Annotated in this window: 41 protein-coding genes, 6 pseudogenes and 1 CRISPR repeat array (2 of these 48 cut by a window edge); of the genes and pseudogenes, 30 read left to right on the top strand and 17 right to left on the bottom strand. The window is 70.7% G+C overall.

All coding sequences use genetic code 11. The annotated features are described in order from the left end of the window. Window positions 1-926 carry the 3' portion of a transposase domain-containing protein gene (locus OOK31_RS36410; protein WP_323188300.1) on the top strand. 262 nt of this gene lie to the left of the window's left edge, so only the last 926 of its 1,188 coding nucleotides appear in the window; its start codon lies off the left edge, out of view; its stop codon occupies window positions 924-926. 132 nt (window positions 927-1,058) lie between these two features. Next, window positions 1,059-1,949 carry a recombinase family protein gene (locus OOK31_RS36405; protein WP_267091709.1) on the top strand — a complete coding sequence of 297 codons (891 nt, stop codon included), beginning with the start codon at window positions 1,059-1,061 and terminating at the stop codon, window positions 1,947-1,949. A gap of 329 nt (window positions 1,950-2,278) precedes the next feature. Here OOK31_RS36405 and OOK31_RS36400 read toward each other — a convergent pair whose 3' ends face one another. Both OOK31_RS36400 and OOK31_RS36395 read right to left on the bottom strand, forming a co-directional pair. Continuing rightward, window positions 2,279-3,562 carry a sodium:proton antiporter gene (locus OOK31_RS36400; protein ID WP_267091708.1) on the bottom strand — a complete coding sequence of 428 codons (1,284 nt, stop codon included), beginning with the start codon at window positions 3,560-3,562 and terminating at the stop codon, window positions 2,279-2,281. A 171-nt stretch (window positions 3,563-3,733) separates the two neighbouring features. Next, the gene (locus OOK31_RS36395; RefSeq protein ID WP_267091707.1) at window positions 3,734-4,306 is read right to left on the bottom strand and encodes a recombinase family protein; all 573 of its coding nucleotides are present in this window, start codon (window positions 4,304-4,306) and stop codon (window positions 3,734-3,736) included. A gap of 102 nt (window positions 4,307-4,408) precedes the next feature. On the opposite strand from OOK31_RS36395, the pseudogene OOK31_RS36390 reads away from it, so the two are divergent. Together OOK31_RS36390 and OOK31_RS36385 are read left to right on the top strand one after the other, a co-directional pair. Next, window positions 4,409-4,651: pseudogene (locus OOK31_RS36390) on the top strand (MFS transporter); the annotation flags it as partial. Window positions 4,652-4,776: 125 nt separating this feature from the next. Beyond that, window positions 4,777-5,343 carry a hypothetical protein gene (locus tag OOK31_RS36385; RefSeq protein WP_267013158.1) on the top strand — a complete coding sequence of 189 codons (567 nt, stop codon included), beginning with the start codon at window positions 4,777-4,779 and terminating at the stop codon, window positions 5,341-5,343. Here the strand turns inward: OOK31_RS36385 and OOK31_RS36380 are convergent. Next, window positions 5,261-6,091, bottom strand: a complete 831-nt coding sequence (locus OOK31_RS36380) for an IS5 family transposase (RefSeq protein ID WP_267013159.1) — start codon at window positions 6,089-6,091, stop codon at window positions 5,261-5,263. The two genes, OOK31_RS36385 and OOK31_RS36380, sit on opposite strands and share 83 nt — an antisense overlap. Before the next feature lie 298 nt (window positions 6,092-6,389). Here OOK31_RS36380 and OOK31_RS36375 point away from each other — a divergent pair, with 298 nt between their 5' ends. Next, window positions 6,390-7,475, top strand: a complete 1,086-nt coding sequence (locus OOK31_RS36375) for an MFS transporter (RefSeq protein WP_323188299.1) — start codon at window positions 6,390-6,392, stop codon at window positions 7,473-7,475. Between the two features lie 78 nt (window positions 7,476-7,553). Here OOK31_RS36375 and OOK31_RS36370 read toward each other — a convergent pair whose 3' ends face one another. Beyond that, a complete protein-coding gene (locus OOK31_RS36370) occupies window positions 7,554-9,401 on the bottom strand; it encodes a glycoside hydrolase family 15 protein (protein ID WP_267091706.1) in 1,848 nt (615 codons plus the stop codon). A gap of 273 nt (window positions 9,402-9,674) precedes the next feature. Between OOK31_RS36370 and OOK31_RS36365 the strand changes: the two genes are divergently transcribed. Next, entirely contained in the window at window positions 9,675-10,172 is a 498-nt protein-coding gene (locus OOK31_RS36365; RefSeq protein WP_267091705.1) for a universal stress protein, read from the top strand. Window positions 10,173-10,294: 122 nt separating this feature from the next. Here the strand turns inward: OOK31_RS36365 and OOK31_RS36360 are convergent. After that, window positions 10,295-11,186: pseudogene (locus tag OOK31_RS36360) on the bottom strand (Tn3 family transposase); the annotation flags it as partial. A 3-nt stretch (window positions 11,187-11,189) separates the two neighbouring features. On the opposite strand from OOK31_RS36360, the pseudogene OOK31_RS36355 reads away from it, so the two are divergent. The 5 genes and pseudogenes from OOK31_RS36355 to OOK31_RS36335 form a co-directional block, all read left to right on the top strand. Continuing rightward, a pseudogene (locus tag OOK31_RS36355) lies at window positions 11,190-11,546 on the top strand (transposase); the annotation flags it as partial. A 692-nt stretch (window positions 11,547-12,238) separates the two neighbouring features. Beyond that, window positions 12,239-12,634 carry a hypothetical protein gene (locus OOK31_RS36350; RefSeq protein WP_267091704.1) on the top strand — a complete coding sequence of 132 codons (396 nt, stop codon included), beginning with the start codon at window positions 12,239-12,241 and terminating at the stop codon, window positions 12,632-12,634. Further along, window positions 12,627-12,872, top strand: coding sequence for a hypothetical protein (locus tag OOK31_RS36345; protein ID WP_249771279.1), 246 nt, complete (start codon window positions 12,627-12,629; stop codon window positions 12,870-12,872). Before OOK31_RS36350 ends, OOK31_RS36345 begins: the two co-directional genes overlap by 8 nt. Next, window positions 12,872-13,981, top strand: a complete 1,110-nt coding sequence (locus OOK31_RS36340; protein WP_267091703.1) for a radical SAM protein — start codon at window positions 12,872-12,874, stop codon at window positions 13,979-13,981. Before OOK31_RS36345 ends, OOK31_RS36340 begins: the two co-directional genes overlap by 1 nt. Continuing rightward, window positions 13,978-15,321 (top strand): glycosyltransferase family 4 protein, encoded by a 1,344-nt coding sequence (locus OOK31_RS36335; RefSeq protein ID WP_267091702.1) that lies wholly within the window; start codon window positions 13,978-13,980, stop codon window positions 15,319-15,321. The genes OOK31_RS36340 and OOK31_RS36335 overlap by 4 nt, the downstream gene beginning before the upstream one ends. On the opposite strand, the gene OOK31_RS36330 is transcribed toward OOK31_RS36335, so the two are convergent. Both OOK31_RS36330 and OOK31_RS36325 read right to left on the bottom strand, forming a co-directional pair. Then, complete coding sequence (locus OOK31_RS36330) at window positions 15,281-16,795, bottom strand: heme peroxidase family protein (protein WP_267091701.1); 1,515 nt, start codon at window positions 16,793-16,795, stop codon at window positions 15,281-15,283. The two genes, OOK31_RS36335 and OOK31_RS36330, sit on opposite strands and share 41 nt — an antisense overlap. A gap of 723 nt (window positions 16,796-17,518) precedes the next feature. Continuing rightward, window positions 17,519-17,758 (bottom strand): hypothetical protein, encoded by a 240-nt coding sequence (locus OOK31_RS36325; protein ID WP_267091700.1) that lies wholly within the window; start codon window positions 17,756-17,758, stop codon window positions 17,519-17,521. A gap of 359 nt (window positions 17,759-18,117) precedes the next feature. Here OOK31_RS36325 and OOK31_RS36320 point away from each other — a divergent pair, with 359 nt between their 5' ends. Both OOK31_RS36320 and OOK31_RS36315 read left to right on the top strand, forming a co-directional pair. Next, window positions 18,118-19,611, top strand: a complete 1,494-nt coding sequence (locus tag OOK31_RS36320) for an NF041680 family putative transposase (RefSeq protein WP_267091699.1) — start codon at window positions 18,118-18,120, stop codon at window positions 19,609-19,611. Window positions 19,612-19,656: 45 nt separating this feature from the next. Further along, complete coding sequence (locus tag OOK31_RS36315; RefSeq protein ID WP_267091698.1) at window positions 19,657-19,974, top strand: hypothetical protein; 318 nt, start codon at window positions 19,657-19,659, stop codon at window positions 19,972-19,974. Window positions 19,975-20,077: 103 nt separating this feature from the next. Here OOK31_RS36315 and OOK31_RS36310 read toward each other — a convergent pair whose 3' ends face one another. Beyond that, complete coding sequence (locus OOK31_RS36310) at window positions 20,078-20,641, bottom strand: CbrC family protein (RefSeq protein ID WP_267091697.1); 564 nt, start codon at window positions 20,639-20,641, stop codon at window positions 20,078-20,080. A 349-nt stretch (window positions 20,642-20,990) separates the two neighbouring features. On the opposite strand from OOK31_RS36310, the pseudogene OOK31_RS36305 reads away from it, so the two are divergent. The 3 genes and pseudogenes from OOK31_RS36305 to OOK31_RS36295 all read left to right on the top strand — a co-directional run bounded on the left by OOK31_RS36305 (window position 20,991) and on the right by OOK31_RS36295 (window position 24,003). Beyond that, window positions 20,991-21,862: pseudogene (locus OOK31_RS36305) on the top strand (IS5 family transposase). Window positions 21,863-22,013: 151 nt separating this feature from the next. Continuing rightward, window positions 22,014-23,461 (top strand): annotated as a pseudogene (locus tag OOK31_RS36300) (NF041680 family putative transposase). A 128-nt stretch (window positions 23,462-23,589) separates the two neighbouring features. Beyond that, complete coding sequence (locus OOK31_RS36295) at window positions 23,590-24,003, top strand: hypothetical protein (RefSeq protein WP_323188298.1); 414 nt, start codon at window positions 23,590-23,592, stop codon at window positions 24,001-24,003. Window positions 24,004-24,051: 48 nt separating this feature from the next. Here OOK31_RS36295 and OOK31_RS36290 read toward each other — a convergent pair. From OOK31_RS36290 to OOK31_RS39490, 4 genes and pseudogenes are all read right to left on the bottom strand, one after another. Continuing rightward, window positions 24,052-24,294, bottom strand: a pseudogene (locus tag OOK31_RS36290) (transposase); the annotation flags it as partial. Between the two features lie 106 nt (window positions 24,295-24,400). After that, window positions 24,401-24,898, bottom strand: a complete 498-nt coding sequence (locus OOK31_RS36285; protein ID WP_267091696.1) for a hypothetical protein — start codon at window positions 24,896-24,898, stop codon at window positions 24,401-24,403. Window positions 24,899-25,203: 305 nt separating this feature from the next. Continuing rightward, entirely contained in the window at window positions 25,204-26,145 is a 942-nt protein-coding gene (locus tag OOK31_RS39595; protein ID WP_353962701.1) for a transposase family protein, read from the bottom strand. Between the two features lie 189 nt (window positions 26,146-26,334). Then, entirely contained in the window at window positions 26,335-27,600 is a 1,266-nt protein-coding gene (locus OOK31_RS39490; protein WP_323188297.1) for a transglycosylase family protein, read from the bottom strand. A gap of 897 nt (window positions 27,601-28,497) precedes the next feature. Between OOK31_RS39490 and OOK31_RS36275 the strand changes: the two genes are divergently transcribed. The 3 genes from OOK31_RS36275 (at window position 28,498) to OOK31_RS36265 (ending at window position 33,185) form a co-directional block, all read left to right on the top strand. Beyond that, on the top strand, window positions 28,498-29,976 hold the full coding sequence (locus tag OOK31_RS36275) for a CHAP domain-containing protein (RefSeq protein ID WP_267091695.1): 1,479 nt from the start codon (window positions 28,498-28,500) through the stop codon (window positions 29,974-29,976). Between the two features lie 156 nt (window positions 29,977-30,132). After that, window positions 30,133-31,785, top strand: a complete 1,653-nt coding sequence (locus OOK31_RS36270; protein ID WP_267091694.1) for a GDSL-type esterase/lipase family protein — start codon at window positions 30,133-30,135, stop codon at window positions 31,783-31,785. Between the two features lie 227 nt (window positions 31,786-32,012). Continuing rightward, window positions 32,013-33,185, top strand: coding sequence for a glycosyltransferase (locus tag OOK31_RS36265; protein ID WP_267091693.1), 1,173 nt, complete (start codon window positions 32,013-32,015; stop codon window positions 33,183-33,185). A 625-nt stretch (window positions 33,186-33,810) separates the two neighbouring features. Here OOK31_RS36265 and OOK31_RS36260 read toward each other — a convergent pair. The 3 genes from OOK31_RS36260 to OOK31_RS36250 form a co-directional block, all read right to left on the bottom strand. Then, window positions 33,811-35,061, bottom strand: a complete 1,251-nt coding sequence (locus OOK31_RS36260) for an MFS transporter (protein WP_267091692.1) — start codon at window positions 35,059-35,061, stop codon at window positions 33,811-33,813. A 165-nt stretch (window positions 35,062-35,226) separates the two neighbouring features. Next, window positions 35,227-35,658 (bottom strand): DUF4267 domain-containing protein, encoded by a 432-nt coding sequence (locus tag OOK31_RS36255; protein WP_267091691.1) that lies wholly within the window; start codon window positions 35,656-35,658, stop codon window positions 35,227-35,229. Between the two features lie 96 nt (window positions 35,659-35,754). Continuing rightward, a complete protein-coding gene (locus OOK31_RS36250; RefSeq protein WP_267091690.1) occupies window positions 35,755-36,201 on the bottom strand; it encodes a DUF1772 domain-containing protein in 447 nt (148 codons plus the stop codon). 90 nt (window positions 36,202-36,291) lie between these two features. Here OOK31_RS36250 and OOK31_RS36245 point away from each other — a divergent pair, with 90 nt between their 5' ends. Together OOK31_RS36245 and OOK31_RS36240 are read left to right on the top strand one after the other, a co-directional pair. Beyond that, entirely contained in the window at window positions 36,292-36,870 is a 579-nt protein-coding gene (locus tag OOK31_RS36245) for a TetR/AcrR family transcriptional regulator (protein WP_267091689.1), read from the top strand. A gap of 600 nt (window positions 36,871-37,470) precedes the next feature. Then, complete coding sequence (locus tag OOK31_RS36240; RefSeq protein WP_267091688.1) at window positions 37,471-38,067, top strand: hypothetical protein; 597 nt, start codon at window positions 37,471-37,473, stop codon at window positions 38,065-38,067. A 152-nt stretch (window positions 38,068-38,219) separates the two neighbouring features. Here the strand turns inward: OOK31_RS36240 and OOK31_RS36235 are convergent, their stop codons facing one another. Continuing rightward, window positions 38,220-38,348, bottom strand: a complete 129-nt coding sequence (locus OOK31_RS36235; protein ID WP_267091687.1) for a hypothetical protein — start codon at window positions 38,346-38,348, stop codon at window positions 38,220-38,222. Window positions 38,349-38,557: 209 nt separating this feature from the next. Here OOK31_RS36235 and OOK31_RS36230 point away from each other — a divergent pair, with 209 nt between their 5' ends. The 9 genes from OOK31_RS36230 to OOK31_RS36190 all read left to right on the top strand — a co-directional run bounded on the left by OOK31_RS36230 (window position 38,558) and on the right by OOK31_RS36190 (window position 54,531). Continuing rightward, window positions 38,558-42,352 (top strand): hypothetical protein, encoded by a 3,795-nt coding sequence (locus OOK31_RS36230; protein ID WP_267091686.1) that lies wholly within the window; start codon window positions 38,558-38,560, stop codon window positions 42,350-42,352. Window positions 42,353-42,620: 268 nt separating this feature from the next. Further along, a complete protein-coding gene (locus OOK31_RS36225) occupies window positions 42,621-43,352 on the top strand; it encodes a hypothetical protein (RefSeq protein WP_267091685.1) in 732 nt (243 codons plus the stop codon). A 113-nt stretch (window positions 43,353-43,465) separates the two neighbouring features. Beyond that, entirely contained in the window at window positions 43,466-46,801 is a 3,336-nt protein-coding gene (locus OOK31_RS36220) for a DEAD/DEAH box helicase (protein ID WP_267091684.1), read from the top strand. 21 nt (window positions 46,802-46,822) lie between these two features. Then, window positions 46,823-47,279: direct repeats of the CRISPR family, unit length 29 nt; unit sequence GGGGTCATCCCCGCACGCGCGGGGAGCAG. 335 nt (window positions 47,280-47,614) lie between these two features. Further along, a complete protein-coding gene (locus OOK31_RS36215; protein ID WP_267091683.1) occupies window positions 47,615-47,983 on the top strand; it encodes a hypothetical protein in 369 nt (122 codons plus the stop codon). Next, window positions 47,980-48,654: a nucleotidyl transferase AbiEii/AbiGii toxin family protein gene (locus OOK31_RS36210; protein ID WP_267091682.1), complete on the top strand. Its 675-nt coding sequence runs from the start codon at window positions 47,980-47,982 to the stop codon at window positions 48,652-48,654. The genes OOK31_RS36215 and OOK31_RS36210 overlap by 4 nt, the downstream gene beginning before the upstream one ends. 386 nt (window positions 48,655-49,040) lie before the next feature. Beyond that, window positions 49,041-49,697 carry a hypothetical protein gene (locus tag OOK31_RS36205; RefSeq protein WP_267091681.1) on the top strand — a complete coding sequence of 219 codons (657 nt, stop codon included), beginning with the start codon at window positions 49,041-49,043 and terminating at the stop codon, window positions 49,695-49,697. Between the two features lie 782 nt (window positions 49,698-50,479). After that, window positions 50,480-50,887, top strand: a complete 408-nt coding sequence (locus OOK31_RS36200; protein WP_267091680.1) for a hypothetical protein — start codon at window positions 50,480-50,482, stop codon at window positions 50,885-50,887. Window positions 50,888-51,031: 144 nt separating this feature from the next. Next, complete coding sequence (locus OOK31_RS36195; RefSeq protein WP_267091679.1) at window positions 51,032-53,587, top strand: molybdopterin-dependent oxidoreductase; 2,556 nt, start codon at window positions 51,032-51,034, stop codon at window positions 53,585-53,587. Further along, window positions 53,584-54,531, top strand: a complete 948-nt coding sequence (locus OOK31_RS36190; protein WP_267091678.1) for a xanthine dehydrogenase family protein subunit M — start codon at window positions 53,584-53,586, stop codon at window positions 54,529-54,531. Before OOK31_RS36195 ends, OOK31_RS36190 begins: the two co-directional genes overlap by 4 nt. On the opposite strand, the gene OOK31_RS36185 is transcribed toward OOK31_RS36190, so the two are convergent. After that, window positions 54,471-57,671, bottom strand: partial view of a hypothetical protein gene (locus OOK31_RS36185; protein ID WP_267091677.1) — the 3' portion only. It continues 495 nt past the right edge of the window; 3,201 of the gene's 3,696 nt are visible here — the last part of the coding sequence; the start codon falls outside the window, past its right edge; its stop codon occupies window positions 54,471-54,473. The genes OOK31_RS36190 and OOK31_RS36185 overlap by 61 nt on opposite strands.

Here is a 57,671-nt window from a genome sequence, read left to right as displayed (position 1 = left end):
GGCGCATCGGCACAGCCCCGTTGAAGGCACTGTTCGAGACGCTGGCCGTCCCGCTGGCGCAGCCGTCCACGCCCGGCGCCCGGTACCGGCTGATCACCACCCTGACCGACCACCGCACCGACCCCGCTTCCGCGCTGGTACGCCTTTACCACGAGCGCTGGGAGATCGAATCGACGTTCCTGGCGCTGCGTCACACGCTCCTTCGCGGCCGGGTCCTGCGCTCCAAGGACCCCCTCGGAATCGAGCAGGAGGTATGGGCGCTGTTGGCGCTCTACCAGGCGATCCGACACGCCATGGTCACCGCGGTAGAGACCTGCCCCGGCATCGACCCCGACCGAGCCTCCTTCACCATCGCACTCGAAGCCGTCCGGAACACCGTGACCACCGCCACCGGAGTCCTCGACCCGGCCGCCAAGGACCAGGTCGACCTGGTCGGCCGGATCGGAAGAGCTGTCCTGGCCGGTCTCCTCCCGGCGCGCCGGGCACGCTTCAGCGCCCGGGTCGTCAAGGCGGGCACCTCCCGTTACCACGCATGGAACCGCCGCCCGGACGACAACAGACCACTGACCAGCACCAACATCACCGACGTCGAGGTAACCGTCCACGAGCCACCGCCCGGACCGGACAGAAAACCGCAGCTCCTCACGCCCGGCCGACGGCCTGCCGTACTGCGATCCCCAGACCAGGCCGGACACCCAACACCCAGAGGAACTCGCTGGCAGACCGTGCAGACCATCCTGCGGCAGGCACCGGAACACGCACGACGCGCCGAAGACCTCGCAGCCGTGCTCGGCATCACCGGCAAGAAGAAGCTGCACAGCTTCTACGTCCAGATGTCCGCATGGGCCAGCCAGGGACGACTCGTCAAAGTCGTCCCCGGCACCTACCGGATCACACCCCAACCAGCGATAGACACGGCCCCGTGATCCTTAACTTCGCGGCATTGGGTGGTCCCTGTTGCAACACCGCGCCCGACCGACGTTCCCGCAGGCCGCCGCGTTTCACCGGTCGTTTCCTTCCTCTTGATCAGTGAAACGCACTTGTGAAACGATCTCGACGTGATCACCGACCCGTACAAGCTCGTCGAAGCGCACAAGTGCCCGATGTCCACCTGCACTGCCCCGGCCGGCTCGCCCTGCCGGACCACCGCGGGCAAGGTCGCGCTCAAGTACCACACGGCCCGCTTCCAACTCGTCCCCGCGCTCCGCTCCGAACTCCACGTGGCCACCCCCGCCGTCCGGCATCCCGGCTCGGCCTGGACCGCTCTACCGGTGCAGAAGCTCTCGGCGCCCGCCGTCCCGATGGAGATCCGTCTCGGGTACGCGCGTGTCTCCACCCGCACCCAGGAGATCCAGTCACAGGTCGACGCCCTCGAAGCTTCCCAGGTGCACCGGCTGTTCCAGGAGCAGATCAGCACGCGCGTGCGCGAGCGCCCGGAGATGAAGGCGACCCTCGCCGCCGCCCGCGAGTACCGCTCACTGGGGGCGAAGGTCACACTCGTGGTGCACGAGATGAAGCGGCTGGGGCGCGGCGCCCTGGAGCTACTCAAGGTCGCCGAGGAACTGCGCGACGCCGAGATCGAGCTGGAGTTCCTCACCGGCCCGCTGGCGGGCAAGCACGACCCAGCCGGCCACGGGGCGGCCCTGTTCGCGTTCTTCGCCGCCATGGCGGAGTCCGAACGCGACTACATCCGCGACAAGACCCTCGAAGGCCAGGAGACCGCCCGCACCAAAGGCAAGACCATCGGTGGTAGGAAGGTCTCCGACGAGGACATGCTCGCCACCGCGCTCCGGCTGCGCGACGAGGAACACCTGTCGCTGCGCGAGATCGCCTCCCGCCTCGTCATCCGCACCGGAAAGAAGCGCGGCCAGCACCCCGCTCCGGCGACCGTGATGCGGATGCTGCGCGAGCACAACGAGCAGAAGGCCACGATGGAAACCGCGCACTGACCTGCGGATCATTCCTTAGCGCTGTTTTCTCGGCGAGAGCTACTGGAACCCCGCGATGGCGGACACCTGCGCCTCCGGGTGTGAGTAGTTGCGGTACAGAAAGTGCCGTTGAGATTGATCATGGTCCGGCTGGCGTCGGGTGACCGGGTCGTCCGGCCGCCGGATGCGGACTCGGCGGGGGCGGGGATGTCGTCGGTGTCCTGGAGGTCGGCGAAGTCGGCGTGCGCCTGGGCGACGGCTTCGGGGTACGCCTCTTGCTTCCCGTGCTCGGTGAGCGCCCGGTAGATGCTCGCGGCGCTGGGGGCCTCCCCAGAAGGCCGCTGACCCTATCAGTGTGGGCCGTCGTGTTGCGCGAGGGCGTTCTCCCGCAGGTTCGGTTCCTTGCGGAGTGTCCTGGTGAACCATGTGCCGTAGCGGTCGCCCAGGAGGGGAGCTGATGCTCCGTGGAGGATGATGCTCAGGCCCACGGTCACGGCGATGACGTCGCTCAGCAGGGTTCCCCCGGGCAGATGTTCTTCGAGGGCGAGCAGGCCGAACACGAGGGATGCGAGCCCCCGCGGGCCGAACCAGCCGATGTACGCGATGGAGGCGGGGCGCAGGCCGGTGCCGGCCAGGGCGAGTGCGACGGGCAGCATCCGGATGACGGTCAGGCTGAGCAGCGCGTAGAGGACAATGCGCCAGTTCAGGTGCTGGAGTGTCGGTCCCAGGATGACGGCGCCGAAGACGAGGAAGCTCAGTGAGGCGAGGAGGAGGCCGAGGCGTTCGGTGAACCTGGTGCACTGCGCGGGGTCCGAGTCCTGGGGAGGGATGCCCAGGTCGGCGGGGTTGCGGCGCAAGTGGATGCCGAAGGCCAGGCCGGCGACCCAGGCGCCGATGAAGCCGCTGCCCTCGACCATGGCGCACAGGACGTACGCGATGGCTGGGACGCCGAGTACCAGGAACTGCCGCCAGTCGGGGCTGCTCCACCCCCGGGCGAGCGACCAGCGCAACAGGCTCGCCCCGGTCCAGCCGGCCGTGATTCCGATCGCGCTGCTCAGCAGCAGCGCGCGCAGGAACGTCTCGGTCACGCTCGGATGGTCGTGGCCCTCACCCGCCGCCGCGAGTGCCAGGACGAAGAACGGAAGGGCCAGACCGTCGTTCAGACCGGATTCGACGGTCAGGCCGCCGCGGACCAGCGGGGGCACCCGCTTGTTGGAGAAGGCCTGCTGCCCGAGCGCGGCGTCCGTCGGCGCGAGGATGACGGCGGCCAGGGCCAGCTCCCACACACTCAGGCCGGGCAGCAGCGGCCAGGCCACCAGCAGGCCCAGAGCCATCGTGACCGGCAGGCCGACCACGAGCAGCCGCAGCGGCAGGAACCCCTCCCGGCGCAGGTCCCGGTCTCTGATGCCCGCCGCGTCCGCGAACAGAAGGAGCACCAGCGCGCTCTCCAGGAGCGTCCGGATGACCTCGGGATCCTTCGCCCGGTCCAGCAGGTCTGGTCCCAGCGGGCCGACCGCCAGACCGGCCAGCATGAAGACCAGCGGTCCCGAGAGCACCGTGGTCGACAAACGGCGTGAGAGCGCCCCATAGCCGACGACCACACACCCGGCGATCACGACGGCCCAGCCATTCATCCGCACTCCTCAAACCCGCCTCGCGCAGAGAGGCGATGTCCGACCCTATGGCGACGCCGGTCAGATCTGCGGGAACCGTGCTCCGGACGCCCCCAGGCTCGGTCCGGTCGGCCCAACGCGGCCGCAGGGAAAGGAACGAAGCACGCCGACCCGTGATCGGGTATGAGGTAGTTAGGTACAGGAAATCCCGGCTAGAACGATCCTGCTGGGGGGCAGCAGGTCACGGGCGGCCTTGATGACTTCCTCGGTGGCGACGGTGGGGCGCCCCCCGACGCGGCCGCGGGCGCGGGCGGCGGCCAGGCCCTCGTTGGTGCCGATGACGATGAGCTCGCGGATGAACTCGGCGAGGGCGGCGAACACATGGAAGACGAGCCGGCCGCCGGGGGTGGTGGTGTCCAGGTTCTCGTGGAGCGGGGTGAATCCGATCCCGCGGTCACGCAGCTCGGCGACCATGTTGATGAGGTCCTGGAGGCTGCGGCCGTAGCGGTCGAGCGAGGGCACCACGAGGGTGTCGCCCGGGTCGAGGAAGGCGTGGCACGCCTTCAGCTCCGGGCGGAGCACGTTCTTGCCGGACTTCTTGTCCGCGAAGATCTTCCGGCATCCGGCGGCGGTGAGCGCGTCGAGCTGCCGTTCGAGCTTCTGCCCGCCGGTCGAGACCCGCACGTATCCGATCTTGATTTCGGTGCGGACGAGCGGCTCGGCGACGAGGAGGTCCGGCCCGCTGGCCGGTTCGAGGGCGTTCATGGCTGGTCGTGGCGGCAGCTGCGTTCCGTCAGTGCCGGGCTGCTCGCGGACGAAGCCGCAGTTCTTCAGGACGCCAAACTTGGCAGATGGGCAGGTGGCGGCATGACGGGTACGGCAGCGCCGGGAGCCAAGGGAGGCGCGGGGGCACGGCGCGTGCTCGCCCCGCTGGCGTTGGCGCAGTTCATCTGCAGCTTCGCCGGCTCCAACATGAACGTGATGATCAATGACATCAGTGAGGACCTGGACACCACCGTGCAGGGTGTCCAGGTCGCGATCACGATCTTCCTGCTGGTGATGGCAGCGCTGATGATCCCGGGCGGGAAGCTGACCGACAAGTGGGGGCGATGGTCAGTGCGTTGTGGCAAAGGGAGTCCCTGTTCGATGAGCAGGGACTTCTTCGTGTGCGGGGCATGACCGGGGCGGGGTAGGGGCAGGCAGCGGACGGCTTGTTATGGATCGAGGAGGGTGCGATGCCGTCGGTGTTGGGGTTGATGGAACAGCGTGAGGCGCGGGCGAGGCAGGATCTGGAGTCCTGGACGGAGGTCCTGGAGCAGGCTCAGGCGGAGGTGGATGCCGCGCGGGAGCGAGTCGAGCGGGCCCGGGTGGGGCGTGAGGAACTCGTGTCGGTGCTGGCCGAGGAGAGCCCCGTGATTACGCCGGTTTCCGTGCCGTCTGGTGGTGAGACGGCTGCCGCCGTGGGATCGAGCGGCCCCGGCGCGGGGCATGGCGAGAGGCCGCCGGTGCGGCGATCGGGCATGGGTGAAGAGGTGCTCAGCGGCCTGTATCGGGAGGTGTTCGCCGCGGTGGTGGCTGCCTCGGGGCCGGTGAACGGAGTGGAGCTGACGCGGGCGGTGGGCCGGGAAGCGGAGATCAAGAACGAGGTGGAGAAGATCCGGCACCGTGCCTACGTGCTGGAGAAGCGGGGCTGGCTGGTGCGGGCGAAGGACGGACGGTTCATGCCCGCGCCCGGGGCAGTCGGCCGGGACGCTTCTCCGGCCAGCGCGGGGCGTCCGCGGCCAGGCGCCGGGACAGCCTGATCACAGCGGCCCACCACACCATCTGGGCGTGGTGGTCGAGGCGGCGTTCGTGGTCGCGGTTGAGGCGGCGTGAGCGGGAGAGCCAGCTCAGCGTTCGCTCCACCACCCACCTGCGGGCCAGCACGACAAATCCGCGGTGTCCGTCGGATCGGCGCACGACCTCGATCCGCACTCCGTGCCGGGCGAACGCCTTGGCCAGGGCAGGGCCCTGGTAGGCGCTGTCGACCCACACCAGTTTCAGCAGCCGGCGCGGCTGGTCCATGAATGTCTCCAGCAGCGCGGGAGCGGCCTTGGAGTCGTGCACATCGGCTGTGGTCACAGTGACCTCCAGGAGCAGGCCCTCGGTGTCGGTCAGGATGTGACGCTTGCGCCCGTCACGTGATTTCCCGCCGTCGTATCCGCGACTTTCCGCACCGACGGTCTCGGAGGCGTCCACCGACTGACTGTCGATGATCCCCGCGGATGGCTCGGCGTTCCGCCCTTCGTGTTCCCTGGCCGTGCGACGCAGCCGTTCATGCAGTTCACGCACGTAGTCGTAGGCCCGCCAGCGGCGGAAGAAGTCGTAAACCGCCCGCCAGTACGGGAAATCGACCGGCAGAGCCATCCACTTCACACCATTGTCGACCAGGTAGCGCACCGCATCGAGTATTTCGCGGTGGCAATACCCCTCGGGACGCCCGCCCTGCTTGAGGAGCCAGGCCGGCACCGGCATCGCGGAACGGACCTCGGCCCACTCCGCATCCGTCATGTCACTCGGATAGCAGGCCGCCCGCCGCCCCGGAACGATCGAACCGAACCGGTGCACGTAGCAGTCACACCCAGGAGTGACCGCGGTGGACGAAGACACAGAGATACTGCTCAACTGATCGGGCAACGGGCTTCCTTGGGCGTGCTGGGTGTCGTAACCGCGTCACTACCATGGGGCCCGTTCTTTCATGCCCACGGTCGCACCCGTACCTCCGTCCAGATGATCACCCGTGCCCGCATGCCTCGAACGAAATCCGGTTTGCCACAACGCACTCAGTGCGGCCGCGCCGGGACTGGGCGTGCTGATCCTCGGGAACTCGATTCTGGAGGGTGTGGGCACGGCGCTGCTGATCCCGCCGGTCTACATCCTGACCACGCTGCTGTTCACCGACACGGCGTCGAGGGCGCGTGCGTTCGGCGCGATCATGGCAATGGGCGGGATCGGGGCGGCCGCCGGTCCGCTGATCGGCGGGCTGATCACGAGTGCGATCAGCTGGCGGGCCGCGTTCGTGTTCCAGGCGCTGGTGATCGTGGTGATCGCGGTGCTCAGCCGCAAGATCGACGATCCGCTGCCGCCCGACCCCGCCCGGTCCTTCGACACGGTCGGTGCCGTGCTGTCGGCGGCGGGCCTGGTGCTGCTGGTGACCGGCATCCTGGCCGTCGACGACAACGGCTGGCTGGCGCTCGGCCTGCTGCTGGCCGGTGCGCTGGTGCTGGTCGGCTTCTTCGCCTGGGTGCGCGGCCGCGAGCGCGCCGGCCGGGAGGCGCTGCTGTCGACGGACCTGTTCCGCAACCGCACCTCCAACCTCGGCCTGGTCACCCAGAACACGCAGTGGCTGATGCTGATGGGCGTCTCGTTCACCGTCGCCGCCTACCTGCAGGTCGTCCGCGGCTACGACGCGATCGAGACCGGCGTCATCTTCACCGCCGCGACTCTCGGCATCCTCGCTTCCTCGCTGGCCGCCGAGAAGCTCGCCCGGCGCCGTGCACAGCGCACCCTCATCATGGCGGGCTTCGTCGTGACGATCGCCGGCATCGCCGTGCTGTTGGCCCTGGTCGCCTGGAAGTCCGGTGCCTGGGCGTTCGCCCCCGGCCTGCTGCTGATCGGCCTGGGCCTGGGCCTGATGCTCACCCCGTCGGTGAACGTGGTCCAGTCGTGCTTCCCGGAGACGCAGCAGGGCGAGATTTCGGGCCTCTCACGCAGCATCTCCAACCTGGGCTCATCACTCGGCACGGCCATCGCGGGCACGATCCTGGTCTCGGGGCTCAGCAAGGGCGCGTACGCGGCGGCCATGGCGGCGCTCGCGGTGGTCGGCCTGGGCGGGCTACCGCTGCGGCCCTGCTGCCGCGAGCCGGCGGGCCCCCGGCTACCGGAACCGGGATGACGACGCCGTCAGGGGCGCCGCAGCGGCAGTGATCTTGGCACGGCACGTGCGTCGGCTGCCCGTCGACGATGCATGTGGTCAGCCGGTCCGGCCCTCGGCGCGGTCGAGCTCCTCGTCCAGGGCGAGGGCCGCGTCGATGAGGGCCAGGTGCGTGAATGCCTGTGGGAAGTTCCCGAGCTGCTCGCCCGAGGGACCGATCTCTTCGGCGAACAGGCCGACGTGGTTGGCGTAGGTGAGCATCTTGGAGAAGGCGTAGCGGGCCTGGGTGAGGCGTCCGGCGCGGGCGAGTGCCTCCACGTACAGGAAGCTGCACAGGTTGAAGGTGCCCTCGGAGCCGCGCAGGCCGTCGGGGGAGGCGGCGGGGTTGTAGCGGTAGACCAGGCTGTCGCTGACCAGTTCGCTGTCCATGGCGTCGAGAGTGGTCAACCAGTCGGGGTCGGTGGGGGAGAGGAAGCCCACCTTGGGCATCAGGAGCAGGGAGGCGTCGAGGACGTCGGTGTCGTAGTGCTGGACGAACGCCCCTCGTTCTTCATTCCAGCCGCGCTCGACGATCTGCCGCAGGACCGCATTACGTGCGTCCAGCCAGCGGGTGAGGTCGCCGGGGCGGGAGTGCGCGGTGGCGAGTTTGACGGCGCGGTCGAAGGCGACCCAGGTCATCAGGCGGCTGTAGGTGAAGTTCTGGCGGCCGCCGCGGGTCTCCCAGATCCCCTCGTCGGGGCGGTCCCAGTTGTCGGTGAGCCAGTCGATGACGGTTGCGAAAGCTTGCCAGCCGCGGACGGTGCCGATGTCCTCCGCCTGGGCGAGGGCGTAGGCAGCCTCGCCGTAGATGTCCAGTTGGATTTGGTCGGCGGCGGCGTTGCCGGCCCGTACCGGGGCGGAGCGGCGGTAGCCCTCCAGGTGGTCGAGCACCTCCTCGGTCAGGTGCGGTTCGCCGTCGACGTGGTACATGATCTGCAGCGGCTCGCCGGAGGCGGTGCCGCCGGCGTCCAGGCGATCGCGCAGCCACCGGCGGAAGGCGTTCGCCTCCGCGGTGAAGCCGAGGTCGGTCAGGAACCGCACGGACAGGGAGGCGTCGCGGACCCAGGTGTAGCGGTAGTCCCAGTTGCGCTCCCCGCCGATCTGCTCGGGCAGGCCCATGGTGGCGGCGGCGATCGGGGCGCCCGTGGGGGCGTAGGTGAGGAGCTTGAGCGTGATGGCGGAACGGGCGACCATCTCGTGCCAGCGGCCGCGGTAGCGGGAGGCCCTCAGCCAGTTGAGCCAGAACGCACTGCACGCGTCGAAAGCGTCCAGGACCGCCTCGACGGAGGGTGTGGCACCGCCGGGACGTCCGCTGAGATCGCCCGCTGTACCGGTTTCGCTGGTGAGGACGACCGCGGCCCGTTCCCCCGCCTGCAGGGTGAAACGGGCGGAGACGTCGGTGCCGTCCGGATGCAAGGTGATCGGCGCGGTGACCTGCAGGTGCAGGTCCGTGCCGGGACCGCGGAACAGCATCGATCCGTCGTCCAAGCGCGTGAGGTCGTGGGGTGCGCGGCCGTAGTCGAAGCGGGGCCGGCAGATCAGTTCGAAGGGCATGCTGCCGCGTACCACCCGCACGGCCCGGATCAGCCGGTGTCTCGTCGACGGCGTTGTCGACGGATCGGGAGGCATGAAGTCGAGGACCTCGCCGACACCGCTCGGTGCCATGAAGCGGGTGATGAGGATCGCGGTGTCGGGAAGGTAGAGCTGGCGGACGGTCGCATCATCGCCGACATCGGCCGCGAGACGGCAATGGCCTCCGCGGTCGCTGTCGAGCAGCGAGGCGAACACGCTGGGGGCATCGAACCGTGGTGTGCACCACCAGTCCACGGTGCCGTCGGCGGCGATCAGCGCCGCCGTCTGCAGGTCGCCGACGATGCCGTGGTCCGCGATCGGGGGGTACTCCTTCACAGCGCCTCCTCGGCTGCGGCGGCGAGGGACACACAGAGCCCTCGCACCAGCGCGATCCCACCGGTGGTCGTGTCGCGTGGCGGACGGCGTTGCCGCCACGGCCAAGCGTCGGCCGGTTCTGCCCGTCATCGCGACATCGGGCGCCCCCAGCCACTCCTGGCCGCAGCACCCCACCGACCGCCGTCGGCTGGCGGGGCCATTGTGAGGAGCCGAGAATCACCAGCAGGCACTACAACCGAGCGCCGGGTGAGCAAGGCGTCCAGGAGGCGGACCATGGCCGAAGAGGACAGGCCGACCGGGAGGATCGTGGTGGGAGTCGACGGCTCCGAATCCTCGCGCAAGGCTCTGCGGTGGGCACTGGCCCAGGCACGCAGGCAGAACGCGGCCGTCGAAGCCGTCACCGGCTGGACCTTCCCGGCAACCAGCAGCTGGATACCCGTTCCCGCATCGGACCTCGAAGCAGCCGCCCGGCAGGCCTTGGCCGACACCGTGGACCAGGAAAGACACACAGCCCCAGAGGTACCTCTCGACACCCACATCGCGCAGGGACATCCCGCCCAGGTACTCGTCGACACCGCGAACGGCGCGGACCTGTTGGTCGTCGGCTGCCGTGGCCTGGGCGGCTTCACCGGCAGCCTGCTGGGCTCAGTGAGCCGCTACTGCGTCGAACACGCGACCTGCCCCGTACTGGTGATGAGAGACACCGAAAAGCCCCACCCCGGACAACAGCTTCGCGACGCGTCCTCGCCGCGCACGACGGGAACCTCGTGACCGGGTCGAACTCCCGGAACATGGTCGCCGGCGGCTATCGTCCTGACCGCTTCCGAGCCATCGGCGCCCTGCTGTGCCTTGCTAGGACGCCGTGATCATGTACGCGCCCCTCAGCGACTGGCCTAATCCTCCTCGTCGGCTCCCACGGCAGCAGCAGCAGGGTCACGCAACGGGCGCAGTCCACCCTCGGGTCCGCTGGCCTGGATGTTGAACGGGTAGCGGCCCAGGAAGTTGATGTGCCGGTCCTTGAGCGGGGAGAGTCGGGCCACGTCCTCGTCCTTGATGTCGTGGCCCTCGGCGCGGAGCCGGGCGACGGCGGCGTCCAGGTAGCGGGGTGTTCCACAGAACCACGGCGTTGAGGACCAGGCCCAGGGCGGCGAGCTGGTCCTCCTGACCCTCGCGGTACGCCTGGCGGATCTGGCCCCGGCCGCCGTGGCAGATCGCGCGGGCCAGCCGGTGGCGGGACTCCTGCACGGTCAGCTGCCGGTTCATCAGCCGGCGGTAGGTGTCGTCGACCGGGTCGACGACGGCGAGCAGGTGCATGGTCTTGTCGATGCGGCCGTACTCGGCGAACGCGGCACCGAGCGGGGTCGGGTGGCCCTCGCGGCCGAACATCCGCAACAGGTCGTAGGCGCGGACCTGGTTGGTGATGAGCGATCCGGCGACGCGCAGCATGTCCGGCCAGTGCGTGGTGATCCGCTTGAGGTTCACCTTGTTGCAGGCGACGGCTTCCAGCGGCCCGTACCCGTCGGCCGGCTCCCTGCTGTCGCTGTCGGGCAGGTCGGCTCGCCAGAACCGCTGGTCCGCGAGGTCACGGAAGCGCGGGGCGAAGCGGAAGCCGAGCATCTTGTACAAGCCGAACGCCATGTCGGAGTACGAGGCGTTGTCGGTCGCGACCATCTCCGGCTTCACCCCACCGTCGAGGTTGAGCAGCGTGTCCAGGGTGTAGAGGCTGTCGCGCGGGGTGCCACGTACGACCATCGCGCCGATCCCGGCGACCTGGTCGTTAACGGCAGCCTACCTCTGCTCGTCATGGTCACCCCCGCAGACCTCCACGACAGCCACGCCGCCAAGGAAGTCCTCTTCCGCCTCCGCCTCATGCACCCCGAGATCACGATCGTCTGGGCCGACTCCGCCTACGCAGGCAGGCTCGTGACCTGGGCAAAGAGGTACCTCAACCTGACGATCAAGACGGTCAGCAGACCCAAGGACTCATCCGGCTTCGTCATCCTGCCCCGCCGCTGGGTCGTGGAAAGAACCTGGTCCTGGATGATGCGGGCCCGCAGACACGCACGCGACTACGAACGACTCATCCAGCACTCCGGAACCCTCATCACCTGGGCAGCCATCACCCTCATGACCCGCCGAATCACCAAGGCACGCAAGCCCCCCGAGCGGTTCTCACCCCTGCTCTGAAACCGGGAACTGAGTGTTCCGCTGGAATCGCTGAACTGCTGCGGACCAGACGTCTTCATCCGGGTGCTGGCTGCGCACGTCTTCGAGGTCCTGGACCTCTTCTTCCGCCGCGTCCCCGAGTGCCTGAGCGAGCATCTCCCGCTCAGCTGCACGATCGGCGGCAGGCAGTGTTGGACGCTTCGGGGCCCGGCTCATCAGGGCGAGAGCGCTGGCTACGAAGGCGGATCAGCAGTGGTGCGGCTCCACGCCGTCCGCGACCCCTGTGGCTAGCTGCCGCGTTCGCATGACTATCCATCACGCCTCGCAGGCCTCCCGAAGTCATGAAGAACGAAGGTCCCGACCCGTGAATAGGGCCCCTGGCGACCGCCCTCCGGTTACTCAGACAGTCGTCGAAGGAGCCGCGGTCGACGCCGGCCACGGGGGTTCGGTCTTGGCCGGCACCCGCGGCCCCTGATGCCACGAGAGCACCCCATCGCTGTCGCCCTCCTCTATAGCGTGCAGCTTCGCGCCGGCACCGCAGCGGGTACCGGCGGCCCGCTGACGCGAAACACCAAGTTGCATCGACACGACACGACACCAAGACTGTAAGCGATCAGACGGTCGCTATGCGTTAGCATTCTTTGGGCGACTCCAGCGAAGCGGAGGCAACAATGTACGAACGGTCCAGCCAGTCGGAACACGCGGACGCACCGGTCGAAAGCGAGGACATCAAGGCGTTCACCGAGCGCCTGTCGGAGTGGAGCGAATCCCTCCCTGCCGGGGAGCAGGCCCTCGCAGAGGTCCTGCTGCAGTACACCCGGGACCTCCAGCCCGGCGACGTCCGCCGCAGACAGCTGATCGCCAGTCTCGACGAGGCGACCCGTTCCGCCATCGAATCCGTCCGCGAGCAGTGGAAGCAAACGGCCCGCGGGCCCGTCGCATGGGTGCGAACCGAGCACAGCTGGGAGAAGGCCAACCCGCGTGTGGGCGGAGGAGCCGTCGAGGAGTACGAGATCGTGCAGTGGGCTTACGTCCGCCCCGAGAAGTGGACCCCGCCCTATGCATGATGACCTCGGCGTCCGTGCGGCAGACGACGCATCCGCAGGCGACGGCTTCGCCGTTTCGCTGGAGCGGTTCGCCTCCGCACTCTCCCCGTCCGAGCACTCCATCCTCGTCGCGGCGCTCAACGTCGCGACCGAGCCGTGGAAGCGCATGGCCGCACGGCCGGTGGAGGAGCTTCTGGAGCCCGCGGAAGCACAGCTGCTGGACCATCTGGTAAAGCCGCCCCCCGTGAAGGAGCGTTAGTGGGCCGCTATCTCGGGCTGATCGTCAAGGCGACACGGTTGTGCAACCTGCGCTGCACGTACTGCCACGACTGGCGGAGTGGGCCCGGCCAGACGATGGGCTTCCCCGTCCTGGCACGGATGACCGCCAGCGCCCTGTCCGACCCGACGCACGACACGGTCGAGTTCATGTGGCACGGCGGTGAGCCGACCGTCCTGCCCCGCAAGTTCTACGAGCGTGCCCTCTACTTGCAGGCCCGCTTGCGCCGCCCCGGACAGACGGTCCACAACACCTTGCAGTCCAACGGCACACGGATCGACGGCGCCTGGGCGCAGTTCTTCCGCGAGTTCCGGTTCAGGGTCAGCGTCAGTCTGGACGGTCCCCCCTCGGTGCATGACCGCTACCGCCGCTACGCCTCGGGACGCCCCTCCTTCGATGACGTACGCCGCGGACTTGACGCTCTGAGGGAGAACGGCGTACCGATCAGCGTGCTCATGGTCATCGACCGGGGAGCGCTCGAACTTGGACCGGACGCTGTCTTCGACTTCTTTGTGAAAGAGGGAATCACCCACTACGGCCTGCTCGCCGCCAAACCGACGAACCAGCCCGACGCACCGCCCGGAACACCGACGTCACACTACGTGACACCGGCCGAGATGAACCGCTTCCTGCAGGCCTACTTCGACCGGTGGCTCGCCCACGGCGATCCGTCCATCCGCGTCAGGGAGTTCGACAGTCTGCTGAAGCGGCTCTCGGGCCGGGACGCAAGCGTGTGCACTCTTGCCGGTGACTGCTTCGGGCGATACTACCTAGTGGAGCCGGACGGGCAGGTGGCGCACTGCGACCTGTTCGACGGGGACCCCGCCTACACGGTCGGCAGCGTCCTCTCCGACTCGTTCGCCGCGTTCCGTAACGGGCCGGCACTCGTCCCGCTGCGGACTTCGAACAAGCAGGCTCTCAGCGCCATGCGCGCATGTCCCGACTTCAACGTCTGCAACGGGTGGTGCCCGCACGAGCGGTACACCGCCTCCCGGCACGATCCCCAGCACACGGGCGACTGCTGCGGACTACGGGGCCTCATCGGCCACATGCGGAGCCGCCTCGAGGTGTCCGTCGCGACGGCACCGTGAAGGTCCTGCTGGGGCCGGCGCACGAACTGCACGATGGAGTTCATGGCTCGCTGCTGGAGTCACCTCCTGCCGGGACAACGTACGTGCAGGCGCGGTACACGCTGCGCTTCCGCCCCGACCGCAGCGCGTGCCGGGCGTTCTCCCCACTGCACGACGCGGCAGTCGCCGAGTGGGTGCGGTTCGACGACCTGTCGGCCGATGTCGACATCGTGCATTCGTCCCGTCTGCCTGTCGAGACGGCGCGGCCCTGGGTCGTCGACGCGGACTGCCTGCTGATGCCGCTCCAGGCCGGACGCTTCTATACCCTGGGCGCGGCATCCCGTGGTACCACGCTCGTTCCCGACGCCGAGGCGATGGCCCGCCGGGAGGCGGCCATGGCGGCCCGGTTCGCGAGCGGGCGCTGCGCCCGAATCCTCTTCCGCACGGAGTACGCGCGGCGGGCGTGCCTGGAGCACCTCGCCGCCCGCGGGCACCGATCGGAGGTCGTTGAGAAGCTGAGCGCCAAGTCCGAGGTGGTGTACCCGGCCATTCCGCCACTGCACGCGGTCAGGCGCTCCGAAGGCCCAGTGACTGTGCTCTACATGGGCAGGACCTGGCAGGACAAGGGCGCTCCCGTCGCGGTCGAGGTCTTCAGCCGCCTGCGGGCGCGCCACGGCGAAGCAGTGCGGCTGGTCTTTCTCGGACCCTGCCCGACGCCCGCCGCCTCCCAGCTGCTCGCGGCGGGCGTGGAACTCGTGGCGCCCCTGCCCAGGTCGGCTTACCTGGAGCAGCTCCGCCGGGCGGACATCTTCCTCTCCCCCACCTCATTCGAGAGCTTTGGCATGGGCCTGGTCGAGGCGGCCGCCGCCGGTCTGGCCGTCGTCTGTTCGACTGGGCCGGGCATGGAGCACATCGGCGAGCTGTTCACGCCCGGCAACAACGCCCTGTTCGTCTCCAACGCCGAGCCGACGGCTCAGCGGACCGCTGCGTTCACTGCAGCAGTGTCAGGACTGATCGACGACGCCTCACTGCGCCGCCGCCTCGCCGTGAACAACCGTGCGCTCACGACCTCCGGGAAGCTGTCGCTTGGGCAGCGCAACGAACGACTCGGCACCGCGTACGCGCACGCGTACGCCGCAAGGTTCGTCGTCGACCCCGCCGATCCGGCCGACGACCGCGACGCTTGCGCAGAAGGGAACCGACGGATCACGGACTGGGCGGACGATGTCTGCCATTGGGCAGGACAGCACTGCACCGCTCGTATCGGTGGCCGCGTCATCGTCAGGCACGACCCGCCCGCGCAGCGTCCGGCGGGCGAAGTCAGTGGAGGGACGGCTGCGCCGCGGCGCCGAACCCAGTGAAGTTGATCAGGTCCGCCATGCTGAACTCACCCGGCTTGACACCACACAGAACCGGTTTCCAACCGGGCGCAGCGGACAGGTACGAGAACGGGTCGGCGGACAGCATGCCGAGGAAGACCTCCGAGACGATCCGGGAGCCGACAGTACCCAGCGTGCGACCGCCGTCCCGCAACTCGGCCTCACGCAGGACGTAATACCACAACGGCGCAGGCCCCTTGCCGGGAAGGTCCAAGTCCTCGTCGTCAAGCGGTTGGGCACCGATGGCCAGCGCGACCTGCTGCCCGGAGGGCAGCCCCAGTCTCGCGCCGCGGGTGAGGTTGCGCCGTGCCAGGTTGGCCGTCGCGCCTCCGGCGAGTTCGGGCGGCAGGTCCAGGAGCGGCGGTGACAGGTACCGATCGATCCTACGGGCATGCTGGAGGTCGGCCGAGCCGCCCAGATGGAAGAACCGCCTCCACTCGACCTGCCAGTTCGCCGGCAGCCGACGGAACCCGCCGAGGTGCCGCATTTCGTTGCGCGGCTGACCCACCGACTCTGGTGTGAAGACGGGAAGCGGGCCCACTCTGGAATTCAGCGTGTATGCCGGCCGGACCATGGAGTGGCCGAAGCGGTATGCCGCAACGGCGAACTCGATCGGCATGAAGATCTCGTGCCGCCATGCGAAGAAACGGAGTGTGACCTGTTCGACCGCTTCGCCCTGCGGGATGAGGGACTCGTGGCGCAGCACGTCCTTGTATGTGGTCGCGTCGACGATCTGTTTGAGGAAGTCGTGGACCACGATCCACTGGTAGTGCCATCGGACGAGCCTCTGCGCGCAATCGAAGATCCCTTCACCGGCGCTGCGATGCGTCTCGTACGCAGCTGCATCATCGGCTGTCAGCCAGTCACACACCTTGTTGTGGAACAACATGAAGGTGAGCTGCAACTGACTGACGATAACGTTCTCGTCGTTGCGGGGATCACCGATCAGCGCCACGCCACGAAAGTCCCGCGGCAGGTCCAGCTCTCCCCTGGCCTCGCCCTTCGCCTGCCCGATCACAAAGCGGTGTCCCTCAGCGCCGTGCGCCATCTCGTAGAGGTAGGGCTGATCCGCCGGTCCGCGCCCGTAGACGGAGTCCAGGTCGAAGCGCGGAGTGCGGAAGTTGACCAGCGCGTCGGGATCGTTCCGCCGTTGGAGGCTGGACGTTGGGTCGAACGTGAGGTCGTGGTCGATGAACTGGCCGAGGTAGGTGTATCCGGCCGGGATCTTGCCGTCCAGCGCGGCCCCCACGGGCTCCCTCATGAGCCGTGCAATGGCGTCGATGCGCGCGTCGTCCGGGATGTAGGGGTCGAGACGCCGGAACATCCGGCCGTAGAAGCCGAACGAAAGGCTGGATTCCGGTACGTAGCCCAGGCCCCGCCTTACACGCGCGTGGTTACGGATGGAAGAGGCGGGCAGCCCCAGGGAGTGTCCCCCGCCAGCCATGTCAACCGTCATCTGCCCAGGGTCGCCAACGTGCCCTTCCCGCGGTACCTGAGCCGATCCGCCACGCTCGCCGGGCATGTGCGCCTGCCTTTCCCATGGAGGTCGTCCGAGACTACTGCGCCTGCACTGGCACAGGGGGACACACAGGCCAACCCTCGCTCACCGTCATCCGGTCAGCCGCGGCCCGGCCGATCGACACGGGTGTGGAGCCCGTTCCGGGGATGACGCCGAGGTGAGCCCCAAAGCCGCCTACAGTTGATCTTGGAGCCTACTCTGCGCTCGCCGGCGGTTGCGGCCTCGCCAACTGAGCAGGGCCGGTCGGTCGATAGACGACGACGGGGCAGAACGCGCACGCGTCCCGGCCGTTCTGGGCGAACCATCGGCATTCCGCCCGGATGGCGCAGCGGGGTAGTTCGGTTGCCGGGACGATCCCCTTTTTATGTGCTGCGTCCACCAGTCGGCCGATAAGTCCACACTGCTTGCCGCTCCAGTGCTCACAGGAGTCCTGAACGCAGGTGTCGGCGAAACGGAACCGCGACTCGGGGTCGCCCAGACGACGGGCCGTGTCGGCGAACCCTTCGTCCACGGGGACAGCAGGGCGGAGATAGCCCAGACGGCCGTCTTCGCCAAGGAGTCCGATGACGACCGCACCTTCGTGGCAGGAGGAGCTCGGACATGCTCGCGCCGCCCTGGGAGCGCCGTCCTCCGATCGCTGTACGCCAGTCTGCGAGTCGGTCATTGGGGCGGTGCCGGACGCACATGGATGCCCTGGGTGCTTCCCCCACCGATCCCGGTGGCGGTGAAACCCTCGTTGAGCAGATCGACACTGGTGCCGGTCTGCAGCAGGTCCACCGATGCGAGCTCGCGCAGGACTGCCTTACGCACGGCGTCGTCGATCCGCTGGATTAGTTCGTCGGACAGCTCCAGCCCGTCGATCTCGACACGGAACTCTTTCCGCCTGTTTTCCGCAGACATGAGACTCCTTCGTGATCAGTTCAACGTGACTACCGCTGGCGGGCTCGGCCTGCCTGCGGCATCCTCGCCTGAGACAACCCGGTGCAGCGGTCCAACGCCACTCGGGCGTGCCCGTTTGGGTGGTGTTGCCGTCATGGATCCGGCCGGAGGTGTTCTCGCCCCAGGCAGTCCCACAAGCTGATCTTGCCAAATGCGGTCGCGCCTCCCTACGGGTTCAAAAACAGGCACTGAGCTTGTCGTTTATCCACCGGAGTCGAACTGGGCTCGAACTTGTTCGGAGCTTCCCCAGTTCACCGGACGTGCGTGAGGCGGGGCCCCGATCCTGTGCTCAGGGCTAATGCAGCACGGAGGCCGGGATCGTGGGACTGGTCGAGCACAGCGTCCAACGAGACGCGTTGACGAAGGTGTCGGAGTTCCGGACCGAGCTGTACGCGTGCCTGACGTCGCGGGCGGACGCCTTGTTCGACCTGTGTGACGCGCTGTTGTGCACCGACGGGCCGGTTCGCACACTTGTGGACCTAGCGCTGGCGCCGGAACACCGACGCGGGCATGGGGCCTTGTACTCCGGGATCAACCGCGGCCGGATCGACGTCGCCCGGCTTCGTCGTGCGCTGGCGGGCGTGCCGTTGCCCCGGGCGAGCGACGGCCGCCTGGTGCTGGCTGTGGATGTCTCCCCGTGGCTGCGGCCGGATGCCGATACGTGCTCGGACCGCTCGTTCTGTCACACCTTCGGCCGTGGCCTGGGCAAGCACCAGATGGTCCCCGGCTGGCCCTACTCGATCGTCGCCGCCCTGGAGACGGGCCGAACCTCATGGACGGCCCTGCTGGACGCGATCCGGCTGGAGCCCGGCGCCGACTTGGCAGCGGTCACCGCCGACCAGGTCCGCGACGTCGTCGAACGCCTTGTGCAAGCTGGCCAGTGGAAGGCAGGGGCCCCGAACATCTTGGTCGTCCTGGACGCCGGCTACGACGCTCCCCGCATCGCCCACCTCCTGAGTGATCTGCCGGTCGAGGTGCTGGGCCGACTGCGCTCGGACCGTGTGATGCGAAAGCCGGTCCCGGTGCCGTGGATCTGCCCGCCGCAGGGTGGTCGCCCGCCCAAGCACGGCGGTGAGTTCGTCTTCGGCCGACCCGAGACCTGGGGCGAGGTCACGGCAGTGACCGTCACCAACACCGACCGGTACGGGGCGGCGACCGCACAGGCGTGGGACCGGCTCCATCCCCGGCTGACCCGCCGGGCCGCATGGCTCGACCACGAGGGCCCTCTGCCGATCATCGACGGCACCGTGATCCGCCTGACGGTCGAGAAGCTGCCCAGCGGCGGGGTCAACAAGCCCGTCTGGCTGTGGTGGTCAGGCACCGGCGCCGCCACGGACGACGTTGACCGCTGCTGGCAGGCATTTCTCCGCCGCTTCGACGTAGAGCACACCTTCCGCCTCCTCAAGCAGACCCTCGGCTGGACCCGCCCGAAGCTCCGGAACTCGCAGGCCGCCGATCGCTGGACTTGGCTCGTCCTGGCCGCGCATGCTCAGCTCCGCCTCGCCCGCCCCCTCGTACGGGACCTGCGCCGGCCATGGGAGCGGCCAGCGGAACCGAACAGACTCACCCCGGCCCGGGTCCGCCGCGGGTTCAGGAACCTGCACGCGAAGACGGGCACGCCAGCCGGTGCACCAAAACCCACCCGCCCCGGCCCCGGCCGCCCGCTCGGCTCGAAGAACCAGCGGCCCGCCACCCGCTACGACGTCGGGCGGGTCCTCGCCACCGGCGAGTCCTACACCCGACCCGCACACCACAGGAAGGGGACGAAGCCACGGCGGACGATCGATGATGGCCGTGATCACGGCACGGAATAGGCTGCTCGGGTTGCAGTCGCAGCTGGATCTATAGGGGGGCTACTCATGGAGCACCGCTCTGAGCAGGAGAACGGCGAAGGCTCGGCTTCTCGGTACACCGGGGACATACAGGCAGAACGACGCTCTGTGCGCGAGGCACTGCGCTCCGATCTACCTGCCGCCCACCTGGGCTTTGGCGTCACCGTCATCGCCTTGATCGTGGTCGCCAGCTTCTCCGGCCCTCGATGGACCTCGATCGTTGCGGGCGCCTTCACGGCCTGGTTCCTTCTTGCGCTGGCAGTGATTCACATCGGCAGCGGCCGTGGCTGGGACGCCGTCCGACGGGCCTACATCGCCACGTTCGGCTGGGGCAACTGGATCTGAAGGCCCTTTGCTGCCCGCCCATCCACCGGAGCCGGGACGATCACGACAAGCAAACGCCCCCCGCCGCGCGCCGAACACGGAGCAAAAGAGCTTCGTGGCAACGTCAGCCGATGTCCCAGAATGCCAGGCTTGTGTCGCAGTGCAAGCAGCGGAACAGGTAGGCGGTCGGCTCTCCAACCCGGTCCAGTGACCGCAGGAACTGTTCAGTTTCTGGCGGCGCCCAGCCGTAACGCTGGTGATCCTTACGGAGCATGGCTAGAGCCTCTGGGTGGGCCTCAAGCTCGCGATATCCGGCAGGGCCGAGAAAGGCCGCGCCATCGCCACAGTGGTACAGCCAGGAGTCCTCCTGCCAACCGGCAAAGCCGGGAGTGCGTCGGGTGATCTCTTCGACGACCGACAGAGGCACGTCGTCGGGTACGTCAACGGCATCGCTGAACACCGCGGACATGTCGAAGTCCTCATCACCTCCGGCTGAGACGCTCAGGGAACTTGACGCTGCCCCGGAGTGGATGCAGTGAAGGCAAAGGGAATCAGGTTGCCGACCGTAGACGGGGCCTCGATAGCGGATCTGTCGATCCATGCCACAGACGCTGCAGACATGGTCGGTGCGTACCGCGGACCCGGTAGCCAGCGGGTCAGGGTGGTATCGAAAGGTCGGCTCTGCCACGGGACCATCATGCCAACCAGAAACGGACACCGCGAAGCAGGCAACCGTCTGCCTCAGGCCGCGATGTAGCGCAGTATCACCTCACGCCAAGATCATAGGTTAAACGGCAAGCTGAGAGGTCGTTTTCACCTGATGCATCCGCATATCAACCAATTCTAAGAGTGTCGGGTTGCGGTGCCGGTGAAGCCATGGAGGCAGTCGGTGTCTGTGGGGTGGGTGGGGTTACTGATGGGACGGAAGGCAACGCACTCCTGTCTCATCCCAGGATGTCCGGTCTTCGTGGTCGTGTGCTTCCGCGGCCGCGGCTGCGCGCCTGGGCGCACTCGGCCGGCGGCGGTACGCCGGAAGCATGGCGAAGCGACGTCCGTATCCGAGTGATCTGTCCGATGCCCGCTGGGAGTTGATCGAGCCGGTGCTGGCCGCTTGGCGTTTCGAGCGCCGCGGCAGGGCCCTGGACTTCGGCCGACCGCCCGAGCATGACCTGCGCGACATCATGGACGCGATCTTGTATGTCGACCGGACCGGGGTCCAGTGGCGCTACCTCCCGCACGACTTTCTATTAGCTGGAACACCGTCTACGGCTACTTCGCCAAGTGGGCCGACGAGGGTGTGTTCGCCGAGCTCAACGGCCTGCTCAGGCAGCTTCTGCGCGAGAAGGAAGGCAGGGACACCGAGCCGACGGCCTGTGTGATCGATGCTCAGAGCGTCAAGACCTCCACCAGCGTCCCCGCCGCTGGCCAGGGCATTGACGCGGGGAAGAAGATCGTCGGCAGGAAGCGGAGCATCGTGACCGACACGCTCGGCCTCCTCCTCGCCGTGCTGGTCACCGCAGCGAGCGTGCAGGACTCCGTCGCCGGGACCGCATTGCTCGACCAGGTTGCCGCCGATCACCCCGCCATCCGCAAGGTGTGGGTCGACGGCGGCTACCGCCAGCACCTCGTCGAGCATGCCGCCACCCTGGGCATCGACATGGAGATCACCGCTCGCAAGCCCGGGACCAAGGGTTTCACTCCGATCCCAAAACGGTGGGCGGTCGAGCGGACCTACGGATGGCTCATGCTCCATCGCCGCCTGGCCCGCGACTACGAGACTCTCCCCGCTCGCTCCGAAGCGGTGATCCACATCGCCATGACCGACCTCATGGCCCGCCGCCTCACTGGCGAGAACACCATCTCCTGGCGCGACCCAAAGAACCCCACCAAACAGACCATCCCGGGATGAAACAACGGACGAAAACGACCTCTAAGCTTGATCTTTAACCTTGCATGTCATCCGACCTGCTGAGATCTACCGCTTCCGGGGGCGCGCGACGCGGCCGCCCTCCACGCTTCGAGATGTTGAGTAACGAAGTGTCGAGGAACGGCCGCTGAGGATGAGTTTCCCTGTCGATGTTCCCGCCGTCGAGGCGTTGGGTGTTCTGTCCCGCTTTCGTGTTGCGTTTTACGAGTGCCTGTATGCCCGTGCGGATGCGCTCTTCGAGCTCACCGACGCGGTGCTGTGCACTGACGGGCCGGTCAGGTCACTGGTCGAGCTGACGCTGACGGCCGAGCACCGGCGCGGACATGGAGCGATGTACGACGCGGTCAACCACGGCTGGCTGGAGCCGCGCCGCCTGCGCAGACTGCTGGCCTCGACGCCGCTGCCGAGGGCGGCCGACGGGCGGATCATCCTCGCGGTCGACGTGAGCAACTGGCTGCGGCCCGACGCGCCCACCAGCCCGGACCTGCTGTTCTGCCACGTATACGGGCGAGGTCGCAGTGCTGACCAGATGATCCCCGGCTGGCCCTATTCCTTCGTCGCCGCCCTGGAGACAGGACGCACCTCGTGGACCGCCGTGCTCGACGCGATCCGCCTGGGCCCGACCGACGACGCCACCGCGGTAACCGCCGGCCAGCTCCGCGAGGTCGTCGGCCGGCTCCTGCGGGCCGGCCAGTGGAAGCCCGGCGACCCGGACATTCTCATCGTCGTGGACTCCGGCTACGACGTCACCCGCCTCGCCTACGTACTGGCGGACCTGCCCGTCGAGCTGGTCGGCCGACTGCGCTCGGACCGGGTCATGCTCCGCGACGCAGGCCCGCGCCGTTCCACCCCGCGCGGTGGGCAGCCCCGCAAGCACGGCGGCGTGCTCACCTTCTCGAAGTCGAACTCCTGGCACACCCCCGACCAGGCAACGACCTGCGACACCACCCGCTACGGCCGGGCCGAAACCTTCGCCTGGGACCGCATGCACCCACGCCTTCAGGCCCGTGCCCCTGGCTTGACCACTGCGGTGAACTCCCGCTGATCCATGGCACATTGATACGACTGAAGGTCGAGCGCCTGCCCGGCGACCGCGACCCGAAACCGGTCTGGCTGTGGTCCTCTAAGACCGGGATGACAGGCGGGGACGTCGACCTGCGCTGGCAGTCGTTCCTCCGGCGTTTCGATCTCGAGCACACTTTCCGGCTGTTCAAGCAGACCCTCGGCTGGACCGTCCCGAAGGTCCGAGACCCGCACACCGCCGACCTGTGGACCTGGCTGATCATTGCCGCCCACACCCAGCTCCGCCTCGCCCGACCGCTCGCCGAGGACCTCCGCCGCCCCTGGGAACGGCCCGCCGAGCCCCGCCGGCTCACCCCCGCACGCGTCCGCCGGGGGTTCCGCCACCTCCGCGCGAAGACCCCCCGTCCCGCAGGTGTGCCAAGACCCACACGGCCCGGCCCCGGACGCCCACCCGGCTCCAAAAACCGCAGACCAGCACCACGCCACGAGCCCGGAAAGACCGTGAAGCGACCCGAAACCCTCACCGAACATGTCCTCTTGAAACAACAGCGAGGTTAAAGATCAAGCTAAGTAGCCGTTGTCTTTCCGGACTTGATCGGTGGGTATCCGCTGGTCAGGCGTGAACTCTGTGGAATCGACGAAGAGTCGGGCCGTCACGTCTGTCGGTTATGACACGGAGGTTGTCGATGGCTTCGGTCATGGGCTTGTTGGAAGCGCGCGGGACGGCCGCGCAAGTTCGGGTCGAAGAGCTCCGTGAGGAGGCGGAGCGGGTGCTGGCCGAGCTTGCGAAGGCGGAGGCGGTGCTGGAGCGACGGGCCATCGCCCGCTTAGAGCTGGCCGAGGACCTGTCCGGGCCGGAGTCGGAGGCCGACCACCCGCCGGAGTCGGCGCCGGCCGTTCCCGAGGCCCCGGTGGCGGGGTCGGTGGTGCCGCACTGGCGGGTGGGCCTGACGATGGAGGTGCTCGCGCCGGACTACCGGCGGCTGGTGGGCGTGCTGGAGGCTGAGGCGGGCGGGTCCGGGCTGCGGGCGCGGGAGTTGGCCGGGCGGCTGGGCCGGAGTCGGTGCCGTCGAAGGTCGAGGGGGTGCGGTCGAAGGTGAAGCGGCTGGTGGAGCGGGGCCGGCTGGCCGAGGAGCGTCCCGGGGTGTTCACGCCGAGGCGGGCTGCCGGGTGACGTTTCGGCTGCGGTGGCGGGCGAGGCGGCGTCCCATGAGCATGGTCATCGACCACAGGACGGCGGCTTCGCTACTTTCGGGCCGGGTCTCGTAGTCCCGGGCAAGGCGCCGCGAGCGCATCAGCCAGCTCAGCGTCCTCTCCACCACCCACCTGCGTGGAAGCACCACGAACCCGCTCATGTCATCGGTGCGTTTGACGATCTGAAGGGTGAACCGCCCTGGACGTCCCCTTGACCCACATTTCCTTTCGTACGACCGTCTCCAATGGTGCAACGCGAGGGGAGAAGGCCGGATTCCGGGGTCAGGTGAACGTCGGGGTCCGTCAGACGAGGTGGATCGTGAAGCGCCTCACGACCGTGGGGGTCGTGAAGATCGTGTCGGAGTGGACCGAGCCGCGAGCCTTCTTGTACTCCCCGGTGCCGCCGGTGATCGCGTTGTCGAAGGGACCCTGGTCGAGGTAGTTGAAGTACATCCCCTGCACGGTGAGCTGGCCGCCCGGGAGGGTGTAGGTCACGACGCACTGCTCCGCTTCATCGGCGCCGCCCCGGGTGGTGGTGCAGGTGCCGTGGGTCTCGCCGACCTTGTTGTGCTCCTCGTCGAAGAGGTCCGAGCGGACGACGACCTGATCGCCCTGCGAGACGATGCCGGGGGTGACGGGGAAGCGGGTCAGCTGCTGTACCTCGGCCAGGACTGTGATGATCCGGCCTTTACCCCCGGCCTGGGCGGAACCGGTGTCCGTCGCGGCGGCCGCGACGGGGGTGCAGGCGAGGAGGGTGACCAGCGTGGCCGTGCCGAGGCAGGCCGCTCCGATGGGGCGCATCATGCGACTCCTGAGGTTGATGTTCGGGAATGACCGGATGGTGAACTTCCATCCGATTCCGTTCGTTCGATTCCCTTCATAACCTCGACTCCGCCGCCGGACGGTGCACCCCGGCACGAACCACCGGAACATCCAGCCGGTCGGACCAAAGTCAGGCGGCGGAGCTCGGTACGAAGCCGACCGGCAGGCCGATGCGCAGTATGAGCAATGGAGGCGTACGAATCTGCGGGACGCCTGCGCGGAGTTCGTGCTGGCCGCACGCCGGTACGTCAACGGCGCCCGGAGGTTCGAACAGGTTCTGTTGGTCAACAACGGCATCGAGGCGGTGAACCGTGGCCGGGAGGAGTTCTCTGAGCTGCGGGGGCCGCTTTCCCGGGGAGGAGATTCGGGCGGCCGCTGCTCGTGTCATGGAGTTGCAGCCCCGCTTGGCTGATCTCCAGTCGGGCATCGGACGGGTTGGTGTAGACCTGGCCTACGTTCTCGACTCCCGGCGGAGAACGGCGGTGGAGATGGCCACCCGCATCAACGATTTCGTGCGGGTGGCCAGAGAGCACCTGTAGGAGACTCGCGGACGCCCCCGTCGGCCACGTCGTTCTTCGTAGACTCTCGTCGAGGAGCTGGGAACACCCAGCAACCTCGTACGACACGGAATGGAGTCGACGTGGCGCAGCTGGCCAAGACCGGGTGGCGCAAAAGCTCGTACTCCAACGGCGCCGAGGACGCATGCGTTGCGTGCCGCACCGGTAGAGGCCGGTCATGGTGCGGATGATCACTTCCCGGTCGGGGTTGCGCATGTCCGTGGTCATGTTGATCGCGGCCACGGTGACGCCGGCGGACAGGTGGGCCCGGGCTCCGAGGATCGTTCGGTTGACGCTGATCCGGTGCCCGAGGACGGCAAGGGCAGCGTCCTGTGCGCCGGTAGCCAGGTCGGCTTCAACTGCGAAGTCACCGCCACGCTCCTCGGGGAAGGACGTGACCGCGGCGCACTCAGGCTTCCGGCATAAGAACCGGCGAATGCGCAGTCGGATGACGACTGCCGAGCCACCCATCGCGCAGTCGCCCAAGCTCCGCTCATAGCGGCGGTGCACACGCGAGGAGGCTGTGCCACACGCCGGGCACAGCCCCTCACAGGCTCGCGCCCTCGCGACGATACGGATCACCCCCGGCGTCAGCTCGACCGCATCCACCGAGACAAGGCCGGCCAGATGCGGCAACAACACTTCAAGCCCCCAAAGATCGCACGCCATGCATGATGACGGAATCCGATGACGTTGCGTCACGAGACCACAAGATCAGTGCCAGAGCCGGTTCTGATGTCCCCCGACAGGCGGACGGAACGCCGTACGGCCCGTTGGCAGCGTGGCCGGGTGAGGTCCAGGAGCCAGCCCGGCCGAGAGGCACGGGGCCTGCCCTACCCCACGGCTCCCGAGTCGGGGTCAGGCGCCGGGGGTGGCGCTGATGTGCTTGAAGCCGGCGGCGTCGCCGACGAGGGCGAAGGGGCTCCAGGTCCCGGCGGCGTAGTCGCCGTTCGCGTTGTAGACCCGGTCGTCCGCGCCGATGGCGTACAGGTGCACGGCCTTGCCCGCGGGGGTGACCGCGAGCTGCTTGAACCCGGCCGTTCCGCTGATCACGCTGAACCCGCTCCACGTGCCGGCGGAGTAGTTGCCGTTGTTGTTGTAGACCCGGTCGTCCGAACCGATCGCGTACAGCCGGACCGTGCCCTCACTCGTCGTCGTCGCGGCGACCTGCTTGAACCCGGCGGTGTTGCCGACGAGGGCGAAGGGGCTCCAGGTCCCGGCGGCGTAGTCGCCGTTCGCGTTGTAGACCCGGTCGTCCGCGCCGATGGCGTACAGCCGGACGGTATTGCCGGTCACGGTGGCGGTGATCCTCTTGAATCCCGCAGTGCTGTCCACCAGCTGGAGGGTGGTCCAGCTGCCCTGGGCGTAGTCGGCGCTCTTCCCGTACACGCGGCCGTCGGCGCCGAGGGCGAAGAGGCGGACCGTGTTGCCGGTCGCCACGACCGAGATCTGCTGGAAGCCCTGCGTACCGTCGACGAGCTGGAAACCGCTCCAGCCACCGGTCTTGAAGTTTCCGCGGTCCTCGTAGATACGGTCGTCCGCGCCGATCGCGTACACGTGCACCTCGTCGCCCACCCGGATCGAGGTGGTCTGCTTGAAGCCCTGCGTGCCGTCGACCGTGTTGTACCCGTCCCACGTACCCGCCGAGTAGTTCGCGTTGTTGCCGTACACCCGGGTGTCCGAACCGACCCCGAACAGGTGGACCGTCGGAGAAACCGCAGGAGTCGCCGGAGCCTCGGGATCGGTGGCCGGGTAGGGGTCGGCGTGGTCCCCGGCGAGACCCGCGGCCACTCCGCAGCTGCCCCAGGCTCCGGCGCCCTGGCTCGCGAGGATCTTCTCGGCTATCAGGATCTGCTGCTGCTTTGTGGCTTGGTGCGGGTAGACGGCGTACTGCTGGCCGCCGTAGGAGTCCCACGTCGGCTTGTATATCTGGAGCCCGCCGTAGTAGCCGTTGCCCGTGTTGATGCTCCAGTTGTCCGTCGACTCGCAGTGGGCGACCTTGTCCCAGGTGGCGACGGAGGCGGCGCTCGCCGTACCGGCGGGCGCCAGGGAGAGGACGAGACCGGCCAGGGACAGCCCGGCCAGTGCGGCGATCTTCGTGCGGGTACGGACGGCTGCAGACATGGAGATACCTCGGTTCGGTGGTTCGGCGTGTGTACGGAGGGTGGGCTGACGGGCGGGCGTCGCGGTCCTACGACCAGCCCATGGAGTCCGTGGAGGCTCCGGCCTGCGCGGCGGCCTGGGCGATACGGGTGCGGAGCACGGGGGCGTCCTCTTCTGACGGTTCGAGCGACGGATTCATGTCCTCAACCGGCTGCGTCCCGCGGTGGCGCTGTCCGGTCCTGGCCCGCCGGGAGCTGCTCCCTGCCGACGGGAACTACCTTCGGCACTGGTCAGATGGGACGGAAGGGGATTCGGGTGGCCCGAAGCGGCATTGGACCAATCAGTCCAGCAAAGGCCTCGGACGCTCGGAGGCGAGCGGGCGGTTTTGAACGTGGCGGCGATGAGCGGCACTTCCGCCCTCAGCGGCCTCCAGCCGGCAAGCTCGGGGCGGCGCGAGAGCAACGGGCGGGCCAGCGCAGTGCCTGTCCGAGCAGCGTCCGCAACGACCAGAGCACGGTTCACTACGCGAACTGACAGACCCGGCCCGGCGGCCAGGTGCGTACGGCTCCGTCCCCGCCCCCGCCCACCCGGATGATCACCGCACCCTCACCGCGCTGTGCGCGCTCTTCGAGGCGGTGTGCGCGGGGGCGCAGGTACTGGCTGAGGCAGTGGTGCGGACGGGCACGGCAGGGCGGGCTGCCCTCGGACGCCGTCTGACGCCGCTCCACCCGAGACCTCCCGCGACCCCTCCCGCGACCCTTCCGGGAGGTCCCGGCCGCCCGCCCGGGCCGCTTTGGGCCAAGGCCGTTTGCGTCCAACGGATTGCACTTCCGCAGGTCAGGGACCCGGGACAGAGTTGATCTCGAAGCGCCGGACAGAAGTTCGAGCGCCGCTGACTGATCCTGTGGGGGAACCGCCATGTCCAAGTCCGCCCGTATCTCTACGCCCTCGCTGCGCCGCTCCGTCTCCTTCGCGCTCACCTCGGCGGTCTCGGTCGCCGCGCTGGGTGTCCTCGGAGCCGCCCCGGCCAGCGCCGCCACGATCGGCGAGAGCATCGCCTCCGCGGCCAGGGGCGAGACCGGGAACGGGCCGTGTGCCCACGGCGGATATGTCGGCGGCCCGAACCAGCACAGCAGCTGCAGCAACGGCCAGCGCACCCACGCCTGGTGCGCAGACTTCGCCGGCTGGGCGTGGGCCCAGGCCGGGGTGGCCGGCCGGGGCACGCTGACCGACATGGCCAACAGCTTCCTCGACTACGGGAACAAGTACGGCACCCGTTCGAACACCCCGCACGTCGGCGACGCGGTCGTCTACAACATGAACGACGGCACCTTCACCAACGACCACGTCGCCATCGTCACCGCCATCTCCGGCGACAGCGTCACCATCACGGGCGGCAACGAGAGCAACTCGGTCCGGACGAACACGACCACCAACTGGCGCGTGGGCCAGTCCCCGTTCGGCCAGGTCATCACCGCCTACATCTCCCCGCTCAACAGCGGAGAAGAGGGCACCCCCGAGGCCCCGGCGACTCCTGCGGTCTCCCCGACGGTCCACCTGTACGGGGTCGGTTCGGACACCCGGGTGTACGGCAACAACGCGAACTACTCGGCGGGTACGTGGGACGGGTACAACACGGTCGACGGCACGCAGGGCTTCAAGCAGACCACCTCGATCCGGGTGGGCGACGAGGTGCACGTGTACGCGATCGGCGCGGACGACCGTATCTACGAGGACCGCGGAAACTTCAAGACCGGTGGCTGGAGCGGTTTCCAGCTCGTCGACGGTACGCAGGGCTTCCAGCAGATCTCGGTCGTGGCGACCGGCAACACGGTCCGCCTCTTCGCCCTCGGCGCCGACGGCCGCGTGTACAGCAACGACGGGGACTACGGGCAGAGCAACTGGAGCGGCTTCCAGCTGGTGGACGGCACCGCGGGATTCAAGAAGATCACCGCCACCGTGACCGGCAGCACCGTCCGGCTGTACGCCATCGGCGCGGACGACCGGGTCTACAACAACAACGGCAACTACTCCACCGGCACGTGGAGCGGCTACAACGTGATCAGCGGAACGGCCGGGTTCAAGCAGGTCGCCGCGACGACGACGAGTGAGGGCACGGTCCGGCTGTACGCGATCGGTTCGGACGACCGGGTCTACAACAACAACGGCAACTACTCCGCCGGCACGTGGAGCGGGTTCAGCGTGATCAGCGGAACGGCCGGGTTCAAGCAGCTCGCGGTCACCCCCGCGGGCAAGGCCGTGCACCTGTACGCCATCGGCGCGGACGACCGGGTCTACAACGCGAACGGCGACTACGCCGCCGGGACCTGGAGCCCCTTCTCCCTCGTCGGCGACGCCGCCGGCTTCAAGCACATCAGCGCCACCCCCGGCGCCTGACCCCCCTGCCCGGGCCGCGTACCTCCTCAGGGAGGTACGCGGCCCGGGCACGTCAGCGGCGATGGCGTCACTGACCACCGGTCCCGCGACCCGTCCCGTCCCGTCCGCCCGGCACGACCACGTGCCGGGCAGGACGGCTTTCACAAAGGAGAACTCGTGCACCGCCTCGGCATCCTGACCAGCGCCACTGCCCTCCTCGTGGCGGCCACTGCCCCGGTCCTGTGGGCGGTCCCCGCGTCCGCCGCACCGTCGACACCCGTGGTCCGCGTCATGCCCCTCGGTGATTCGATCACCTACGGCCAGGGCAGCTCCAACGAATCGGGCTACCGCCTGCCGCTGCACGGACTCGCCGCCAAGCAGTCCCGCTACCAGCTCGACTTCGTCGGGTCCCTGGAGCACGGACCGATGCCGGACTCCGCGCACGAAGGACACGCGGGCTACACCATCGCGCGCATACGTGCCGGCGCGAACCGATGGCTCGCGGCCGCACAGCCCGATGTCGTACTGCTCCACATCGGGATCAACGATCTCAATCAGGGTACGGACCCGGGGCAGGCCGCAGACCAGGCCTCTGCCCTCGTCGACCAGATCTTCGCCGCCCGGCCCGGAGTCACCATCGTCATGGAAGGTCTCATCCCGACAACCCCCGGATGGAACTACCAGGACCTTTCCCAGCCCGTAGCGCAGTACAACCAGCGGCTGAAGCAGCTGGAACAGGTGGAGCAGCACGCCGGAAAGCGTTTCCGATTCGTCGACGCGCCTGCGCTGACGCCGACCGACCGGGCGGACTCCACCCATCCCGCACAGATGTCCGACGGTCTGCACCCCAACGACGCCGGATACGCCCAACTGGCCCAGGCCTTCTTCACTCCCCTGGACGCGGCCTACTCGGCACACTGGTTCACCGGCGGCCCGGCCCGGCCGGACCAGCCCCGCCTCAAGGACACGGCGCATGTGCAGCGGATCGCGCCGAACGGGGATCTGTTCAACAACGAGGGTGACTTCGCGGCGGGCAAGTGGAGCGGCTGGAGCAACCAGGGGGCCTCGCAGCTGAAGGAGGTCACCAGTACCGGCACGGGATCGGTGAACCGGGTCTTCGCGATCGGCAGCGACAACAAGATCTACGAGAACGACGGCGACTACACGGCCGGCAAGTGGTCAGGCTGGTTCGCACCCGCCATCAACAACTCCACCACCTTCACCGCACTGGCCGCGTCCTCCTACGGCAACACCGTCCACCTCGTGGCCATCGGCTCCGACGGACACCTCTACAACACCGACGGCGACTACACGGCCGGCAAGTGGAACGGCTGGAGCGATCAGGGCGGCACCAACCTCAAGCACGTCACCAGCGCCACGACCGCTGATCAGGTCAACCACATCTTCGCCACCGACGCGACAGGCCAGGTCCTCGGACTCGACGCCGACTACGCCGCCGGCGCCTGGGGCAGCTGGAGCATCGCCGGCCCCACCGGCGGGTTCAAAGCACTCGACGTCACCGCCTCCGCAAGCGGGAACACCGTCCACCTCGGTGCGATCAGCCTCGCCGGCCAGTACTGCAACACCGACGGCGACTTCGACCGAGGTGGCGTCTGGAACGGCTGGAGCAACATGGGCGGCGACAACCTGAAGCGCCTCACCAGCGCCGCTGCGAACGGTGTCAACCACGTCTTCGCGACCACCGGGAACAACCGCCTCATCGAACGCGACGGCAACTACAACACCGGCACCTGGAACGACTGGGCCGAAGCCGCAGGCGGCGTCGACGCCGCCTCCGCCACCGCAAGCTTCACCAACTTCACCAACTGACGGCCGCGGCAACCCGACCTCGACTACGAGCTGCGTAGACAGGCACCGCCGACATAGAGGGCCGCCGCTCCGCCCGAGAACGACGCGGCGATCACATGAACGGGACCGTCGAGACCGGACTCCTCACACAGCCGGTCGCCCGCCGCGTCGCGGTAAGCAACACGCTGGCAGGCCTTCAGCGAATCCCGCCCGTCGTCTTCGTCCTCTCGAACAGTAGGGTTGCTCAGGTGGATACTTCTTCGCTCCCGCGTTCCTTCCGGCTGCTCGTGACGGGCGGAGGGACTGGCGGTCACACCTATCCGGCGTTGACGGCAGTCCGTACGCTGCAGGGCCGTCTCGCGGCTGCCGGTGGCACGCTGGACGTGCTGTGGATCGGCACGGCAGACGGTCTTGAGGCACGTGTCGCTCCGGCTGAGGGGATCGCGTTCAAGACAGTGGCCACGGGCAAGATCCGCCGCTCGTCGAATCCGCTCAAGATGCTGTCCGCCGCGAACGTGAAGGACATGGCGCGGGTGCCGCTCGGTGTGGCGCAGGCGCGGGCGATCGTGGCCGAGTTCCAGCCTGATGTCGTCCTGGCGACGGGCGGGTACGTCGCGGTTCCGGCCGGGCTGGCCGCGCGGCTGTGCCGGCGTCCGCTGGTCCTGCACGAGCAGACGGTCCGTCTGGGTCTGGCCAACCGGAAGCTGGCGAGTTCGGCGACGCGGATCGCGGTGTCCTCGGAGTCCTCGCTGTCGCTGCTGCCCGCCGAGGTGCGTGAGCGTGCGGTCGTCACCGGGAACCCGGTACGGCCGGAAGTACTGGGCGGCCACCCGGACAAGGCGGTCGAGGCGCTGGCCCTGTACGGGTTCGACCGGCGGCTGCCGACTGTCTACGTCACCGGCGGGGCGCAGGGTGCCCAGCAGATCAACGGTGTTGTCCGTGAAGTGCTGCCCTGGCTGCTCGGTCACGCGAACGTGATCCACCAGTGCGGTCCGGCGAACGTGGACGAGCTCCGGGCGGCCGCTGCCGGGCTGGACCCGGTCCTCGCCGGCCGGTACCACGTGACCGGGTTCGTCGGGGCGGAGCTGCCGGACGTGCTGGCGCTGGCCGATGTCGTGGTGTCCCGGAGCGGTGCGGGCACGCTGGCGGAGCTGACCGCGCTCGGCAAGCCCGCGGTGTTCGTCCCCCTCGCCACGTCCGCCGGGAACGAGCAGGCTCACAACGCCCGGCACCTGGCCGACGCGGGGGCGGCTCTGGCCCTGCTCGGCGAGGTCACCGGCCCGGCTCTGCAGAGCGCGGTCGGCCCGCTCCTGGCTGACCCCGCCCGACGGGCGGCGATGGCGCAGCGGGCCCGGGCTCATGGGCGGCCGGATGCGGCGGACAGGCTCGTGGACGTGCTGCTGTCCGCCGCATCCGGCTGATCAGCCGCGCGTTAGGGGCGGCGTCGTCCCGGTCGGGAACGTCGCGGCCGGGAAGGTAGAGGCGGAGCTTGTGGGTGTTGTGCCCGCCGTCGATCGCGCGGAGCGTGGTGAGGACAGCGGCGTCCATGGCCAGGAGGTCGTCCAGTCCAGGTCTGCCAGAGTGATCTGCTGTCCGCGGTGGTGGGTGAGGTCGAGCCCGAGCCGCCGGGCTGCGTTGATCATGGACGGGTCGGCGGGCTGGTCCTGCCATTTGCCGATCAGCCCGGCGGACCGTCACTGCCGCCCCGCCCCGCCCCGCCCCGCCCCCCGAGCGAACGGGCTTCGGTAGTAGTTCCCCTGGCACACGGTCAGTAGCTTGCGCATCACGATCCTCCGACGGGCTTGAGGGCCTGTTCGAGCGAGGTCACCACGACGTCGACGTCCGTCTCGGTGAGGCGCTCGTGGAACGGCAGACTGAGGATCGCACCGGCGCCGCCCTGCCCTTGGCCGCCGACCTACTCCCCCGTCTGGCGGTGCCGGTCGTCCTGGCGGGACTCGCGAGGGGACTGCTCCACCTCGGCGGCGCGATGCACACGCACGCCCGCTTTCCACGCGAGGCGGAAGATTGCTGACACCTACTCCGTGGTCATCCCGTCACTTCCGCAGCAACGCCCGGCTGCGGCCGGGTCCGCATGCCCCAGCGGGCAAGAGAGGGGCCGGCAGCACCCACCGCCGCGAAGAACAACCCCAGCAGCAGCCAGCCCGCCGTGCCGAGGCCGAGCACCACCGTGGTGAGGATCGCGGGGGCAAGGGCCTGGCCCGCGCTGAAGCCGAGGCCGAGGAGACCTTGGTACTGGCCCTGGGCATGGTCGGGGGCAAGACCGAAGCCCAGGGCGAAGCCCCCCGAGGACTCCCAGACCTCTCCCAGGCTATGGACGAAGATCGCCGCCAGAACCAGTCCCGCTGCCGCCCAGACCGGGGTGTACGCCGCCAGCGCCATCATCGGGCAGCTGACGAGGAAGAGCAGCCCCGCGGTGCGAAACGCGCTGCCGCCCTCGTGCGGGGTTTCGATACGGGAGCCGATCCTGGTCTGCATCAGTACGCAGAAGGCGGCATTGACGGCGAACAGTGCGGCCACCGTCCAGCGCGGCGCTTCGGTGTGTTCGGAGATCCAGATCGGCAGGAGCAGGGAGACCACCGGGTACTGCAGTCCCATGGCCCCGTAGAGGGCGGTGAACGTCAGGAACGGGCGGTCCGTGAAAGCGAGCCAGCGACGCTGCTGCGGCGGTGCCGCCAGCACCGGATAGCGGGGCAGCAGGAGCAGAAGCACCGCGCACAGGGCGAAGCTCGCCGCGTTGCCGAGGATCAGCGTGACATAGGCGCCACGGGTGTCCGCGGCCAGCGCCAGCCCGGCACCCACCGTTCCGAGAATGACGCCCAGGTTGACGAAGGTGCGCAGCTTCGCCCGGAACAGGGCCGGGCGATCACCCCCGACCCGGACCACCAGAGCGCCCCAGGCCGCCCCACCAACCGCCGCGGCGATCTGGTCGACCGTCGCGATGACCGTGAGCGCGGCCCAGCTCTCGACGAGGACGAGAGCCGCCATCGACATCGCCTGGACCGCGAGGGCCAGCATTATGACCGTGCGCGCCCCGCGCCGGTCGGCGAGATGCCCTCCGGGTATCCCCGCGCACAAGCCGATCAATCCGGCGATGGTGAGCGCGGCGCCGACCTGCACCGCGGGCAGGCCCACGACCAAGGTGAAATAGAGCGCCGACGCCGCGTTGAACAGACCGTTGCCGACCCGGTTGACGAAACTGGCGGCGATCAGCACGCGCTCCGGCCTGCTGTCCCCCGCCATGCTGCCTATTCGGCCTGCCAGGCCGCCTTTGATCATGGCCGTCAGCCTAGCAACGGCCGCAGAACCCCCGGCAGTTGCACCGAGATCGCGTGCCCTGAATGCGACGCGGGCCCCGGCTACGAAGCACGGGGCGGGCGAAGCGGATCAGGCCGAATGCGCGCAGCCGCTGGCAGCCGTCTTCGGCCGCGGCCGGAGGTGGCGTCAGGCGGGCTGCGGGGCGGGCGTGGCCGGAGCGGTCGCGGCCGCGACGTTGCGGGTCTCTCGCATGATCAGCAGGCCGTTGACCACCATCAGCGTCGCGGTCAGGCCGTGGACGCCGAGCGCGGTGGCCACGGAGCCGTGGTGTGCCAGCACGTTGGTCATGTCGCCGTACGCGGCGAGGGCCTCCACCAGTAGCACCCACCCCAGCGCCCGGCGGTGGCCCGTCACCAGCAGGATGCCCAGGACCAGGGCCAGGACGACGTCGCGGATTCCCTTGATGATCAGGAAGCCGTCGCCGTCGCCGGACGGCCAGCTCGGCAGGCCGTAGCCCGGCGCCGTCGTCTCCGGGCTCAGGATGTACGTCGTCCCGAACCAGAGGATGAAGAGGATGAAGGTGGCGGCCAGGACGGTGTTGATCTTCTTCAGCGACATGGTTCTTCTCCCTGCGAGTCTTCGTGAGCCTGGTGAGTGAGCCTGGTGAGTGAGCTTCGTGGAGCTTGCCGAGTCGCGTGGGGCCGGCCCGCGGGGTCAGACGAGGGCGGCGACGAGCAGGGTGAAGGCGGCGATGATGACGGCGACGCGGACGTAGTGGAAGCGTTCCCAGCGGTGCAGCTGCTGCTTCCAGTCGGCGGGCCGGTTCTCGGGGGTCCACGTCTTGTTCAGGTTGTTGATCGGGACGAGCAGCAGGATCGACATGACCACGCTGAGCATCAGCAGCGCGCCGGCGGTGACGACGAGGCCGGTGCCGTGGTGGTGCCATCCGGCGATGGCCCAGACCACGACGAGGACGAGCGAGCCGATGTACCAGACCGGCATCACGGCGCCGAGCATCCGGCCCCCGTGGGCGTGGCCGAGTTGGCGGCTGTCGTCGGGGAGTGCGTTGAGGATCCGGCTCATGACGAAGGCGACGGCGAACTCCACCCCCACCATCACGCCGACGACCACGGTGGTGACGACCTCGAGTGCGTTGAACATGATGACCCTCTCGGTATCTAGCGCTGCTAGGTGATGAGGCAACGCTAGTACTACTGCCGCTCTGTTGTCTAGCGATGCTAGGATCGAATCATGTCGGTACAGGAACGCAAGCAGCGCGAACGGGCGGAACGCGAACGCCTCATCGTGGCGACGGCCCGCGAACTCGCCGAGCAGCAGGGCTGGGACGCGGTCACCACGCGCCGGCTCGCCGAGCGCATCGAGTACAGCCAGCCCGTCCTCTACAGCCACTTCCGCGGCAAACGGGAGATCATCGGCGCCGTCGCCCTGGAGGGCGCCGCCGAGCTGGCCGTGGCGGTGCGCGCCGCGACCGCCGCCGCGGACGGCCCGCGCGAGCGGGTGTACGCCCTCGCCCGCGCCTACCTCGACTTCGCCGCACGCAACCCGGCGGTCTACGACGCCATCTTCCAGCTCGACGGCGGCCTGGCGTACGCACAGGAGGACACCCCGGCACCTCTCAAGGACAGCTTCGCCGCGCTGCTGGAGAGCCTCGGCGAGGTTGCCGGGGACGGCGTCCACCCGGGGCTGTTCACCGAGACGTTCTGGGCGGCCCTGCACGGGGTGGCGACCCTGACCCGGTCGGGACGGCTGCCGCCGGAGCACACCGAGCTGAGGGTGGAACTGCTGGTGGACCGGCTCTCCATGATCTGACGCACCCTCCCGGCGGGCACGCGGCCGGGTCCCCCGGGCCCCGCCGCCGCGTGCCCCCAGGCTCCGGTACCACCCCTGGGAAGAGCTCCGGCCTTGCCAGCACCGGCAGCCGCAACGCCGTGCCTCTCGCCCTCACCGGCAGCGGGCTGCTCCTCACCGGAGCCCTTGCGTTCCTCGCCACGCGCCGCCGAAGCCGTCGCCGCACCTGACCCGCGGGCGGACGGACCTTCAAGGGCGACGCGATCACGAGCCGTTGTCGTACCGATCTTGGTAAGCGTGGGTTCGATGGTGGCGGCTCCGTCGGGTGATCTCGTGGCCTGCCGTGCATGAAGGCGGGCCTCTGCTGCGGCTCGGTGGATCGCTCTCGTGCGATCCACCGAGCCGCACGGCACCTTGCTGAGCCGCGGACACGCGGGCGCCCCGGCGACACCAACTCCCCGGCCCGGCCACGCCTCCGGAGGGCCATGACGCGCGTTGATCCGACCCACCCGTCCAGCGGAGAGGGACGCGGTTCGGAGGATTCCGTCACCGGGGAACCCGGCGGGCCCGGATGGTGTCCCGATGCACATGGACACTGCTCTACTCAGCACAGGAGTCACGGTGGTCAGCACCGTGGTGCTCCTGTTCCTCGGCGCATGGGAGACCGCGCGCCGCAACCGCCAGGCGGAGGCCCGTAAGGATGCCGCCGCGGAGCGTGCAGCCCTCCAAGCCCAGGCCGATGAACTGGTGGCAGCCGTGCTCGCGCTGCGGGTCACGGGGGACACGCACGATCACATCTGGGGAGGTTGGGCAGCACGCGGCAGGGTCGCCCTCCGCGCTCTCGCCCACGGAAGCATCACCTACGCGCTGGCAGGCCGGACGGGCGCGCCGGCACTCTTGGCTGCCTCTGGGGAGGCTGCCCGGACCGTCTACAGCTGGGATCACGAGAGCGGGGTCTCCGCAGCCGCACTTGCCGCGCCCCTCGCGCGGCTGGGCACGGCAGTCGCGCCGCTGCTCCGGCGGGAGGATCTCGGGCCCGCTGCCAATACGGTCTTCACGGCCGCGGCGAGGCACCACGGCGACGACGCCCGGATGACCGAAGCCCTGAGAGCCTTCCACGAGGCGCTGCGCTCCGCCCTCGAACCTCCCGCGCCTGCGCGCCCCAGATGGTCCCCCCTGCGCCGCCGACCGGCGGGGGACGCGCTGCCGAGAGGCTGACGGCCGACCCCCGTCGGGCCGGTCATGATGCGGTGGCAGACGGGCGGGGCCCGGTTCTCCGGGCCCCGCTCTGTCGCCCTCGCCCTATGTCGGGGGCTCAGGCCGAGGTGCGGCACCACACCTGGTTCCACGCGTTGTTGCAGTGTCGGGCGTCAGTGTTGCAGCCACCAGATGGCGTAGCCGGTGAGCGAGGCGCCCATGGCGTAGGAGGCGCCGCGTACCAGGCTGAACAGGGCTGCTCGGCTCAGTCGGCGGGCGGTTCGTGTCGTGGTCTTCAGCATCTTCTTTTCCCCCTGGCGGGTTCGGCCCGGCCCGTGTGGCTGCGGCGTCCTAGTCAGGTTGCGGAGGGAGAGGGTGCGTTGTCCGAAAGGGCGGGCGGTGCGGGAGATCGGCCGCTACCGTGCAGGTCAGCGAGGTGCCCGCACTGCCTGCTGCGGGCGGGCGGGCGGGCAGGGCGGGCAGGCGTGGGCGGCCGGGAGTCGGGGGCGAGATGATGAGGGCGAGTGGGGCCCGTGTGCTGTACGAGGCGCTGCGTACCTTGGAGGTCAAGGCCACGTCCGCGCGGAGGAAGAGCCGTGCTTCTGCTTCGCGGCGGGAGGTCGCCCGCCTCGCCGGGCACGCTGGGCTCGACCGGCGGATCGGCGAGTGGATTCCCGAGGACTCGACCAGGGCGAAGGTGCCGGACCCCTCCAGCAGTGAGCAGCTGATCGCCGCTGTCCGGGTCTGGAGTACGTGGGCCGGGGAAACCCTCGGCGAGCGCTACTGGCGGGACCTTCTCGATCAGGCACAGCCCGGACGCGCCCCACGGTCCGGGACCCGGTCCGGCCCGGACGGCGCCGGATCCGAGGACCTCTACGGTGTCTTCCGTAACCATCACGCGTGGATCGAGCAGTGCGTCCTGCCCGACCGGCTGTTCGACCGGGAGGCCGAGCTGCGGGAGCTGGAGGGCTTCTGCACCGCCCCGGACGACGCCGCACCGCGGTACGCGTGGTGGCAGGCCGGGCCCTGGGCGGGCAAGTCCGCGCTGATGGCCGAGCTGGTGCTGCGTCACCGTCCGCCCGGCGTCGACTTCGTGAGCTGCTTCATCGGCGATCATCTCGGCAACAACGACCGTGACTCCTTCCTCCAGACGGTCAACCCGCAACTGGCCGTGCTGGCCGGTCAGGACCCGGCGGCGTCCCGTCACGGCGGCGGGCAGGAGTTCCCCGGGCTCTTCACGGCCGCCGCCGAGGTGTGCCGATCGCGCGGACGGCGGCTGGTCCTGGTCGTGGACGGTCTCGACGAGGACCGGGGGTCCGGTCCGGACGGCCTCAGCATCGCCGCGCTGCTGCCGCGGGTCCCGCCCGTCGGCATGCGGGTGATCGTCGCGGGCCGCCCCAACCCGCCCGTCCCCGACGGTGTCCATCCGGAGCACCCGCTGCGCCGGGCGGGGATCGTCCGCCCCTTGGCCTCGTCCCCCTTCGCCTCGGACATCAGCGCCCGGGCCCGGCAGGAGCTGCACAAGCTGCTGGGCGGCGCGCCCCTCGGACGCGACGTCCTGGGCCTGGTGACGGTCTCCGAGGGCGGGCTGACGGCCGACGACCTGGCGGAGCTGGTCGACGCGCCGCCGTACGAGGTGGACGTGCTCCTGCGCGGCGTCACCGGCCGCAGCTTCCTCCCGGGGGACGGGGACGGCGTTCGTCCACCGACACCGGCACACGACGGCCGGCAGACGCAGGTACTGGGCCACACGGAGCTGCACCGGGAGGCCCTGACCAAGCTGGGCAGAGCGGCGGTAATCCGGTACCAGGCGCAACTGCACGGCTGGGCGGACGCCTACCGGGCCAAGGGGTGGCCCCCGGACACCCCCTCCTACCTCCTGTACGACTACCCGCGCATGCTGCGGCGCGCCGACGGCTCCACCGGGCGGCTGGCGGAGCTCGTCCTCGATCCGCGTCGCCAGCAGGCCCTGCTGGGCCGGGCATCCGTCGACACGGCGGTGTCGGAGGTCGAACTGGCGAGCCGGCTGGTGGAGCGGGACGCCGCGGACGACCTGGCCACCCGGGCAGCGCTCGCGGTGTCCCGGGAGGTGCTCACGCACAGCGCCCGGGGGCTGCCGTCGGACATCCCGGTGGCGTTCGCCACGCTGGGCCAGTGGCAGCGTGCCAAGGACCTCGCGCTCACCTCCCCGTACCCGGATGGCAAGGCCGTCCATCTCGCGAGGGTGGCCCGGGCGCTGGCGGGCGTGGACGACGAGCGGGCCGTCGAAACCGCGAGGGAGGCCGCCCGCTGGGCCGATCGGGTCCGCCAGGAGTCGGCGCCGACGAACGGCGACGAACACGAGGCCGAGGTGGCCGCCGCCGAGGCCGCCGTGGCACTGATCGCGGTCGGGCAGGAGCGGGAAGGACGGGATCTGCTCGGCACATTGCGCCCCTACTCCGTGCTCGGTGACAGCGCGTTCCCGTGCACGACGATGGCGGAGGCGGCCGGGGCCGCCCGCCGCCGGCACCCGGAGCTGGCCGAGGAACTCCTCGATCAGGCCGAGGTGCTGGCCGAGGAGGTACTGGCCGGCCAGCACGCGGAGTCCGCCGCGGCCGTCGCGGCGTGGTCGGCGATCGCCCTGGCCGCGGGACCGCCCGACTCGGTGCGGGCGGCCAGGATGTACGCGCGCATCAGCGACTACGCCCGTACCGCTCCGCCCGGGCTGCGGTCGGTCACCGCGGTGGCGAACGCCGCCCTGGCGCTGGCCGGCGTACGCCCGGACGAGGCGGCGGAGCTGGCCCGGCAGGCCGCCGGCACGCTGGAAGCGGGGCTGAGCTCCCTGCACACGGAGTTCCGGGCGGACAGGACCTACCTGCACACCGACCCCGACCTGATGCTGACGGCCGTGGCGTACGCCCGGGTGGCCACCGGCGCTGTGGACGACGCCCGGCGGCTCGTCGAAGGCGTTTCCGAGGACCTGGGGACGGGCTGGTTCGGCAGGGACGTACTCGCCGGCGCGCGGGCCGCGCTCGAGGGGGTACCGCGCGGAGCGGGGAAGACGCGTGCGGAGGTCCTGGCCCGGGAGGCCCGCGACCTCGCGGAACAGGGCCGGGCAGGTGAGGCGTCGCGCCGCCTGGACGAGGCGCTGGAGGCCTCCGTCACCATCCGCCGCGACAGTGTGTGGGAGACGAAGCTGGTGACGCTGTCCGCCGGGCTCGCCGCGGTAGGCCTGCCTGCCGACGGCACACGGCTGGCGAGGGGCTTGCGCTCCCCCACCGAACGGGCGCGGGCTCTGGCAGCCGTGGCCATCGCCCTGGCCGACGCGGGGAACCTCACCCTCGCGCGGCCTCTGGCACACGAGGCGGCGGACCTGGCCCGGGAGACGCGCGCCGAGCGCGGCCGCCGCATCCGTCACATCCCTCAGAACTTGTTCGCGGGGGACGAGACGAGGGCGGCGGCGTACGCCCTGGCGTGTGCGGGAGAAGGCGAACGCGCACTGGAACTGATCGCGGGGCTGGGCAAGCCGGACGGCTCCGGCAGACGGTACGAGACCGTACTCGTGGCGGCGGGGCTGCGCCGCCACGATGCCGTGACCGCGGCGGAACTCGTCGAAGCGGAGCTGGCACGCATCAAGACACAGGGCCCCGACCCCTCCGCAGACATCGGCCCGATCGTCGCACTCGGGACCCTCATCGCGGCGATCGGTGACGCGGACGACGCGTGCGGGGCGAGGCTCCTGCAGGCCGTCGGAGAGGAGTGGTCCGCGGGACGGGCTTCGGAGGGACGGGGGCTGGACTGCCCGGACGTCCTGGTGGTGGCCGTCCTGGAAGGCGAGCCCCAACGGCCGGAAGCCCTCCGGCTGCTGGACGCGTGGGAGCGCGACAGCCGGAGCGTGCCTCCGTGGGAGCTTCCGACGGCGGGCATCGCCCTCACGTACGCCGCGCTCGGCGACCACGACGCCGCGCGGCGGGTCGCGGCGGGTCACAACGCTCCCGACGGCAGGGCGGAAGCCTACGCAGCGGTCGCCGGGTACCTCGTGGCAACCCCGGAGAACGCGCATCTGACGTCATGGGGCGCGGACACCGCCTTCACGAAGACGCTGCGCTCGCTCGCCGTGTCGCTGCTGCCGCCCGTCACTTCCGGGGCCGCGGAGCAGGCACACGGCTTCGTGGCGAAGGCCCTCACGGACGGCGGCTGGCACCACGCCCTCCCGGCACTGGTCCGCATCGCGCCTCAGGCGGTGGGGCGGATCCGGGACATCGTCTTCAGCCACCTGCACCTGGAGGCGGAGGAGGCCGCGGGGGGTCCTGGCCCGCGGCACTGACTCACCCGTACTCGCGATGACCGGCTGCTTCCCCCGCGAAGAGCGCGGGAGGACACCGTCGTCGGTGCGGGCCGTGCCGACCCGGGGGTCGGCGTGGGTCGGTCACCGGCGGTGTGGCGCCCGGGCGCTGTCAGGATGGCAGCCGACTCGTTCTTCGTCCCGGTTCGGGCCGCGCTTGCGGGAGCGCAGGCCCGGTGTCGGGCGTTGGACCATCGCAGGGAGCGATCTTGTGTGTGCACCGCACGATCCGAACGATGAGGAGGACTCGATGAGCGCGGCCGACGAGGGACGGCAGTGGCCGGACGAGGTCAGTGTCGACAACGCGAGGACGACGCTGCTGCAGCTCCTCGCCCGGGCGGGGGTGCCCGGAGCCGACGCGGGGGAACTGATCGGGCTCGTCGAGGCGGGGGCGCTGGCTCTGGCGCACGAGGAGCTGAGCCGGGTCGGGGCGACGGCGCCGGGGGGCCGGGGCGAGGCCTACGAGTCGGGCTGGCGCGATGGTGTCGGGGAGCTTCTGGAGGGGCTCGGCGGGGTCGCCGAGCGGGCCCTGCTGGAGGTCGTCGGGGCGGGCGGGGAGCAGGCCCCGGCCGGGCCGTGGCCGCGGGCGGGGCGGGTGGAGGTGGAGCGGGCTCGGGTGGCGGTCACGCCCCTGTACCTGTCGTTCACCACGGTCTCGGAGCTGGATCCCGAGGTGACCGAAGAGGTGCTCACCGCGGTCCTCGGCACGATGAGCCCCCGGCAGCGGGCCGGGTACGCCGGCCGGCTGACGGCGTTCGCCGCGGCCCACCGGGCCCGGCTGAAGCAGTTGTTCGCGGCGTTCGGGCCGGGCAGCGCCGTCACTGTGCACGGCCGTTACTCGCTCGTGCACTCCGTGACGAGCATCGCCGTGCTGGAGCGGCTCGTCGCCGCGCCGCAGGCCCTGCGGGACGAGTGGGACGCGGCGGAGCTGCCGCCCGCGTGGCTGGACGGGCTGGGGACGGCCTGGAACGCCCCGGTGTGACCTCCCGGTCTTCCCCGCCGGTGCCGCGGTGCGGACGTGGCAACCGCCTGACGTGCCGTCATCGGCCCCCGTAAGGTGCCACATAGTGATCACCGATGACAGGAGTGGGCGTTATGGGGGGCGAGCGCCGGCGGCGGAGCGGGGTCGTGGGGTACTGGCGGGCCGTCGAGTTGTTCAGTCCGCAGAAGATCCCGGGCGTCTCCGTCCGGGAGCGGGTGTACGCGGCCGTGCCCGGGGAGCCGGCGCCCTGGGAGGCGGGGCATCCGCTGCGGTCGGTGCCGCTGGAGCCCGGGTACGGGTGGCAGCACGTCGTCTACGGCGGGGCGTTCGCCCTCAGTGCCGTACGTGACACCCTGCTCGACGTCTTCGGGGAGAGCGGCGAGGACCACGACGGCCGGATGGACGGTGAGACCGCGCTGTTCGCGCTGACCGTCACCGACGAGGGCCGGCTGCTGCTGGACTCCCCCGTGTTCTCGTCCTGCGCCTGGGCCACCGGCCGGGCCGTCACGCCCGGGCCCGGCAGCCGTGGATGGCTCGACGGGTTCGAGGAGGAGGCCGGTGCCTGGGGGACGCTGGCCGGGGAGCTCGGTGAGCCCGGTGGGTACGGTGGGCCCGGTGGGGTGGCTGACGGTGACGCCGGGGACGGGGACTCCCCCGTCGGGGCCGGTGTGGTGTCCGCCGCGCACCTGCTGGAGTTCACCGGCGAGCTGGCCCGCGCCTGGGGCGTGTCCGTGGCCCTGGCTCCGGCCGGGGTGCGGGTGCGCAGCGTGGCCGTGCGCCTGGACCAGGCGGAGGGGGCGGGCAACGCCGACCAGCAGGACTTCCTCAACAGTTTCATCGCCGCCGACCTCGACCGGGTGGCCCGCGCCCTCGAACGCAGCGATCCCGGCCCGGGTCTCGCCGCGTACCTCACCCCGTCCGCCGCCTTCGACCCGTCCCTGCGTACCGACCTGCGCCGGCACCCCGAGGCGGCCCTGGCCGGTGTGAGCCCGGACCGCACCCCCGCGGGCCGCTGGCCGGCGGATGCCCGGCACGCGCTCGCGCTGAGCCAGCAGTTCGCCGTCAACGCCGTGCACGCCGAGCTGGCGCCGGGCGCCGGGATCTTCGCCGTCAACGGCCCGCCCGGCACCGGCAAGACCACCATGCTGCGCGACTGCTTCGCCGCGGCCGTCGTCGAGCGGGCCGGCCGCCTGGCCGCGCTGCGGCTGCCGTCCGAGGCCTTCGACCGGGGCGCGGCCCCGTACGTGTGGAAGAGCGGCGACTACACCCGTACGGTCACCCCGCTGCGGCCCGAGTTCACGGGCTTCGAGATGGTCGTCGCCTCCGCCAACAACGGGGCCGTCGAGAACATCTCCACCGAGATCCCCGCCCGCGCCGCCCTCGGCGAGCCGTGGCGCGAGGACGCCGACTACTTCGCCGAGCAGGCCACCCGGCTCCTCAAGGGCGATCCGGCGTGGGGCGCGGTCGCCGCCCGGCTGGGCAGCAAGCGCAACCGCCTGGAGTTCGTCAACCGCTTCTGGCACGGCAAGTACCGCCGGACGGACGCCAATGCCTCTCCCCCGGCGTCGCCCGTCCCGTCCGTCCCGCCGCAGAGCCGTCGTGGTGGACGGCCCAACGCCTGGATCGACAGCGGCAACGGCCTCTCCCACCTCCTGCGCCAGTGGCGCGACACCCCGCAGACCGGTGTGTGGAGCGAGGGCAGGAAACGGTTCGGGGCCGCGCTCGCCGAGGTCGAACGGCTGCGCGCGGAGCGGTCGGAGGCCGCCGCCGCCTTCACCGACCGCGCCGCCGCGTACGAGGCGCTGCGCCGCGCCCAGGACGCGGTGGGTCAGGACACCGCGGCCGTGGCCCGGGCCCGGGAGGCGCTGGCGCCCGCGGAGGCCGCGCTGGGCGGCGTACAGCAGTCCCTGGCGGACGCCGAGCACACCCATCAGGCCCATCTGGCCCGGCGGCCCGGTTTCACCGTCAGCCTCTTCACCCTGGGCCGCGCCGCCCGCGACTGGCACGCGCAGGAGGCGGAGGCCGCGGGGGCGGTCGCCACCGCGCGGCAGGCGCGCGAGGCGGCGCAGGCGCACCTGGACGGCGTACGGGCGGCCGTGGGCGCGGCCGAGGCGCGCCTGCGCGCAGGCCAGCAGGCGGCGGAGGCGGCCGGCGCCCGCGCCGAACGGGCGGAGCGGGCGATCGCCGCGGCCCGCGCCCGGTGGGAGGGCTTCGTACCGGAGGAGTCCTGGCTCACGGACGACTCCCTGCGCGAGCGCTCCGCGCCCTGGTCGGACCCGGAGATCACGGCGGCCCGTACCGAACTGTTCCTCGCCGCCCTCCACCTCCACCAGGCCTTCCTGCGCTGCACGGCCCGCACCATGTACGCCAACCTGATGGCCGCCATGGACGCCGTCACCGGCGCTGTCCCGCACACCGTGCCCGAGACGCACCTGCGGGCCGCCTGGCAGAGCCTGTTCCTGCTGGTCCCGGTCGTGTCGACGACGTTCGCCTCGCTCGACCGGGTCTTCGGGCGGCTCGGGCCGCAGGCGCTGGGCTGGCTGTTCGTCGACGAGGCCGGGCAGGCGACGCCGCAGATGGCGGTGGGCGGCATGTGGCGTGCCCGGCGTACGGTCGTCGTCGGCGACCCGCTGCAGCTGGAGCCGGTCGTGGTGCTGCCGTGGACGGCGCAGCGGGCGCTGCGCGACGACTTCGGCGTCGCGGAGGAGTGGGCGCCCGGGCGTACGTCGGTGCAGCAGCTCGCCGACCGCGCGAACCGCTACGGCACGCTGCTGCCCGCCGAACTGCCGGGTGGAGGGCACGAGGTGTGGGTCGGCTCGCCGCTGCGGGTGCACCGGCGGTGCGACGATCCGATGTTCTCGGTCAGCAACGCCATCGCCTACGACGGCCTGATGGTCCAGGGCGTCGACGCGGGCACCCGCGAACCGTACGTCTACCGGCCGGCCAGCAGCTGGGTCGACGTCGCCGGGGCGCAGGCGGACGGCCACTGGATCCCGGAGGAGGGCCGCGCCCTGCGGCGGGTACTGGAACGGCTGCGCGAGGAGGGCGGCGTGGACCTGGCCCGGGACGTGTTCGTGATCAGCCCGTTCCGGCAGGTCGTGGCGGGCGCGAAGCGGGCCTGCCGGGACCTGGTGCCGGGCGAGCGGGTGGGAACGGTGCACACGACCCAGGGCAAGGAGGCCGACGTGGTCATCCTGGTCCTGGGCACCGACCCCCGCCGCGCGGGCGCCCGCGCCTGGGCGGCGTCCCGCCCGAACCTCCTCAACGTCGCGGTGAGCCGCGCGAAACGCCGCCTCTTCGTGATCGGCAACCGCGAGGCATGGCGCGACCAGCGCCACTTCAGCACCCTGGCGGAATCCCTCCCGGCTCACACGTGGCAACCCCAGCGTCAGGAGCAACCCGGCGCGCCTACGGACGAGGCCCGGGGGAACGAGGGCAGGGGGCGGTAACGAAGCGCCCCGACCCGCCCCTGACGGATCCCCGCGGGCGCGGGGAGCAGGAGCAAGCTAGGAGTTTGGGTTACCCAAACTCGGGTTCATCCCCGCAGGCGCGGGGAGCAGATTCGGCCGAGCTCGCGGCCGTCGCGGTAGGCGGGGTCATCCCCGCACGCGCGGGGAACAGTACACGTGCGCGGTCACCAGGACCGCGGGAACGGGGTCATCCCCGCACGCGCGGGGAGCAGCCCATTTCTCCGCTCGCGCTCTGGATCGTGTTGGGGTCATCCCCGCACGCGCGGGGAGCAGCACTACGGGATGTAGTGGCTCGGTGGCGCACTGGGGTCATCCCCGCACGCGCGGGGAGCAGGTCTCCGCTTCCCGCACTGACGGGGGTGAGGAGGGGTCATCCCCGCACGCGCGGGGAGCAGGTACGGAATTTGCGCCGGGATGTCCCCGCACTCGGGGTCATCCCCGCACGCGCGGGGAGCAGGCTGTCTGACCAGCGACTCTATCCCGGGGATACCTCCTTCTCGAGCACTTTCGCCGAATCAGGCAATCCTCCCAATCCGCCCCCGAGACCACCGCACCCGGCCCTCTCGCTCCAAGGCCGCTGTCGCGGTCCAGCGACCATCCCGCCGGAAGCCGGCATCGCCGAGCTCGAAGGTCTGCAGTCAGGACCCCCTCCCCGGTCTCACCGGCGTCGGTGTACCCATACCCCGAGGCGTAGCCACGCTGCGTCAGTGGCGGGACGCACGCGGTAGCCGGTGGGGCGGTGTGCCGTGTTTGCGGTACCGGGGGCGGGCGGGACACGGGATAATCGGGCGCATGGTCACGCTCTCCCCCACCGGTCCGGCGCAGCCCTCGGCCGCCGAGGTCCTGCACGCCCGGTACGCGGGCCGGCTGCCCGCCTCGTTGGAGGAGCTCGTGGGGCCCGATCGCGGCGTGGTCGAGCTGCCCCTGCACATCGCCTGGTCCGGCCTGCGCGCCTACGACCTCGACCGCCCCCGCCTGCGCATGGGCCTGTACCGCACGGTCCTGGCCGAGGGCGGGCGTGACGACCTGGTCAAGCTCCTCGACCGCGACCTGCTCCTGCAGCAGTGGCCCGTACTGCGCAAGCTGGTCAGCCGGCACGTGCGCCAGGTCTGGGAGGACGCCTTCCCCGAGCTCCGGCCGGCCGGCTCCGCCCCCGCGTGAACCTCAGCGGCCTGCACCGGCGCCTCCTTGCCGCGGTGATCGACATCGGCGCCCCGTACCCGCTCGTCCTCACCGGCGGCTACGCGGTCCAGGCCCACGGCCTCGTCGACCGCCTCAGCCAGGACCTCGACGTGGCCACCGAGAACCCCGCCCCCATGTCCGAGATCGTCGGCAGCCTCGAACACGAGCTCACCGCACGCGGCTGGCGCGTACGCGTCATCGACGTCGACGTGCTCTCCGCCCGCCTGATGGCCACCGACCCGCAGACGGGCGAGGACTGCGAGGTCGACGTCCTCAAGGAGCACTTCTGGACCCCGCCGGCCCAGACCGAGTACGGCCCCGTCCTGGCCTTCGACTCGGTGATCGGCACCAAGGTCCGCGCCCTCGCCGACCGCGGCGCGGCACGCGACTTCATCGACGTCCGCGCCGCGTCCCGCCACCGCACCACCCACGACCTCGAACGCCTCGGCGAACGCCACGGCCGCGACGACTTCCGCCTCGAAGACCTCCGCGACCGCCTCACCGGCATCGACTGGGCCGACGACGAGGAATTCGCCGCCTACGGCCTCACCGAGGACGAGACCGCCGAACTCCGCACCTGGGCCCAGCACTGGGCCGCCGACCTCGACCGACGCCTGCACGACGAGAACGACCTGAACGAAGAGGCCTGACCGCCGGCCCCGGACGCAGCCCCGGCACGTACGGCCTGCCCGCCCTGTGGCGCTGTGGCCGGACGGGGGCCACCGGCGGCGTCCCAGGCCCCGGCGACAACCTCCGCACCCGCACCACCGGACCGGGCCCGCAGACGCCAGGCTGGACCGCCCGGCACCCGAACAACCAACTCCGCTCCTCAGAGCGTCACCTGGCGTCCGCGCACCGCGACCGGTTCGCCTCACCGGAGTGGTCCGGCCCGGCACCCACCGCGCCGACGGCCAGCCGACGACGACGACCACGGCCGAGAACCGCCCGTCCGGCCCCCGTCGGCCCACCGAAGATCGATTACAGCCAGGTGGTGAGACCATGATGGCCGCACCGCAGCAACACGGAAGGGGAGGCCATGACCTGGGGCCCAGCAAAGTACAAGGTGAACTACCGGGAGCCTGTGGCCCTCGTGGTCCGCAAGGAGAGCAACGGCGGGGAGACCGGCGCGGGCTGGCTGAATCGCGACGCCTACGGCCCCGAGCACGACATGTATCCCGAGACCCGCTCCTTCCGCGTCCTCGCCGACGGCGGCATCCCCTTCGCGTACGTACGCACCGAACAGGCCGGCTCGCGGACGACCGGGCAGCCCACCGTCTACCGCGTCGAGGACCACCACGGCGTCCCGTTGGGCCGGGTCACGTACCGTCGCCGCCCCGCCTTCCGGATCTGCCGGGCACGGTGGACGCTGGAACCGGTCCACGGGCCGGCCCTGCGCGGCCGCCAGGGCCGCCTGGTGTGGTGGGCCGTGTGGTGGCCGACGGGGCTGCTGCTGAGCTGGATATGCGCGATAGCCGCCTTCATGGCCGAGGACGACGCCAGCTTCCGCCATCCCCGCCGGATCACCTGGCGCGACACCTCGGGCCGCGTACGCCTGGTCTTCCACGGCATGGCCGAGAACTACCGCGCGCGGGCCGGAGACCTCGACCCCCGCCTGATCACCGCGCTCGTGGCCCTGCACCAGTCCTTCGACTGGCCCGAGGATGCCGGCGCGTTCGGCTGGTACAAGGACTGACCCGTCCCGGCCCCTCCGGGGGCCGGCCGGCACCCCCTCAGCCTGGCCCCACGCGCGGCAACCCCAGCTCGGCTGCAATGTCCTGGCACCAGAGCCATACAACCACTGCTGCGGGGCTTCCCCTCCGAGGCGGTCGACGCGCCGCCCTCGGCGACCCGTACGAAGTCGGGTTCATCCCCGCAGGCGCGGGGAGCAGTGCTCAGGGTCCGCGACCGGATGCCAGATGCGGGTTCATCCCCGCGGGCGCGGGGAGCAGACGTGGGCGGCGGTGGCCGGCCTTCTGCCCGAGGGTTCATCCCCGCGGGCGCGGGGAGCAGGCTTCCTGACCAGCGACTCTATCTAGGAGATGCCTCTTTCTCGAGCACTTTCACCGAATCGGGCAATCCTTCCAATCCGCTCTTCTATGGAGGCGCCGACGCACCCCGTCGCCCCGAACGAGACCAGCCTGGGCCAGAGCAGGCCAGCAGCGCGGAGCTGTTGAGGGCCCACGCGAGCACGCGGGCGGCGTCCCGGCGGCGGCAGACGCCCCGGTCCGGCCGTCCGTCCGTCCGGGCGCGGGTGACGTCAGCGCAGGTCGATCCATGGCCCCGGTGTTCGACAGGTGCCTCCGCCCGGACTCCGGGATCGACGAAGTCGTGGTCGGCGCCCAGGACTGATCGCAACGACGGTCGCGGCCGGTCAACGACGCCGTGGTGCTGTCACCTGCGCGCGTGATAGCCCGCTCGTGTCCAGCCCGGGACGATGGGCCCACGAATCGTACGTATCTACAGAGAGAGGGCCACATGCTCCGTTCTCGTAGTGCAACACCGCGTCTGGCGCGCCTCGCCCTGACCGCCTGCTGCGCCGCCGCTCTCGCCCTCACGCAGGCGGCCCCGGCGCATGCGGCCAGCCGGACGGTCCGCTTCGACTACACGCACCTGTGGAAGACGCCGGAGTTCGACATCAGCCGCGGCGAGATCCACTTCACCGTCAAGGAGTGCGACCGGCCCAAGAAGGACATGACCGTGCTGCTGCGCCGCACCGACGGCTTCAACTACGACGTGGGCAGCGAGACCGTCAAGTGCCGCGCCGGTGAAAGGGTCGTCTTCGGCAACGAGCCGCCGGGAACCTACGAGTTCGAGCTCGGCAAGCTCGACGACGGCACGTACTTCAGGGGAACCGCCACCTACTCGTTCCCCGCTCCCCGGTAGCAGCGGCTCCCCCGCAGCCCCGGGTGACGCACGCCCGGCCGGCCGCGCGCCGAACTGCGCCGGCCCCCTGCGCGGGATATCAAGGAGCGTGAAGGTGAGCGCGCGGCTCGGCGGTCGCCACCCCACGGCTGAGGAGTACGTCTCGTGGAGTTCGAGGTCAATGGCGCCCGGCGCTCGGTGGACGTGGACGACGACCCGGCCGCCGTCGAGGTGGTCCGCGACCGGCTCGGGCTGACCGGTACCAAGCTGGTCTGCTCGGGCGGGGTGTGCGGGGCCTGCACGATCCAGGTCGACGGTGAGCCCCGGGTGTCCTGCCTGACCCCGGCGGTCGCGCTGTCCGGCAGGCGGGTGACGACGGTGGAGGGCCTGGCCGGTCACCCCGTGGGGCGTGCCTTCGCCGGTGAGGACGCCCTGCAGTGCGGCTACTGCACCCCCGGCTTCGTGGTCGAGGCGTCGGCGTTCTTCGAGCGGTGGCGGGCCGCGCACGGCCGCAGCCGGCCGAACCGGGAGCAGATCGCGGACGCGCTGGCGGGGCACCTGTGCCGCTGCGGCGCGTACGAGGGGATCTTCAGCGCGGTGGCCGCCGCCTGCGCGGGCGACTACGACAAGGCGGAGGCGGAGGCGGCCGTGCCGCGCGCCGAGGCTCCGCAGAAGGCCGACGGTTCGGCCCGGTACACCACCGACCTGCGCCCCGAAGGGCTCCTGGAGGGGGTGATCATCCGTTCGCCGCACGCCCACGCCCACGTACGTTCCCTGGAGGCCGGGGACCTCCCGCTGGTGCCGCTGCTGCCCCCCGACGGTGTGGTGCGCTACGTCGGCCAGCCGGTGGCCGCGGTCGCCGCGCCGGACCGCGCCTCCGCGCGGGCGGCCGCCGCGCGGGTCGCGGTGGACTACGAAGTGCTGCCGGCGGCCCTCGACCTACGCCACGCCCGCACCGGCGAGGGCCCGCTCGTCTACGAGGACAAGGCGGCGCGCAAGGCGGCGCCGGGCGCCGGCGAGACCCCGCAGCTGCTGCCCTCCCGCTGGCGCGGCAACCTGCGCGGCCCGTCCTCCATGAGCAGGCGCCCCGCCGCCGCCGTACGCCGGATCACCGAGGTCCGCAGCCGCGACCCGGAGCGGCTGGTGGAGGGCGTGTTCACCACCGCCGCCCAGACCCACACCCCGCTCGAACCGCACGCCTGTCTGGCCCACTGGATCGACGGCACCCTCCATCTGGAGGTGTCCACCCAGTCCGTGAAGCACACGGCCGAACTCGCCGCCGAACGCTTCGGCGTGCCCGTCGAGAAGGTGGTGGCACGGGCCGTCCACGTCGGTGGCGGCTTCGGCTGCAAGATGGGCCTGACCTCGGACGTCGTCGCCGCCGTGGAGCTGGCCCGGCTGCACGACGCCCCCGTACGGGTGGTCCTGGACCGGGACGAGGAGCTCACGGACGGCGGATACCGGCCCGGCACCCGGATCCGGCTCGCGATGGCCGCGGACGATGCGGGCGAGCTGAGCGCGCTGGCCATGGACGTGGACAGCGACGGCGGGGTCTCGGTCGGCGGCTCCGTGGCGGCGCTGGCCCGGTTCATGTACGGCAAGGCCCCGCGCCGCCTGCGCGACTTCGACGCGGTCACCCACCGGCCGCCGGGCGCCCCGTTCCGCGGACCGGGCGGGCCCACGATGTGCTGGGCCCTGGAGCAGGCCGTCGACGAGATGGCCCACCGGCTCGGCCAGGACCCGATCGCCCTGCGCCGCCGCTGGGACGGCAACCCCAAACGGCACGCCCTCTACGACCTGGCCGCCGCCCTCCCGCTCTGGTCGGGCCCCCGCGGCGGCACCGGGCGCTTCCGCCGCGGCGTCGGTGTCGCCGCGGCCAACTGGCTGTACTTCCTCGATCCCGTCACCGAGGTCGAACTCACCGTCGAGGACGGGATCGTCGTCGCCCGCTGCGCCGTCCAGGACATGGGCACGGGCTCGCGTACGGTGCTGCGCCGGGCCGTCGCCGAGGGACTCGGCGTGGCGGAGGACCGGGTACGGGCCGAGGTCGGCCGGAGCGACGCCGTCCACGGGCCGACCTCCGGCGGCAGCCGGACCACGCCCTCCCTCGTACCGGCCGCCGCGGACGCCGCCGCCCGGCTGCGCGAAGCCCTCGGCGGCGGTGACGTCTCCGCCCGGCTGAACGCGGCGGACGGCGTACGGGTGACCGGCCGGCGCCCCCGCGACCACCGCGGCTTCGCGGTCCCCTTCACCCTGGGCGGTGTGGCGATCGGCCGCGGCTTCACCGGATCGGTGCAGGTCGCCGAGGTCGAGGTGGACACCCGGCTCGGCCGGATCCGTCCGCTGCGCGTGTGGAGCGGTATCGCCGCGGGCCGCATCCACGAGGACCGCCTCGCCCGCAGCCAGTGCGAGGGCGCGGTGGTGCAGGGCATCGGCTACGCCCTGTTCGAGGAGCGGCGCAGCGACCCGGCGACCGGCCGGGTGCTGACCGACAACCTGGAGGACTACCGCATCCCCGGCATCGGCGACACCCCCGAGATCACCGTCCACTTCCACCAGGAGGGCTTCGAGCACGTGCCCGGCGGCGGTGTCGGCCTCGGCGAGATCGCCACCCTGCCCACGGCGGCGTGCCTGGCCAACGCGGTCCGCGACGCGACCGGCTGGCGCCCGTACGACATGCCCATCCGCCCCGACCGGCTCCTGGAAGGACTGGGTACGTGAGCACCGAACCCGCCCTCACCGACCTCTCGGCCGCCGTCCTGGCCCGCGGCGGGGAACTGCGCGCCGGCGGCACCGACACCACCGCCCGCCAGCGCAGCGGCGTCTCCCCCGGCCCGTTCACCGACCTCGGCGGCGCCGGCCACCTGCGCGGCACCACCCCACTGCCCGGCGGCGGCCTGCGCATCGGCGCCCTGACCACCCTCGCCACCCTGGCCACCGACCCCCAGGTCCGCGCCGGCTGGCCGGCCCTCGCGGCATCCGCCGGGGCCGCGGCAACCCCGCAGATCCGCGCCGCCGGCACCCTGGGCGGCAACCTCCTCCAGCGCAACCGCTGCTGGTACTACCGCAATCCGCACCTCAGCTGCCTCCAGAAGGGCGGCACCGGCTGCCCGGCGCGCGAGGGCGACCACCACTTCGGCGTGGTCGCCGGCGACGGCCCCTGCGTCACCCCGCACCCGTCCACCCTCGCCATGGCCCTGCTCACCTACGACGCCGAGGCCGAGATCAACGGCGAGTCCCCGCGCCCCGTCGCCGACCTGTACGGCAACGGCGACCACCTCTTCCACTCCGACCACCTCCTGCCGCCGGACCGCATCCTCACCGCGGTCCGCCTCCCCGCCCCCCTGCCCGGCGAACGCGCCGCCTACCACCGCGCCACCAGCCGGGCCCACGCCGAATGGCCCCTGGTCGAAGCCACCGCCCGCCTCACCCTCGACGGCACCACCATCACCCACGCCGCCGTCGCGGCGGGCGGCGTGGCCCGCGTCCCGCTCCGCCTCCCGGAGGTCGAAACCGCCCTGACGGGCCGCGAAGCCACCCCCGCAACCCTCGCCGCGGCGGCCGCGAAGGTCCTGCCCCGCTGCCGCCCCCTCCCCCAGACGGGCTACAAGGCCACCCTGTTCCGCGACACGGTCCTGGAGGCGCTGGAACGGGCCGTCGGATAGGCGGCCGCGAGGCCCAGGTGCGCGAAGGTGATGTCGCGGATCTGCGATGTCGCTTCCGGGGCGATCTCCGCGAGTACGGGCAATGCGCTGTACCAGTGGGGGCCTTGCAGCGCCTCGCGCAGGAAGCCGCCGGCCGCCGGGATGTCGGGGGCTGAGGCGGGTGACGCGGCCAGGGCCAGGGCCCGCAGCGTCTGGGTGAACGCGTCCGGGCCGGTGTCGTCGGTGGGGGGTGCCGGGCGGGCGGGGATCCGGGCCAGGTGCCCCGCGACCGCCGTGAACGCCGCCGCGCGGCGCTCCGGTTCCGCGGTACCGTCCGCCACCCGCCATGCTGCGCCGGTGTCGCCGAGCAGTGCGTGGAGCACGGCGAGACCGGCCGTCGGGAACTGGCCCTGATGGCCGATGCGGCTGTCCCGCGCGAGCCCGTCCAGCTGGACCTGGACGTCCCGGCCCTCGCCGACCCGCAGTACGGCGTCCACGAGGAGCGTCCGGGCCTGCCACTCCTGCGGCGCTTCCCCCGCGTACGCCCGGGCCCCGTCGATCGCCTCGCCGAGCCGTTCTCGGCAGGGCGCGTCCGCTCGGGCGGCAGCGGCTACGAGCAGGCCGAGCTCGGGAAGCAGGGCTGCCAGTCGGCCCGGCAGGTCCTTGGTCGCGTCCAGCCGCTCCCTCGCCTCGTCCACGATCCGGCCCGCCGCGGCCGGGTCGTGAGCGGCCAGCCCGGCGGCGACCACGACGCGTGCTCGTCCGGCCCGCTGCCTCCACACGGCCCATCGGGCACGCTCCGACGGCTTCGTCCGGGCGATGAGGTCCACGGCCGCCGCCCCCTCCCCCGCGCGGCCCAACGCCTGCGCGGCGACGGCCCAGGCACCGTCGGCGAGGTCGTCCGTCGCGGAGCGCGCCGCTTCGTGCGCCAGTCTGCGGGCCTCGGCGTCGTGTCCGGATGCGGCGTACGCCATGGACATCTCCGCGGCGGCACGGGTCCGGTCGCCGGGGCCGTCCAGGGCAGCGGCAAGGGTGTCGGCATCCGCCGTCGCTCCACAGCGCACCAGTGCGCCCGCGAGACCGGCCGACCACGGCAGTGCGTGGTCCGCTTCCTCGCCGGTTTCCGATACGAGGGCGAGGGCCTTGTCCAGGTATTGCCTGGCCTCCTGTTCCTGGTCCTGTTCGGCCAAGGCCAAGGCTTCCGCGGCCCAACGCCCGGCCTGCGCCGGCCCGGGGTCCTCGTCGTTCAGCTCGTCTCGCAGGTCGTCGATGTCGTACGTGGTGCCCGCGCGGGTGATGACGGAGTCCGCGAAATCAGCGCCGTCCGGGCTCTGGCAGTCGCCGCGGAACTCCTCGGGCACGCCCTCCAGGAGACGCCGGATCCGGTCGGCCGTGGTCCCCGTGTCGGCCAGTGCCCGTGCCAGGCGTACCAAGGTCACACCGAAGCCGAACTCCGTGTGCGCCCGGTCCGCCGCCGATAGCGGATCGGGGGTCCGGCAGGCCAACTCGACCTGATCCGCGGCCAGTCCCGCCAGGGCTTTCGCCTCCCCGGGGCAGGCGGACGCCAAAGCCGAGGCGGCGAGCGACAGGGTGTCCAGCTCCCCCAGCGTCTGCGACCGCGCCCAGACCGTACGCGCGTGATCGAGGATGCGGCCGTGCAGACGACCGGCCCGGTCGGGGACGGATGCCGCGAGGGTCGCCCACAGGTGCACCGGGACGGCCGGGTCCAGGGCCTCGTGCTCGGCTGCCGCCTCCAGCTCCTGTTCCAGCTCGTCCAGCAGTTGTGCGGCCACGTCCTTCCGGTGCGGGGCCAGCAGGGCGGCCGCGTCCGTCCATGCCTCGTACCTCGCGGCGCTCAGCCCTCGTGTCCTGCGGAGCAGCCCCGTACCGGCCGCCTCCTGGCCCGTGGCGATCAGAGCCACCGCCGCCCTGGCGACGACGGCTTCGGCCGCGTCGTCGTGAGCGCCCCACGCGGGCGTCTGCCGCCGGGCCCGCACGGCCCATCGCGCGGCGTCCTGAGCCGCTTGCCCGGCCTGGTCGCCGTTGACGCCGACCAGTGCATGGGCCACGTCGGTCAGTGCCAGGGCCTTGGAGGAGGCGTGGGGGGACGCCAGTGCCAGAGCCGTGGCCCGGCGGGCGTCACCGAGCCGGGCGAGCGCCCGTGGGACGTCACGTGGCAGGGTCCGGGGCTGCCGGAGCAACACCGTGCGCGACGCCGCCGCTCCCGCCAGGACGGTGAGGCTTCGCGGATCACCGCCGGTGGCCGTGCCCGCAGCCAGTTCGATGTCCGCCAGAGCGAGGTCCAGCCCGAGCCCGGCCACCTGCCGCCGCTGGCGCCGGGGATCGAACGCGAGGGTGATCAGCCGGCCGGGGTCGCCGCTCCCCCGCGCCAGACGGGCGTAGCCGGTCAGGAGGTAGTCCGGGGTGTCCTCGGGCCACCCCTGCTCGCGGTACCGGTCCGCCCAGGCGTGCAGCTGGCGCTCGTAATCGTCCAGCCCCTCCCTGCCGAAGTTCTCCGAGGCCACGGACCAGAGTTCGTCGTGGGCGAGTGCGTAGGAGCGCAGGGCGGGGTCGTCGCCCCGGCCGGGGCCGCGCAGGGCCAGGTGGGCGCTGTCGTCGGGGCGCATGCTGCGTCCGACGGCGCTGCCCAGCAGGTCCAGTACGTCGTACGGCAGGGTCGGGGAGCCGATCAGACGGGCCAGGTCCGCGCCGGTCAGGGCGCCCCGGGCGGCCGTGAGCAGACCGAGCAGGGGCCGGCCCACGTCTCGGTCCTTGAACAGGGCGTCCAGATCCCGGATGGCCATGTCCCGGATGACGCGCGCCTCCGGGGACGGCTTCAGCCGGCGGACGACGGCGGGATCCCGCAGCGGGTGGTCCTGCGGTACGTCGCCCGGCAGGGGCGGATGCCCTCTCCCGGCCACGATCACGCGCATGCCCCGCGGGAGTGTCCTCGGCAGCATCGCTGCGATGCTCAAACCGCCGGCCTGCGGTGCGGCGGCCTCGTCCAGCCCGTCGACGACGAGCAGCAACGTGTGGTCGCGGGAGGCGCTGGCCCGGGCGGCAGCCGCGTACAGGGCTTCCAGACCGGACGGCGGACGCTTGCCCACCAGGGTTGCGAGCTGTCGGCACATCGTGGTCCGGAAGGTGTCCGGGTGGTCGGT

The organism is Streptomyces sp. NBC_00249, assembly GCF_026342355.1.
In the GTDB taxonomy this organism is placed as follows: Bacteria; Actinomycetota; Actinomycetes; order Streptomycetales; family Streptomycetaceae; genus Streptomyces.
This window is presented reverse-complemented; position numbering and strand designations above follow the sequence as displayed.

Coding starts and splice junctions, on each gene's coding strand:
- OOK31_RS39490 (WP_323188297.1), bottom strand. CDS start 27,600: ATGTCTGCAGCCGTCCGTACCCGCACGAAGATCGCCGCACTGGCCGGG.
- OOK31_RS36385 (WP_267013158.1), top strand. CDS start 4,777: ATGCCGTCGGTGTTGGGGTTGATGGAACAGCGTGAGGCGCGGGCGAGG.
- OOK31_RS36325 (WP_267091700.1), bottom strand. CDS start 17,758: ATGTCTGCGGAAAACAGGCGGAAAGAGTTCCGTGTCGAGATCGACGGG.
- OOK31_RS36225 (WP_267091685.1), top strand. CDS start 42,621: ATGAGCGCGGCCGACGAGGGACGGCAGTGGCCGGACGAGGTCAGTGTC.
- OOK31_RS36395 (WP_267091707.1), bottom strand. CDS start 4,306: ATGAACGCCCTCGAACCGGCCAGCGGGCCGGACCTCCTCGTCGCCGAG.
- OOK31_RS36350 (WP_267091704.1), top strand. CDS start 12,239: ATGTACGAACGGTCCAGCCAGTCGGAACACGCGGACGCACCGGTCGAA.
- OOK31_RS36295 (WP_323188298.1), top strand. CDS start 23,590: ATGGCTTCGGTCATGGGCTTGTTGGAAGCGCGCGGGACGGCCGCGCAA.
- OOK31_RS36380 (WP_267013159.1), bottom strand. CDS start 6,091: ATGACGGATGCGGAGTGGGCCGAGGTCCGTTCCGCGATGCCGGTGCCG.
- OOK31_RS36220 (WP_267091684.1), top strand. CDS start 43,466: ATGGGGGGCGAGCGCCGGCGGCGGAGCGGGGTCGTGGGGTACTGGCGG.
- OOK31_RS36260 (WP_267091692.1), bottom strand. CDS start 35,061: ATGATCAAAGGCGGCCTGGCAGGCCGAATAGGCAGCATGGCGGGGGAC.
- OOK31_RS36275 (WP_267091695.1), top strand. CDS start 28,498: ATGTCCAAGTCCGCCCGTATCTCTACGCCCTCGCTGCGCCGCTCCGTC.
- OOK31_RS36400 (WP_267091708.1), bottom strand. CDS start 3,562: ATGAATGGCTGGGCCGTCGTGATCGCCGGGTGTGTGGTCGTCGGCTAT.
- OOK31_RS36315 (WP_267091698.1), top strand. CDS start 19,657: ATGGAGCACCGCTCTGAGCAGGAGAACGGCGAAGGCTCGGCTTCTCGG.
- OOK31_RS36230 (WP_267091686.1), top strand. CDS start 38,558: ATGATGAGGGCGAGTGGGGCCCGTGTGCTGTACGAGGCGCTGCGTACC.
- OOK31_RS36245 (WP_267091689.1), top strand. CDS start 36,292: ATGTCGGTACAGGAACGCAAGCAGCGCGAACGGGCGGAACGCGAACGC.
- OOK31_RS39595 (WP_353962701.1), bottom strand. CDS start 26,145: ATGGCGTGCGATCTTTGGGGGCTTGAAGTGTTGTTGCCGCATCTGGCC.
- OOK31_RS36365 (WP_267091705.1), top strand. CDS start 9,675: ATGGCCGAAGAGGACAGGCCGACCGGGAGGATCGTGGTGGGAGTCGAC.
- OOK31_RS36200 (WP_267091680.1), top strand. CDS start 50,480: ATGCTCCGTTCTCGTAGTGCAACACCGCGTCTGGCGCGCCTCGCCCTG.
- OOK31_RS36330 (WP_267091701.1), bottom strand. CDS start 16,795: ATGACGGTTGACATGGCTGGCGGGGGACACTCCCTGGGGCTGCCCGCC.
- OOK31_RS36235 (WP_267091687.1), bottom strand. CDS start 38,348: ATGCTGAAGACCACGACACGAACCGCCCGCCGACTGAGCCGAGCAGCC.
- OOK31_RS36345 (WP_249771279.1), top strand. CDS start 12,627: ATGCATGATGACCTCGGCGTCCGTGCGGCAGACGACGCATCCGCAGGC.
- OOK31_RS36250 (WP_267091690.1), bottom strand. CDS start 36,201: ATGTTCAACGCACTCGAGGTCGTCACCACCGTGGTCGTCGGCGTGATG.
- OOK31_RS36255 (WP_267091691.1), bottom strand. CDS start 35,658: ATGTCGCTGAAGAAGATCAACACCGTCCTGGCCGCCACCTTCATCCTC.
- OOK31_RS36215 (WP_267091683.1), top strand. CDS start 47,615: ATGGTCACGCTCTCCCCCACCGGTCCGGCGCAGCCCTCGGCCGCCGAG.
- OOK31_RS36205 (WP_267091681.1), top strand. CDS start 49,041: ATGACCTGGGGCCCAGCAAAGTACAAGGTGAACTACCGGGAGCCTGTG.
- OOK31_RS36285 (WP_267091696.1), bottom strand. CDS start 24,898: ATGCGCCCCATCGGAGCGGCCTGCCTCGGCACGGCCACGCTGGTCACC.